Annotated in this window: 48 protein-coding genes and 1 pseudogene (1 of these 49 running past the window's edge); 42 read left to right on the top strand and 7 right to left on the bottom strand. The window is 33.9% G+C overall.

From position 1 onward, the window contains the following. The 27 genes from EDD66_RS00240 to EDD66_RS00115 form a co-directional block, all read left to right on the top strand. Positions 1-797, top strand: partial view of an ABC transporter ATP-binding protein gene (locus tag EDD66_RS00240; RefSeq protein ID WP_123607538.1) — the 3' portion only. Its footprint begins 271 nt before the window's first position; the window shows 797 of its 1,068 coding nt (coding positions 272-1,068); the start codon falls outside the window, past its left edge; its stop codon occupies positions 795-797. Further along, entirely contained in the window at positions 798-1,733 is a 936-nt protein-coding gene (locus EDD66_RS00235; protein ID WP_123607537.1) for an ABC transporter ATP-binding protein, read from the top strand. A gap of 242 nt (positions 1,734-1,975) precedes the next feature. Continuing rightward, positions 1,976-3,082: a hypothetical protein gene (locus EDD66_RS00230; protein ID WP_123607536.1), complete on the top strand. Its 1,107-nt coding sequence runs from the start codon at positions 1,976-1,978 to the stop codon at positions 3,080-3,082. Positions 3,083-3,097: 15 nt separating this feature from the next. Continuing rightward, entirely contained in the window at positions 3,098-3,421 is a 324-nt protein-coding gene (locus EDD66_RS00225; RefSeq protein ID WP_123607535.1) for a hypothetical protein, read from the top strand. A 55-nt stretch (positions 3,422-3,476) separates the two neighbouring features. Continuing rightward, positions 3,477-3,635 carry a hypothetical protein gene (locus EDD66_RS18320; RefSeq protein ID WP_170164193.1) on the top strand — a complete coding sequence of 53 codons (159 nt, stop codon included), beginning with the start codon at positions 3,477-3,479 and terminating at the stop codon, positions 3,633-3,635. Continuing rightward, a complete protein-coding gene (locus EDD66_RS00220; RefSeq protein ID WP_123607534.1) occupies positions 3,625-3,903 on the top strand; it encodes an immunity protein Imm33 domain-containing protein in 279 nt (92 codons plus the stop codon). Before EDD66_RS18320 ends, EDD66_RS00220 begins: the two co-directional genes overlap by 11 nt. Before the next feature lie 131 nt (positions 3,904-4,034). Next, on the top strand, positions 4,035-4,565 hold the full coding sequence (locus EDD66_RS00215; RefSeq protein WP_123607533.1) for a VanZ family protein: 531 nt from the start codon (positions 4,035-4,037) through the stop codon (positions 4,563-4,565). Between the two features lies 1 nt (position 4,566). Further along, positions 4,567-5,544, top strand: coding sequence for a Gfo/Idh/MocA family protein (locus EDD66_RS00210; protein ID WP_123607532.1), 978 nt, complete (start codon positions 4,567-4,569; stop codon positions 5,542-5,544). A gap of 435 nt (positions 5,545-5,979) precedes the next feature. Continuing rightward, a complete protein-coding gene (locus EDD66_RS00205) occupies positions 5,980-6,195 on the top strand; it encodes a CsbD family protein (RefSeq protein ID WP_123607531.1) in 216 nt (71 codons plus the stop codon). 116 nt (positions 6,196-6,311) lie between these two features. Further along, a complete protein-coding gene (locus EDD66_RS00200) occupies positions 6,312-7,640 on the top strand; it encodes an extracellular solute-binding protein (protein ID WP_123607530.1) in 1,329 nt (442 codons plus the stop codon). Positions 7,641-7,684: 44 nt separating this feature from the next. Beyond that, positions 7,685-8,569, top strand: a complete 885-nt coding sequence (locus EDD66_RS00195; protein ID WP_123607529.1) for a carbohydrate ABC transporter permease — start codon at positions 7,685-7,687, stop codon at positions 8,567-8,569. Positions 8,570-8,572: 3 nt separating this feature from the next. Further along, positions 8,573-9,409, top strand: a complete 837-nt coding sequence (locus EDD66_RS00190) for a carbohydrate ABC transporter permease (protein WP_123607528.1) — start codon at positions 8,573-8,575, stop codon at positions 9,407-9,409. An 8-nt stretch (positions 9,410-9,417) separates the two neighbouring features. Continuing rightward, a complete protein-coding gene (locus EDD66_RS00185) occupies positions 9,418-11,529 on the top strand; it encodes a glycoside hydrolase family 3 C-terminal domain-containing protein (protein ID WP_123607527.1) in 2,112 nt (703 codons plus the stop codon). Between the two features lie 86 nt (positions 11,530-11,615). After that, positions 11,616-13,346, top strand: coding sequence for a cache domain-containing sensor histidine kinase (locus EDD66_RS00180; protein WP_170164192.1), 1,731 nt, complete (start codon positions 11,616-11,618; stop codon positions 13,344-13,346). Between the two features lie 11 nt (positions 13,347-13,357). Next, a complete protein-coding gene (locus EDD66_RS00175; protein ID WP_123607525.1) occupies positions 13,358-14,083 on the top strand; it encodes a response regulator transcription factor in 726 nt (241 codons plus the stop codon). A gap of 52 nt (positions 14,084-14,135) precedes the next feature. Then, entirely contained in the window at positions 14,136-15,455 is a 1,320-nt protein-coding gene (gene xylA / locus EDD66_RS00170) for a xylose isomerase (RefSeq protein WP_330510790.1), read from the top strand. 274 nt (positions 15,456-15,729) lie between these two features. Next, positions 15,730-16,734: a LacI family DNA-binding transcriptional regulator gene (locus EDD66_RS00165; protein ID WP_243115271.1), complete on the top strand. Its 1,005-nt coding sequence runs from the start codon at positions 15,730-15,732 to the stop codon at positions 16,732-16,734. Then, positions 16,724-17,563 (top strand): carbohydrate ABC transporter permease, encoded by an 840-nt coding sequence (locus tag EDD66_RS00160; protein WP_123607523.1) that lies wholly within the window; start codon positions 16,724-16,726, stop codon positions 17,561-17,563. The genes EDD66_RS00165 and EDD66_RS00160 overlap by 11 nt, the downstream gene beginning before the upstream one ends. A 53-nt stretch (positions 17,564-17,616) precedes the next feature. Further along, complete coding sequence (locus EDD66_RS00155; RefSeq protein WP_123607522.1) at positions 17,617-18,933, top strand: ABC transporter substrate-binding protein; 1,317 nt, start codon at positions 17,617-17,619, stop codon at positions 18,931-18,933. A gap of 75 nt (positions 18,934-19,008) precedes the next feature. Then, entirely contained in the window at positions 19,009-19,881 is an 873-nt protein-coding gene (locus EDD66_RS00150; RefSeq protein ID WP_123607521.1) for a carbohydrate ABC transporter permease, read from the top strand. Positions 19,882-19,912: 31 nt separating this feature from the next. Further along, entirely contained in the window at positions 19,913-21,280 is a 1,368-nt protein-coding gene (locus EDD66_RS00145) for a family 4 glycosyl hydrolase (protein ID WP_123607520.1), read from the top strand. Between the two features lies 1 nt (position 21,281). Continuing rightward, entirely contained in the window at positions 21,282-22,178 is an 897-nt protein-coding gene (locus tag EDD66_RS00140) for a carbohydrate kinase family protein (RefSeq protein ID WP_123607519.1), read from the top strand. A 340-nt stretch (positions 22,179-22,518) separates the two neighbouring features. Next, on the top strand, positions 22,519-23,748 hold the full coding sequence (locus EDD66_RS00135) for a cation:proton antiporter (protein ID WP_123607518.1): 1,230 nt from the start codon (positions 22,519-22,521) through the stop codon (positions 23,746-23,748). A gap of 235 nt (positions 23,749-23,983) precedes the next feature. After that, on the top strand, positions 23,984-25,867 hold the full coding sequence (locus EDD66_RS00130) for an S-layer homology domain-containing protein (protein ID WP_123607517.1): 1,884 nt from the start codon (positions 23,984-23,986) through the stop codon (positions 25,865-25,867). A gap of 18 nt (positions 25,868-25,885) precedes the next feature. Continuing rightward, positions 25,886-27,664, top strand: a complete 1,779-nt coding sequence (locus EDD66_RS00125; protein ID WP_123607516.1) for an HlyD family efflux transporter periplasmic adaptor subunit — start codon at positions 25,886-25,888, stop codon at positions 27,662-27,664. A 12-nt stretch (positions 27,665-27,676) separates the two neighbouring features. Continuing rightward, a complete protein-coding gene (locus tag EDD66_RS00120) occupies positions 27,677-28,417 on the top strand; it encodes an ABC transporter ATP-binding protein (protein ID WP_123607515.1) in 741 nt (246 codons plus the stop codon). Continuing rightward, positions 28,395-29,567 carry an ABC transporter permease gene (locus EDD66_RS00115; protein ID WP_243115270.1) on the top strand — a complete coding sequence of 391 codons (1,173 nt, stop codon included), beginning with the start codon at positions 28,395-28,397 and terminating at the stop codon, positions 29,565-29,567. The genes EDD66_RS00120 and EDD66_RS00115 overlap by 23 nt, the downstream gene beginning before the upstream one ends. A gap of 113 nt (positions 29,568-29,680) precedes the next feature. Here the strand turns inward: EDD66_RS00115 and EDD66_RS00110 are convergent, their stop codons facing one another. From EDD66_RS00110 to EDD66_RS00100, 3 genes are all read right to left on the bottom strand, one after another. Continuing rightward, on the bottom strand, positions 29,681-30,136 hold the full coding sequence (locus tag EDD66_RS00110; protein ID WP_123607514.1) for a GyrI-like domain-containing protein: 456 nt from the start codon (positions 30,134-30,136) through the stop codon (positions 29,681-29,683). A gap of 67 nt (positions 30,137-30,203) precedes the next feature. Beyond that, complete coding sequence (locus tag EDD66_RS00105; RefSeq protein ID WP_123607513.1) at positions 30,204-31,106, bottom strand: helix-turn-helix transcriptional regulator; 903 nt, start codon at positions 31,104-31,106, stop codon at positions 30,204-30,206. 21 nt (positions 31,107-31,127) lie between these two features. Further along, the gene (locus EDD66_RS00100; protein WP_123607512.1) at positions 31,128-33,044 is read right to left on the bottom strand and encodes a S8 family peptidase; all 1,917 of its coding nucleotides are present in this window, start codon (positions 33,042-33,044) and stop codon (positions 31,128-31,130) included. 354 nt (positions 33,045-33,398) lie between these two features. Between EDD66_RS00100 and EDD66_RS00095 the strand changes: the two genes are divergently transcribed. Continuing rightward, positions 33,399-33,911 carry a ferritin gene (locus EDD66_RS00095; RefSeq protein WP_123607511.1) on the top strand — a complete coding sequence of 171 codons (513 nt, stop codon included), beginning with the start codon at positions 33,399-33,401 and terminating at the stop codon, positions 33,909-33,911. Between the two features lie 61 nt (positions 33,912-33,972). Further along, complete coding sequence (locus tag EDD66_RS00090; protein ID WP_123607510.1) at positions 33,973-35,835, top strand: polysaccharide biosynthesis protein; 1,863 nt, start codon at positions 33,973-33,975, stop codon at positions 35,833-35,835. 218 nt (positions 35,836-36,053) lie between these two features. Here EDD66_RS00090 and EDD66_RS00085 read toward each other — a convergent pair whose 3' ends face one another. Together EDD66_RS00085 and EDD66_RS00080 are read right to left on the bottom strand one after the other, a co-directional pair. Beyond that, the gene (locus EDD66_RS00085) at positions 36,054-36,563 is read right to left on the bottom strand and encodes a helix-turn-helix domain-containing protein (protein ID WP_207667730.1); all 510 of its coding nucleotides are present in this window, start codon (positions 36,561-36,563) and stop codon (positions 36,054-36,056) included. 77 nt (positions 36,564-36,640) lie between these two features. Next, a complete protein-coding gene (locus tag EDD66_RS00080; protein WP_123607508.1) occupies positions 36,641-37,309 on the bottom strand; it encodes a hypothetical protein in 669 nt (222 codons plus the stop codon). 542 nt (positions 37,310-37,851) lie between these two features. Here EDD66_RS00080 and EDD66_RS00075 point away from each other — a divergent pair. The 7 genes and pseudogenes from EDD66_RS00075 to EDD66_RS00045 form a co-directional block, all read left to right on the top strand. Beyond that, positions 37,852-38,484 (top strand): annotated as a pseudogene (locus EDD66_RS00075) (ABC transporter ATP-binding protein); the annotation flags it as partial. A 224-nt stretch (positions 38,485-38,708) separates the two neighbouring features. Next, positions 38,709-40,832, top strand: a complete 2,124-nt coding sequence (locus EDD66_RS00070) for a COG1361 S-layer family protein (protein ID WP_123607507.1) — start codon at positions 38,709-38,711, stop codon at positions 40,830-40,832. A gap of 11 nt (positions 40,833-40,843) precedes the next feature. Beyond that, complete coding sequence (locus EDD66_RS00065; RefSeq protein WP_123607506.1) at positions 40,844-41,146, top strand: hypothetical protein; 303 nt, start codon at positions 40,844-40,846, stop codon at positions 41,144-41,146. A 21-nt stretch (positions 41,147-41,167) separates the two neighbouring features. After that, positions 41,168-42,496 carry an ABC transporter permease gene (locus EDD66_RS00060; protein ID WP_123607505.1) on the top strand — a complete coding sequence of 443 codons (1,329 nt, stop codon included), beginning with the start codon at positions 41,168-41,170 and terminating at the stop codon, positions 42,494-42,496. 250 nt (positions 42,497-42,746) lie between these two features. Beyond that, positions 42,747-44,213, top strand: a complete 1,467-nt coding sequence (gene gltX / locus EDD66_RS00055; RefSeq protein WP_123607504.1) for a glutamate--tRNA ligase — start codon at positions 42,747-42,749, stop codon at positions 44,211-44,213. A gap of 1 nt (position 44,214) precedes the next feature. After that, positions 44,215-46,221, top strand: coding sequence for an ATP-dependent helicase (locus EDD66_RS00050; protein WP_123607503.1), 2,007 nt, complete (start codon positions 44,215-44,217; stop codon positions 46,219-46,221). A gap of 139 nt (positions 46,222-46,360) precedes the next feature. Continuing rightward, the gene (locus EDD66_RS00045; protein ID WP_123607502.1) at positions 46,361-46,885 is read left to right on the top strand and encodes a DUF4358 domain-containing protein; all 525 of its coding nucleotides are present in this window, start codon (positions 46,361-46,363) and stop codon (positions 46,883-46,885) included. 101 nt (positions 46,886-46,986) lie between these two features. On the opposite strand, the gene EDD66_RS00040 is transcribed toward EDD66_RS00045, so the two are convergent. Further along, entirely contained in the window at positions 46,987-47,340 is a 354-nt protein-coding gene (locus EDD66_RS00040; protein WP_123607501.1) for a DUF1292 domain-containing protein, read from the bottom strand. A gap of 275 nt (positions 47,341-47,615) precedes the next feature. Between EDD66_RS00040 and EDD66_RS00035 the strand changes: the two genes are divergently transcribed. From EDD66_RS00035 to EDD66_RS00010, 6 genes are all read left to right on the top strand, one after another. After that, positions 47,616-48,209, top strand: a complete 594-nt coding sequence (locus EDD66_RS00035; protein WP_123607500.1) for a hypothetical protein — start codon at positions 47,616-47,618, stop codon at positions 48,207-48,209. A gap of 159 nt (positions 48,210-48,368) precedes the next feature. Next, the gene (locus EDD66_RS00030) at positions 48,369-50,846 is read left to right on the top strand and encodes an ATP-dependent DNA helicase (RefSeq protein WP_123607499.1); all 2,478 of its coding nucleotides are present in this window, start codon (positions 48,369-48,371) and stop codon (positions 50,844-50,846) included. Beyond that, positions 50,839-51,498 (top strand): HAD family hydrolase, encoded by a 660-nt coding sequence (locus tag EDD66_RS00025; RefSeq protein ID WP_123607498.1) that lies wholly within the window; start codon positions 50,839-50,841, stop codon positions 51,496-51,498. Before EDD66_RS00030 ends, EDD66_RS00025 begins: the two co-directional genes overlap by 8 nt. A 4-nt stretch (positions 51,499-51,502) precedes the next feature. Continuing rightward, on the top strand, positions 51,503-52,657 hold the full coding sequence (locus EDD66_RS00020) for an exonuclease SbcCD subunit D (RefSeq protein WP_123607497.1): 1,155 nt from the start codon (positions 51,503-51,505) through the stop codon (positions 52,655-52,657). Beyond that, positions 52,654-55,797, top strand: a complete 3,144-nt coding sequence (locus EDD66_RS00015) for an AAA family ATPase (RefSeq protein WP_123607496.1) — start codon at positions 52,654-52,656, stop codon at positions 55,795-55,797. Before EDD66_RS00020 ends, EDD66_RS00015 begins: the two co-directional genes overlap by 4 nt. Before the next feature lie 22 nt (positions 55,798-55,819). Continuing rightward, on the top strand, positions 55,820-56,422 hold the full coding sequence (locus tag EDD66_RS00010) for an HAD family hydrolase (RefSeq protein ID WP_123607495.1): 603 nt from the start codon (positions 55,820-55,822) through the stop codon (positions 56,420-56,422). A gap of 102 nt (positions 56,423-56,524) precedes the next feature. On the opposite strand, the gene EDD66_RS00005 is transcribed toward EDD66_RS00010, so the two are convergent. After that, positions 56,525-57,448, bottom strand: coding sequence for a diacylglycerol/lipid kinase family protein (locus tag EDD66_RS00005; protein ID WP_123607494.1), 924 nt, complete (start codon positions 57,446-57,448; stop codon positions 56,525-56,527). Positions 57,449-57,671 lie beyond the last annotated feature (223 nt).

The raw sequence follows: 57,671 nt of genomic DNA, 5'->3' as shown, positions 1-57,671 counted from the left end.
AGAAAGAAATGTGCCATCGGATTAAAGGGAAGCGTATTGCTATGGTATTTCAGGATCCGATGACATCCTTGAATCCTACCATGACAATTGGAAATCAGATCATGGAAGGAATGAGGTATCATTTTAAAACGCCTAAGCAGGAGGCTCATGAAAAAGCAATTAAATTATTGGAATTGGTAGGAATTACAGAGCCCCAAAAACGTATGAAGAATTATCCCCATCAGCTGTCGGGCGGTATGAGGCAGCGTGTGGTCATTGCCATAGCGCTGGCCTGTGATCCGGAAATATTAATCTGTGACGAACCGACTACCGCACTGGATGTTACAATTCAGGCAAAGATATTGGAACTGATCAAAGAAATTCAAGAAAAAACAAACATTTCAGTTATCTACATTACTCATGATCTAGGAGTGGTTGCTAAAGTTGCAGATTATGTTGGGGTCATGTATGCCGGAAAGATCGTAGAAAAAGGCCTTATCAATGAAATTTTCTATGATCCAAAGCACCCTTATACCTGGGGGCTTCTTTCTGCAATGCCGGATCTTGATACCAATGATGAACTTTTATATACGATTCCAGGCAGTCCTCCCAATCTGTTGAATAAAATAGAAGGAGATGCTTTTGCAGAACGTAACCAGTATGCTTTAAATATTGATCACCGGGTGGAACCTCCCTTATTTAAGGTGACAGATACCCATTATGCCGCTACCTGGTTATTGCATGAGAATGCTCCAGATATTCAGATGCCAATGGAGTTAAAGAATAGAATATATAGAATGTTGGGGGAGGTAGAGTAGATGGAAGAAGGAAAGAAACCTCTTTTAGTAGTAAAAGATTTAAAACAATACTTTAAGATCAATAAAAGATTTATGGTAAAGGCTGTGGATGGAGTATCTTTCGAGGTTTTCCCGGGAGAGACTTATGGTCTGGTGGGAGAATCCGGAAGTGGTAAATCTACCATCGGCCGTTCCATTATCCGATTGTATCAGCCAACTGCAGGGGAAGTAGATTTTAATGGTGTTAAAATCTCTGGAAGATTAACATCAGAGCAGACCAAACATCTTCGTGTTAAAATGCAGATGATTTTTCAGGATCCAATGGCCTGCTTAAATCCACGTAAAAAAGTATTGGATATTATAGCCCAGGGACTTGATATTCATCATTTATATTCCTCCCAGAAAGAACGGGAAGAGAAAGTATATAAGATCCTTAATATGGTTGGCCTCTCCAAAGAACATGCAAACCGCTATCCGCATCAATTCTCAGGAGGTCAAAGGCAACGTATTGGTATTGCCAGAGCACTCATTATGAATCCGGATTTAATTATTGCAGATGAAGCCATCAGTGCCTTAGATGTATCTATTCAGGCACAGGTAGTAAATTTAATGAAAGAGATTCAGAAACAGACCGGTACGGCCATTATGTTCATTGCCCATGATCTGTCCATGGTTAAATATATTTCAGACCGGATCGGTGTACTCCATTTAGGCCATTTGGTTGAGACAGGCACAACAGAAGAAATATTTAATAACCCCATTCACCCATATACAAAATCTTTACTTTCTGCAATTCCTCATCCAAATCCTAAGGTGGAAAAGGACAGAATTGCGATCAGTTATGATTATACTACTTCCGGCATAGATTACCGCCTTGGAACAAAGCACCATGTTGAAGGAGAACATTATGTGCTGGGTACAGAGGAAGAGATTACAAGATGGAGGGAAGGGGATTAGTGATATCCATTTCCAAAATGATCTTATATAGTAATAATCAAAAAAACAGTCAGCAGATGGTACATTGCTGACTGTTTTTTGTTTTTAAATATTCAAATTTTCTATTGACACTAACAAACGAATTAGGTGCACACTGTTATTGTAAAGTAATTATTAGCCGTATCTTAATATCAATCCATTTATATAAACTGATATTTAGATTACGACTCAATATACATGAGATATTAAGGAGGGAGTAGTTGATGAGTACATTAGTTGTGTCTTATCATGATCTGGAAGATGCAGCAAAAGATGCAAGAAAAGCTGCAGCACTGTTAGAAGAATATGGAGAAACAATTGAAGAAAAGATATGTAAAAAACTAAAAGAATACAGTGGAAGCTGGACAAGCAATATTGACGTGGCAGACCAGTTAATGAGAGATAAGTTAGTACAGTTAAGGCAGAAACAAGAGGATTTTGAAACTCTGGCATCTAATATTGAAACTTTTAAGAATAATTGTGTCACAGCCGATAATAATGTAAAGGTTGCAATTGAATCTCTGTCAGGAGATTTTAAAAATACCTATGGAATCAAAGAAAATATAGTAACAAAGTGGTTCAACTATATAGGTACGGAAATCGGTAATTCAAGTGCATTAGGAAGATATCTGAAAGATATCGGGAATACCATAGAAGTGGCAGTCACCGATGGAATCGAGAATATAAAGGACTGGTATAAATATGAAGGTGGTAAATATATCATAGATGATATAGTGACAGTAGCATTAGTTACACTGGAAGTAGTAGGAGCAGTGGTTGCCATAGCTTCCGGAGTAGGAGCCATTGTAGCCATAGCAACCGTTATAGCCACAACTATGACAGTTGCAAATGGTCTGACCTCGATATATAATAATTCTAAAGCATATAATGCGATGCAGAACGAGAATCCGGCATGGGCAATGAGATATGCCGGAAGAGATACCCTTACGGAACAAATGAGGGAAACCAGTGATAGTAAATTTGTTCATAATCTTGCAACAGGACTTGATGTATTAGAAACATCTGCAGGGCTTATAGTAAAACAATTTTGGAATCAAGAAAGAGAACGTATATTAGCTGGGCAGAATCCAACAAGAAATTGGTCACAAGAACAGCTTAATGACATTTTACAAGGTAACGTCCCCAAGTATAATGGTAAGCCTATTCAAGGACATCATACATATAGTGCTTCTAAGTATCCACATTTATCTAACGAGGGTGAAGTTATTTATCCAGTAACAAAAAATGAGCATTTACAAGGATGGCATGGGGGTAATTATAAAAAAAGTTTACCCGGAGAGCCAATAGTAGAGATAATAGATTTTGAGTAGAGGAGATCATATAATATGGATAAAATCTCAATTAAGATAATTAAAGATGCTAAAATCACAGAGTATATAAAAATTATTAGAAAGTATTATGATATATCAGTCGGTGAGCTAAAGAGTAAAATTGATAATAATTTATATTTAATGAATGTGGGTTATACCGATGAAGAAGGAATCAAAAATATAGTTAATCTTTATTATGAACTTAGCAACTATGGTGCAAATGTTGAATTATATGAGCATGATAGGATTACTTCGATTACATTTCTGAATAATTTGTTAAATATGTATAGTGAAATTAGTCAAGATATCCAAGAATCTGATGATGAACTTTTGGAGTAAAAAGGGAAATTTAGCCAATGTATAAATTAAAGAATAAGACATGATATGGTTAAAAATGGAAGCTAGTAGAGGTGATGATTTTTATTGTCTAATGGTGCAGTCAAATTATAATTGTAAAGATAAATATGGTAAATCATGTCTTGATTATGCAAATGAATTTTTATGGAGAAAAGGGTTTATTGAACTGGTGGAGGAATTAGAGCATGATAAATAATATTGCTTATGGAGGTTTTGTTGTTTCGAATAACATTTTAAAGGGTGTACCAATACGGTATAGTTATCGTGAACAGAGTAGTATAAAACAATTGAATGGTTGGACTCTTTTATCTGAAAAAGATGATAATAATTATGTAAATAATCCGAAGAATTTTACAATCATAAATGCTGAGTCTATGTACAAAATAGCGCCCCAATTACTTGAAATATATGAGGCTCCATATGGAAAGCAGATCTGCTATTGTCATCTCACGAAAATATATTAATAAAGCAAGATTTTTTTGCAATTAGAGTTAACTCTATCCTTAATATTATGCTAGTAACTCATATTGTATTATTTAAGCAGAAATAGTATAATTTGTTAATGACATCGTAAAAATATTAAAGTGAGGTATATTTGAAAATTTTATCATTTAATGAAAGAAAAAAATTAAAAGAAAAATACAAATTATTAAATTTCCTTCCTGCTATCTGCGTAATGATAGGGATATTTTATTTTTCATCACAAACAGCAGTCCAATCTTCCGGATTGAGTGGTAATATAACAGAAAATATCATGGAAGTCATAAAAAATTTTTTAAATATACAGGAAGATATTAAAACGAATAACGTCTTCTTTCAGTTAGCAGAGACCATAATTCGTAAATCTGCTCATATGATGGAATATGCAGTACTAGCTGTAACAATTGCATATCCATTAAAAATATATGGAAATCAGGGTTTGAGATTAATGATATGGAGTGAACTGATATCTGTATTATACGCTGTCACAGATGAATTTCATCAATTATTTGTTCCTGGAAGATCAGGACAGTTGACGGATGTATTTATTGATGGAATTGGAGCACTTATTGGATGCATACTTTTTTGGCTGATAAGTAATATTATAGCCAAGAAGATTAATACAAAGAGAAACAGGAGGAATTGAAATGATGAAACAGGTAAATTGGGGTGTCCTTGGAACTGCTAATATTGCAAAGAAAGTTACGATTCCCGCGATGCTTAAAGCAAATAACTGCAAACTATATGGTATTGCAGGCAGAAATAAAGAAAAAGTAGATGAGTTTAAAGAAACTTTTGGTTTTGAAAAAGCATATTACAGTCTGGAAGAAATGTTAGAAGATGAGAATATCGAAGCAGTATATATTCCACTTCCTAATAATCTGCATAAGGAATGGGTCATTAAAGCAGCCAGAAGAGGCAAAAATATCTTGTGTGAAAAGCCTCTGGCTGGTTCAGAAGAAGATGTAAAAGAGATGATCCGTGTTTGTGATGAAGAAGGCGTTATATTTATGGAGGCATTTGCTTATCTCCATAGCCCTGTTATAAAAGAAATAAAAGATATATTGGATTCCGGTGCCATTGGGGAGTTCTCATTTATGGAAAGCACTTTTGTCACTCCAAGAAATCCGGATGAAAATATCCGTATGAATTTAGAGACGTTAGGTGGTTCAGTATATGATTTAGGATGTTATAATATTTCCTTAATATTAACTATGCTGGGAGAAGAACCTGATGAAGTGAAAGCAATCGCACATTTCACTGAGAAAAAAATTGATGATTTTGCAACTGCCTACTTTGGCTTTGCAGATGGTAAAAAAGCTTGTTTTACAACGGGAATGTGCTCTGTCCAGAGGGGCGACCGTTTCTTTATCTATGGGACAAAGGGAATTATTGAAGCACCGGTACAATTTAATCAGGAAGGGGAAATTAGCTATTATATTGTGAAAGACGGTGTAAGAGAAGAATATACGGTTTCCACACCAAATAACTATACTTTAGAAGTGGAACAATTGGGAAGATGTATTACAGATGGAGAAAAGCCATATGTAAACCATGATTTTTCTATTATCAATGCAAGAACCATAGACAGAGTTTTAAAAGATATGGGATATCAAGTTAGTTGATAGAATATAAAATAAATTTAATAGGATAATATAAAACATCTATATGATACTTTCTTAAACAAATAGGAGTGGGATCATATAGATGTTTTTTAGAGTAGTACATTATCTTAAGAATGCCATCATCAGTTTATGCAATAGGGAATAGTATAATTTTACAATTTTGCGCTAATATTATTCACGATAAGCAGATTAGTCCGTAATGGATATGACATTCCCCATGCTTGCATGGGATAATGTCATGTTCATTATGGATAAGTGCAACGTGAGTGAGAAAAACGCAGTTTTTCGATCTTCTAATCTGCACTAATGAAATGGTCCAATGTCTGAGCACCATGGATAAGTGCAAGGTGAGTGAAAAAAACGAAGTTTTCCCCGTTCCTAATCTGCATTATAGAAATGGTTCAATAATAAATACTTATGCAGGAGGCAAATAATATGAAAGACAATCTAAAAAACGAAAAAGACATGTTTGTAGGAAAAATGAAAGAAAAGGCTGGAAATATCACTGGAGATAATGAACTTGAATTGAAAGGCAAAATGCAGGCTATGAAAGGAAACATTGGAAGTTCTTTAGAAGAAATGAAAGAAGATGCAATGGAAATAACCAATGATCTCATAGATAAAGTAAGAGACAAAAAGAAGAGACCATGACAAATATGTAAAATTTATACGTAAAAAAAATACGTATAGTGGTAAAGATAATACGTTCAAAAAAAGATATAAAATTGACTATAATAGGGTTACAAAAATGTATTGGAGGAATGGAAATGAAAAAAAATCTCAAAAAGTTACTAGCAGTTTTACTTAGTACAACCATGATATTCTCTCTTTCAGCATGTGGTGGCAACAAAACCGATGAAGCCAAAGATGAAAGCAATAATGGGGCTGTAGAAGAGACCACTGATGAAAAAGATGAAGAGATCGGGTTAACTCTTTGGAGTATTGCAACAGAAAGTGATGCTTTTAACAATGCTTACACAAAAGCAATCGCTGATTATGAAGCAGCACATCCAGGAACCAAAATCACTCATGAAACATTCGAAAATGAGTCTTACAAAACTAAAATTAAATCAGCTGTAGCAGCGAATGAACTTCCAGACCTATTCTATACCTGGGGTGGCGGTTTTTCAAAATCATTCGTTGAATCAGGTAAAGTATTACCACTTGATCAATATTATACAGATGAATTTAAGGCTCAGTTATCAACAGCTGCCTTAAATAATGCGACTTATGGCGGAAAGCTATATGGATCAACTTATACAACACCAGTATCAGCATTATTCTACAACAGAGCAATGTTTGATAAATATGGTTTAAAAGCTCCTACTACCTGGGATGAATTTAAAAATGTCTGCCAGACTTTTCTTGATAATGATATTACACCAATTGGTATCAGTGTAAAAGATACCTGGGTACTTGCAATGACTCATGATGCATTTACGTTAAAATCAGCCGGACCGGACAAAACAGCAAAAGCAATTACGAAAAATGGCGTAAGCTATAATGATCCTGATTTCCTGGCATCAGCGCAAAAAATCAAAGAATTAGTGGATATGGGAGCATTTATTGAAGGTGCGACTGGTCTGTCTAATGATGAAGCAAGTGCTAATTTCTATAACGGAACAGTTCCTATGTATATTACAGGAAGCTGGATGGGTGGTTCTATCTTAACAGACGCTCCTAATCCGGATGACTTTGATGTGGCTCCAATCCCTGTAATTAATGGTGATAATGCCAAAATTACAGATTTCATGGGTGGTGCAGCTGATACGATTATGGTCAGCAACGCAACAAAATATCCAGATGCAGCTGGTAATGCAGTATTTGAATTAACCAGAAGTATCTCAAAATATGCTTACCTTGATGGTGCCGGTATCGCAGCATGGCAGGTAGATTATGACGACAGTTCTGTAAATCCTATTACTAAGAAAGTTGCAGAATATGCAACAGGAGCAACTTCATTTACATTATGGTTTGATACTTTAATGGATGCAAATGATGCTGGTGAATACCTTGCATTATTACAAGAATTATATATTGGTAACTTAACACCGGAAGAATTTGTTGAAGCTATGGCTGCTCAATTAGAAGGTTAACAGTTATTCAATTTGTTCGTGCAAACTTACCGGGAGGAATTTGAATGGAGAAAGTAAGACGTAATAAAATCGCAATATGTTTATTTATGCTTCCGGCTGTAGTGCTGTTTGCAATGATAATTATAATTCCAATATTTATGTCATCCTATTATAGCCTTCTTGACTGGGATGGAATAACGAAAGGAGTATTTGTAGGGTTAGATAATTTTAAAGAACTCTTTACAAGTAAATCTGCAGGTTTTCCTAAAACAATAAAGAATGCAATGTTATTGGCAGTTTTATCTACCTTTATACAATTACCAATCTCTCTCTTCTTTGCCATAATTCTTGGCAAAGGAGTGAAGGGAGAGAAGTTTTATGTTGCAGTATTCTTTATTCCGGTATTAATCTCAACAACTGTAATTGGACAATTATGGTTAAAGATCTATAATCCAGACTATGGTATTGTAAATGCGGGACTTAAATTTTTGGGACTAGATAATCTGACGCATGTATGGCTTGGAGAACAAGACACAGCTTTATTTGCAGTCTTTATACCAATATTGTGGCAATATGTTGGGTATCATATGTTACTTATGTATGCCGGAGTGAAATCCATTTCTACAGAACTTAGAGAAGCAGCTAAGATAGATGGTGCGACAGAATGGGGAATCGCCAGATATGTTACGATTCCTTTATTAAAACCAATCATCAGGATATGTGTAATTTTTGCTGTTACAGGTTCTTTAAAAGCATTTGATCTGATCTATGTTTTAACGAATGGAGGACCTGCACATGCAAGTGAAGTACCAAGTACATTAATGGTTTCAATGATATTTGGCAGAAACAGATATGGACTGGGAAGTGCTATTGCACTTATGATTATCTTTTTATGTTTCTTCTTTGCCATATTAATACGTAAATTATTTAAGACAGAGGAGGTGGAATAGCAGATGAAGACGAAAAAATTTAAATTAGGCAGGTTCATCATTACGATCGTTTTAGTATTCTGGGCCATTATTCAGTTATTCCCTCTTTATTGGATGTTTACTTTTTCATTGAAAGATAATAGTGAAATATTTGGGGCAAATATTATTGGCTTACCTCACAATTGGATATGGGAGAATTATACAACAGCTTTGACAAAAGGTAATGTAGGCCTCTATTTCTTTAATAGTATAGTTGTTACAGGGCTAACGATTGCTTTAACAACAATAGCGGCTCTAATGGCAACTTATGCATTAACAAGAATGGTATGGAAGGGCAGAAAAGCAGCAAACAATATTTTTATGCTGGGACTCACTGTACCTATTCATGCAGCTATATTACCGGTATTTATTATTCTGCGAAATTTAAGAATGACAAATTCATACCAATCACTGATTATACCATATTCAGCTTTTGCATTAGCTATGGCAATTATGATTAGTAGTAGTTTTATAGAAAGTATTCCAAAAGAATTAGAAGAAGCAGCTTGTATTGACGGCTGCGGAGTATATGGAATTTTTGGGCGTATTATCTTACCCCTAATGAAACCAGCATTAGCAACAATATCTATTTTTGTATTTTTACAGGCATGGAACGAATTAATGTTTGCTGTTATATTTATTAGTGACTCAAAATATAGAACATTATCCGTAGGGATTCAGACACTTTCAGGATCATATACAACAGATTGGGGGCCAATTGGTGCAGCCCTTGTAATTGCTACATTCCCAACTTTAATTGTATATAGTTTAATGAGTGGAAGGATTCAGGAAAGTTTAGTTATGGGAGCAGTGAAAGGATAGGTGGCAGAATGTATTATCAAGATGAGTTTAAGCAACGAGCCAAAGAACTTGTAGCAAAGATGACATTAGAAGAGAGGGCTGGTCAGCTTACCTATAATTCTCCTGCAATAAAAAGGCTGGGTATTCCGGCTTATAATTGGTGGAATGAAGCGTTACACGGAGTGGCCCGTGCAGGAACTGCCACCAGTTTTCCCCAGGCAATCGGCTTGGCAGCTATCTTTGATGAAGAATTTTTAAGTAAGATTGCGGATACGATCGCTACGGAAGGCAGAGCAAAATATAATGAAAGTGCAAAACATGAGGATAGAGATATCTATAAAGGGCTTACTTTCTGGTCCCCTAATGTAAATATATTCAGAGATCCACGTTGGGGCAGAGGCCATGAAACTTATGGTGAAGACCCTTATCTATCTGGCAGACTCGGTGTTGCTTTTATTAAAGGAATGCAGGGAGAAGGCAGATACCTAAAGGGAGCAGCCTGTGCAAAACATTTTGCGGTACACAGTGGTCCGGAAGATCTGCGTCATGAGTTTGACGCAAGAGTGAACGATAAGGATCTTTATGAAACTTATCTTCCGGCTTTTGAAGCATGTGTGAAAGAAGCCCAGGTGGAAGCAGTAATGGGTGCCTACAATAGGACGAATGGGGAACCATGTTGTGGAAGCCATACCCTGTTAAAAGATATTCTTAGAGATAAATGGGAATTTGATGGTCATGTTGTATCTGATTGCTGGGCAATTAAAGATTTTCACATGCACCATCATGTAACAAGTACAGCAGAAGAATCTGTAGCATTAGCAATGGATGCGGGATGTGATTTAAACTGTGGAAATATGTATCTATATTTAATGCAGGCTCATAAAAATGGACTTGTAACAGAAGAACAAATTACACAGGCAGCAGAAAGATTATTTACGACCAGATTTAAACTTGGTCTATTCGAGAAAACAGAATATGATGATATTCCATATGAGATGGTAGAATGTAAGGAACATACTGAGTTAGCAATTGAAGCGGCTAGAAAAAGTATCGTTATGTTAAAGAATGATGGAATTCTTCCTATAGATAAGAATAATATTAAAACAGTTGGTGTGATCGGGCCAAATGCAAACAGCAGGCTTGCATTAAAAGGTAACTACTATGGAACCTCTTCCAGATATATCACTCTTCTTGAGGGAATTCAAGATGAAGTCGGGGAAGAAGTAAGGGTATTATATTCCAAAGGTTGTGAATTGATCAAAAGTAAAACAGAAACTCTCGCTGAGGAACATGACCGGTTAATGGAAGCTGTAACTGTTGCAGAACATTCGGATATAGTTATCCTATGTCTTGGTCTTGATGAAACCATTGAAGGTGAAGAGTTAGATGAAGGCAACAACAGTGGTTCAGGAGATAAAAAGGATTTAGAACTTCCAGAAGTACAGAGACGTTTATTAGAAAAGATTACGAAATTAGGCAAACCGGTCATTCTTTGCTTAATCGCAGGCAGTGCAATTAATTTATCATTTGCAGACGAACATTGCAATGGTATTTTACAGACCTGGTATCCAGGGGCTCGTGGTGGGAAAGCAGTAGCTGACATTCTTTTTGGAAAATGTTCTCCGTCGGGAAAACTGCCTGTAACTTTCTACCGTACGCTTGACAATATGCCTGAATTCACAGATTACTCAATGACAAATAGGACTTACAGATTTATGAAAGAGGAAGCCTTATATCCGTTCGGATATGGTTTAACTTATGGTAATGTAGTTTGTACCTCTGCAAAATTTGTTGAACCGATTGTCCAAAATAAAGATATTAAAATAGAAGTGGATGTGGAAAATAAAGGTGATTTTGGAACAGAGGAAGTAATTCAGGTATATATTAAAGATTTAGAATCAAAATATGCAGTTTTAAACTACAGTCTGTGCGGTTTTAAAAGAATTAGATTAGAATCCAATGAAAAGAAAAAAATAAATATATCTTTCCCATTTCAGTCTCTGAAAGTGATAAATGAGAAGGGAGAGAAAATATTAGATAGTAGTAAGTTCAGAGTTCATGTTGGTACGAGTCAGCCAGATGAGAGAAGTACTAAGTTATTAGGCAATCCACCTTTACAACTATCCTTACAATTAAAATAATATCTAGTTTGTCAATGAACTTTTCAAATAGAATCCCATTTGCTACAATGTAATAAATGGGATCTATTTGTATAGGGGGCAGACAAATGAAAAGACATATGGCAAGAAGAATGAAAAAATGGTTTTTGACTCAGAAACTAAAAGATAAGGTCAGGTATTTATTCTTAGGAATCATAGGATTATATTTAGTACTGTTTGTCTTTATTTATATATTCTTTATTAAAAGAAGTATGCTGAATTATACATTGGAAAGTAATTATAATACAATGATATCCATTGGAAACAACTTAAACAGTGAGCTTAGTACCATTAATAGTATGAGTAAGCTTTTAACAGGGAATAGTAATATTAATACGTATCTTCTAAAAGATAAACCTGGTACAAGATTTTCCCATAATGCAATTACTTCTATGTATGATATAACCAATACTTTTAAATATGTAAGTTCTGTTTACCTATATCGGCTGGATGGGAAATATATCCATATCACAAATGGTATTACAATTGTGAATCAATATATCCTGGAAGAGGAGGAATGGTTCAAAGAAATCGTAGATGCAAGAGGCGGATATGTTTTGGACGTAAATGGCGGTGGTGCCTTTTTTCGAAAATCAGGGAAGCCTCTCATATCCTTTATGCGTATTGTAAACGATATTGAAACACAACAACCGATTGGTTTAATGATCATAAATCTATCGGATGACATATTAAAAGATTCCTATAAAGATATGACAAGTGATGATAAGCAATTCTATTATTATGATAAAAATTTAAAGTTAATTAACCAGGGTATTGACACAGAATTAGAGCGTGATATTGAAATTACGAGTAAAACATTTAATCAGACAACCATTGGTCCATTTGGAAATAAAAAAATTTTATCCTATTATCATATCCCTGAAACACCTTTTGTAATTGCAGGGATTGAAAAAATGTCGTATGTAGAATTCATTCCATCAAATGCAACATGGATTATTATTTCATTGATCATATTAACGATTCTTTCCTTAATATTAATCGGACTTTTTATCTCTATGTATATTACCACTCCAATAGAGCGCCTGGTTCAATCCATGGATGTTGCAAAAAGAGGATGGCTGAGAAGAGTTAGTCTAAAGCTTCCTGATGATGAAATTGGTCATTTAAAGAATAGTTATAATAACATGCTTGTGGCTATTAATCAACTAATTAACGAACTCTTAGAGAATGAAAAGGCAATGCAGAAAGCAGAGCTGGATGTATTACAAGAACAAATCAAACCCCATTTTTTATATAATACGTTAGATACCATAGCATATCTTGCACTTCAGGAATCTTCTGAGAATGTGTATGATGCGATAGAAACATTAGGAAACTTTTACCGCAGATTTTTAAGTAAAGGAAGTAAAGTAATTTCTATAAGGGATGAAGTGGCTATTGTAAAAGATTATCTAAAATTACAAAAACTTCGTTATGATGATATCATAGAGGATGAATATGATCTTTGTGATGATCTCCTTGAAGTGCATGTTCCCAAATTAATACTTCAGCCCCTTGTTGAAAACAGTATTTATCATGGAATTCGACTCAAAGGCGAAAAAGGATTAATAAAAATTTCAGTATTTCAAAAAGATGATTTCATTCATATTGTTGTCTATGATAGTGGAGTTGGTATGAATGAAGAACAACTGGATCAGATTATGCAGGACAATAATAAAAGTTTTGGTTTTAAAGGAACGATAGAAAGAATTCAGTATTACTATGGCAAGGAAGATGTCTTTGAGATTAAGAGTGTAGAAGGAATCTATACTGAGATCGACCTTAAAATTCCTTTATAGGGGGAACATATATGTGCAAAGTAATGATAATTGACGACGAAAGAGCAATCAGGAATCTACTTAAAATCACTTTAGAAAAAGAAAACTTAGGTCTTGAAATTGTAGGGGAAGCAGCAAGCGGTATTGAAGCGATCAATACTATAGATAATTATAAGCCGGATATCGCATTTGTTGATATCAGAATGCCATTTATGGATGGAATCGAGTTTAGTAAACTTGCAATAAAACGCTATCCCAATTTAAAAATTATCATATTAACAGCTTTTAATGACTTTGAATATGCAAGGGAATGCATTGGAATTGGAGTATGTGAATATTTGCTGAAACCAATTTCAAGAGACGAAATACGTGAAACATTAATAAAGGCAATCCAAGAAATAAAATTAAAAAAACCAGAGGAAAACTGGGAAGAAGAAATAGAAAGCAGCAGCAATTCCATATTAAAGATTAAGGAATACATTAGTAAAAATTATCAGGATCCAGAAATCAATCTTACATCAATAGCCCAACAATATGGTTTTAACCCAAGTTACCTAAGCCGCATGTTTAAAAATAAAACAGGGATTGGATTAAACGATTTCTTAACACAGTGCAGGATGGAAAAAGCCATCCATTACGCAAAAAAAGGGAAGTTAATGTATGTGACAGCAAAAGAGGTAGGAATTCCAGATCCAAATTATTTCAGCAAATGCTTTAAAAAATATACTGGAAAAATCTATTCAGACATGCACGATTAATAATTTTTAAAGAGTTTAGACAAACTAATAAGAAAATTTAAGGAGGTTTATTATGGAATATTTTAAAGGAATACAACAGATAAAATATGAGGGCCCACAAAGCAGGAATCCATTATCATTTAAATATTATAATCCAGACGAGATAGTAATGGGTAAAACCATGAAAAATCAATTAAGATTTGCCATGTCTTATTGGCATACCTTTACACATATGGGAAGTGATCCATTTGGTGTTGCTACAATATTCAGGCCATGGGACGATGCCAGTGATGTTATGAACAATGCAAAGGAAAGAGTTCATGCAGCTTTTGAATTTATGGAGAAGATGCAGATTCCGTTCTTTTGTTTCCATGACAGGGATATTGCACCTGAAGGAAAAGATCTGCAGGAAACCAATGCCAGACTCGATGAAATCGTAAAAGTGATTAAAGAAGAAATGGCCAGGACAGGAATTAAATGTTTATGGGGAACTACCAATGCATTTAGTAATCCAAGATTTGTTCATGGTGCAGGTACCTCAGCCAATGCAACAGTATTTGCTTATGCGGCTGCACAAATTAAAAAGGCGATGGAGATCACCATGGAACTCGGCGGTGAGAATTATGTATTCTGGGGTGGCAGAGAAGGTTATGAAACTTTATTAAATACGGACACTGAATTAGAATTAGATAATTTCGCGAGACTTCTTAAGATGGCAGTGGATTATGGGAAAGAAATCGGCTTTACAGGCCAATTTTTAATTGAGCCAAAACCAAAAGAACCAACGAAACATCAATATGATACTGATACAGCAACAGTACTTGCTTTTCTTAGAAGATATGGATTAGAAGATTATTTCAAGATGAATATCGAAGCAAATCATGCAACACTTGCTATGCATACATTCCAGCATGAATTAAACCAATCACGTATCAACAATGTACTCGGCAGTGTGGATGCGAACCAGGGAGATCCATTATTAGGATGGGATACGGATCAATTTCCAACGAATCTTTATGATACTACCCTGGGTATGTATGAAATCATATTAGCAGGTGGATTTACAAAAGGTGGATTGAATTTTGATTCTAAAGTCAGACGGGCTTCCTTTGAAGAATCGGATCTGTTCCATGCTTATATTGCAGGTATGGATACATTTGCAAGAGGATTCAAGGTTGCTGCCAAGTTAATTGAAGATAAAGTATTTGAAAACTTTAAAGCAGAACGTTATGCAAGTTATAATAGTGGAATTGGTAAAGATATTATAGACGGAAAAGTAGGTTTCAAAGAATTAGAAACGTATGCTTTAGAAAACGGAACTACTCCAAATACTTCGGGAAGACAAGAATTATTAGAATCCATATTGAATCAATATATTATAGAAACAAAGTAGTTAAAATGTTGAAATGGTTAAATAGATATTAAAAATACCCTTTAGGCAGATTTAGAACAGAATCTGGCTAAAGGGTATTTTTAATATCTATTTTTGTATGAAACAAATGAAATAAATATGAAACATATGTAATAATTGCAACAATATTGACAAATAAAAGTCCATATTTTATGATGAAATTGTTATAAATGATAAAATATTTAAAAATGATTATAAAAATATGGTGATTATATACAAAATTTGTTTCTGAAACAATATGAGTGAGGTGAAAATAATGTCATTGACTGTAAGAGAAATAGCAAAAGCAGCAGGGGTTTCTCCGGCAACCGTTTCAAGATATTATTCCGGAAGTGATGTAGTAAGTACTGAAGCAGCAAGAAATATTGAAAGAGTAGCAAAAGAGCTGGGCTATACACCAAAATCAAAGAAGTGCAGAGATAATGGAGTGATAGCTGTTTTAATTCCGGATTTGCAGCTGGGTTTCTATGGAGAAGTTTTAAAGGAGCTGATTGAACAAATTCCAAGGTATAACTATAGAATTGTTTTTATACCAACAATCGAAGGAAGTGATCATTATAAGATCTTCTTTAAAGAGATGAATATTGTTGGTGTGATATATCTGGATGAAGCAATTGACAGGGATATTATTAATTATATTTCCTCAAAAAAAATCAAGACTGTAATGTGTGCAGGGGCATCTTTCGACAGTAGATCTGAGATGGTGCATATTAATGATATTGCTGCAGCTTATGAGGGGACAAAATATCTTATTAGTTTAGGACATGAAAAGATTCTATTCTTATCGGACCATTTACGTAATATAGCATCATGCTTTCAACGTTTTACAGGATGTAAACGGGCTCTTGATGAAATTGGAATCAATATTAATGAAGAAGAAATGTTAGGTTGTGGCCCTGTTACATATGAAACCGGATATCGCTTGACAAAGCAATTCTTAGAAAAGAAAACAATCTTTACAGCAATTTTTGCATTTAGTGATGAGATGGCTTTGGGAGCCATTTCTGCATTGCATGATTTTGATCTTAAGGTACCGGAAGATGTTTCAGTATTAGGATTTGATGATATATCTGTCGCAAACAGGATAATTCCCAGACTTACGACGATACACCAGCCAATTAAAGAATTTGTAACTAAAACATTGGAAGCTTTTCAAGAACTGGATGCGGCAAACAGTAACCTGGAAATAACCTTACCCTATAAGCTTATCAAAGGCGGTACATGTACCCAGAACAGAGGAGTAAATATATATGAAAAATAAAGGAATTGTTGTAGCTTTTCAAAACTTAATACGGTGGATTTATTTAGCATTCTTTGTCCTTATATCGATAGGCCCTTTAATTTGGATTGTGATGTCCTCATTTAAATCCAACAAAGAAATTTTATCCTCGGCTTTTGCAATGCCAGGCAGTTTTAATTTTAGTGGATACAAGGCAGCCCTGGACTTGGCTCCAATATTTAAATTCTATGGAAATAGTTTGTTTATCGGGTTTGTAAGTACTACCCTTAATATTATTGTTGTATCAATGGCCGCGTATATTTTGGCAAGATGTTGTTTTAAAGGGAAAACGATCTTAACTTTATTACTATCCTCTTCTCTTCTGATTCCTACTTCATCATTATTAATGCCAATCTATATTATCATGACGAAAATCGGACTGTATGATTCTAAGACGGGGCTTATTATTGTATATGCGGCATTAGGATTACCTGCCTCATTATTTATTATTAAAAGTTATTTTCAAAGTATACCTGTTGAATTGGAAGAAGCCGCATATCTGGATGGAGCAGGATTTATCCGTACATATTTTACAATTGTATTTCCTATTGCCAAATCGGGATTAGCAACGGCAGCAATACTGCAATTTTTAACTGCCTGGAATGAATTCATGTTTGCTTTAATCCTGACAAAAAGTACCAATGCAAGAACGTTACCATTAGCTCTTAACTATTTTACATCCCAATTTTCATTTAATTATACAGCAATGTTTGCAGCTCTTGCCATGGTTATCATCCCAAGTATTTTAATTTATACATTATTGCAGGAACAAATAACAGATAGTATGGTGGCTGGGTCTATTAAAGGATAATCTGACACTTTGGTGTCTGAATATATAATGTATTTCAAGAAAGGGGAATTATTATGAAAAAAAGTATTAGAAAATGTTTAGTGGCACTATTGACCTGTTCCATGGCTGTAAGCTTATTTGTGGGATGCTCAAAAGAAAAAGGCGGTACGGCCCCGGATACAGAAAGCAGCAATGTTAATAACACAGAAGAAACTGGAAAGATTGTTGAGATAAGTTTTCCTACATCCTGGGTAGGTGTAAGTACGAATACAGAGTGGTTTAATGATCGTCTTGCAGCATTTAACGAGCAATACAAAGATAAGTATAAGGTGGTTGTAGAGGAAATAGCAGGGGACCAGGCATATGTAGATAAAATGAAGGTCTTATATTCTTCCAATTCTTTGCCCGATGTGATCAGTGCCGGAGGTTACAATCTAATTGATCCAATGAAAGACCAGCTTAAGGACTTAACAGACTATATCGATGCTGACTGGAAAGCAGCAAATAGTGAAGTATGTTGGAATGTTAATTCAAGAGATGGAAAAATTTATGGCATTCCATATTCAAGACAGGTCATAGGGTATTTTTATAACAAGGATTTATTTGCAAAAGCAGGCATTACAGAGCCAGCGAAAACATGGGATGAATTCTTTGTACAGTGTGATAAATTATTAGCGGCTGGAATTACTCCGGTTTCAATGGATACTGCAGATTCCGGATGGCTGACATCCTTAATTTTAGGAGCTATGGTAGCATCCACAGATGAAGGAGAACAGTTCATGAATACTTCCCTGCCATCCAACTACAACACACCTGAATTCATCAATGCAGCTGCTATGATTCAAAAAATGTTCCAAAAATATACTACCTCTGATGCAATTGGCGGCAAATATGAAAATGGTGCAAGCAATTTCTTCATGGAACAAACGGCAATCATTGCAAATGGTCCATGGATGGTGAGCGATTTTTATGATACAGCAATGGTAGAAGAAGGATTTGCTGACAAGATTGGTACAGCAATGTTTCCAGAAGGAGTTATGTATAATAGCGGTAAAATTGGATTTCACATTGCTTCTAAAACGGAAGATAAACTTAATGCTTCCCTGGATTTCGTAAGATTTCTAACATCGAAAGAGAGTCAGCAGAAGATGTTAGAAATGACAGGAGATATACCATCCGATGTAACGGTTACTTCAGACACGATCTATCCTATTATTAATGAAGTAATTGAAAATGGTAATAATGCAGCAAGAAATATCAATGACTTCCAAAGCCTGTGGTATGCTAATGTAGTGGACGAAATCAGTATTCAATATCCACTGCTGGCTCAAGGGGAGATTACACCAGAAAAATTTGCGGCAGCTCTGACAAAAGCAGCTGAGAAAAATTAATTAGAATAATATACTATTTCTTCCTCTGCCGGTCTGTTAAATGGAGGCAGAGGAAGAAGGATGGAGGTGACTGATATGCGTGTAAAGAAAAGTATGATGCTATGTTTCTTATTGCCATGCATCCTGTTGTTCGCTTTGATTTATTTAATACCAATGGGAATTGTATTTATAACTTCGTTCTATGATTGGAGAGCAGGAGGAGTGTTTCATTTTGTTGGATTAGATAATTATATGGAAGCTTTCATAAATGATACCAGAATGCATCAGGCACTTAAGAATACAGGGATATGGGCATTGCTTCAATCAATAGTCCACGTTGGGATAGGAACCATTACAGCATTTTTACTTGCTCGTAAACGCAGGGGCTGGAAAGTTCTTAGGACCATATTTATGATTCCTAATGTTATCTCGGCAGCAGCATTAGGTGTAATATTCTTAAATGTTTTTAATTCCAAATATGGACTAATAAACTCTTTTATAGGTGGGATTACAGGGAAAGATTTTTCAAAGAACTGGTATTTTGATCAAAATACGGCATTTCTTACAGTTACCTGGAGCTGGCTGCTATATGCCGGTTTAGTTATGATTTTAATACTTGCAGGAGTAATGTCAGTTTCAGATGACATTATAGAAGCAGCTAAAATAGATGGAGCGTCTGGTTTTAAAATAGATCTGAAAATCAGATTACCTCTTGTTCGAAATATACTTGGAACATGTGTGATAATATCAGCGACAAGTATGCTGAGGGAATTTGAATTAATATACTTAACAACCAATGGCGGTCCAGGTATCACAACATTGAATCTGCCATTATATCTATACAAAACATCTCTAACGGATAATAATTATGGCTATGCAAATATGATGGGTGTTTTACTGATCATACTTGGGATTTTTGTAGTATTTACCATCAATAAGTTATTCCGTATGAATGAGTCTGACTATTAATGATATTAAATGCAGGACAAGGAGGATATCAATGAAAATAACTGTAATTGGTGGCGGCGGTGTTCGCTCAATGTTTCTTGCTAAGAGCTTAGCACAGAATGGCAAAAGATTAGGTATTACAAAGATCGTATTCATGGATAACAACGAGAAAAAATTAAATATATATGGAAAGATGGCAAAACAGGTAGCAAACAGGATTGATAGTTCGCTAAATTTTAGTCTGACATCAGATCCAATAAAAGCAATAGAAGAGGCAGATTATATCATTACGACTATCCGCGTAGGGGAAGATGAAATGCGTATAAAGGATGAAAAGACTGCATTATCCCATAATCTTCTGGGGCAGGAGACCACAGGAGCGGCAGGTTTTTCTTTTGCTATGAGATCGGTACCTGTATTAGCAGATTATTGCGAATTAATTAAAAAGCATGGAAAAAAGGATGTGAAAGTATTCAATTTTACGAATCCTGCAGGTGTTGTGTCCCAGACATTAAGAGATATGGGGTATGATTTCACTTATGGAATATGTGATGCTCCAAGTTCTTTGCTCCATTCTTTTGCAAAATTATATGGAGTCAGTCAGGATGAAGTGACAGGGGAATGTTATGGACTGAACCATTTATCTTTTTTTAAAAGCATTAAATTAAATGGCAGGGAAATTATGCCTGAATTACTTCAAGATGATCGGATTTATTCAGAGACGGATATGAGATTTTTTGAAAAAGAGCTGGTATTACATATTGGATGTATCTTAAATGAGTATTTATATTATTTTTATTACCGGGAGGAAGCGATTTCGAATATTCTTGCCGCTAATGTTACCAGAGGAGAGGTTATTAGAGACATTAATATACAGATGACGAATGAATTATCAAAAATGGATGTAGAAGGCGATTTCGATAATTGCCTGAGAGTGTTTGAAAAGTGGTATGATAAACGTGAAACTGCCTATATGGCAAATGAGACCGGAGTAAAGAGCAAGAAACCTGCTTTTAAATTTGACATTTATGAAAAAGACAGTGGAGGATATGCAGGGGTTGCTTTAAAATATATTGAGGCTGAATTATCCAATGAACCACAGGATATGATTCTTTGTGTGCCAAACAATGGAGCCATTAAAGGATTAAAGAATACAGACGTGGTAGAAATCAGCTGTACTATAACGAAAGATGGTTATATTCCTCATAAGTTTGAAGAACTGGAGGAACTTCCAATGGAATTGATCCGAAGGGTAAAAGTTTATGAACGGCTTGCTTCTGAGGCGATAAGGAATCGTAATATACAGCAGGCAATTGATTGTTTAATGGTTCATCCATTAGTGAATTCCTATTCACTGGCTAAAACTTTGGTAAATCAATACTTAACTACGAATGATGAATATATTGAAGGGTGGAATTAGAATGGGCTTTGTATCCGGAGTAGGAATGATTAATGTAGATATACTATATTCTGGAATAAAGAATGTACCAAATGAAGGAGAAGAAGTATATTCAGAAAAGTTTGATATACAGCTGGGGGGAGGGATACCGGCAACCATGGTGAATCTGTCAAGATTAGGTGTCCCTACAAAGTTCTGTACATTTTTAGGGAATGATATGTTCTCCAATTATGCAAAAGAGCAATTAGATCATTATAATACGAAATATTATAATATGTATAAGGGAAATGGGATTCCACTTACCATAACATCTATCATAACTACGAAAAGAGATCGTACTTTCATCTCTTTTAGCGATAGGCCTGAGATTACAAAATCAGATCAGGAAAGTATATATCAAAAATTAAAAGGTGCTAAAATAGCAGATATGCATATAGGCTATCTGGAGGTTTATAGGCGCTTAAAAGAGGATGGTACGAAGCTTATTTTTGATGTGGGCTGGGATGAAGAAATGTCCCTGGAGAAATATTCTGATTATCTTGAACTTGCAGATTATTTCACACCGAATCAAAAGGAAGCCCTTAAGATTACAAACTCAGGTAATGTTATGGAGGCAGCTGAAAAATTAAAGAAATATTTTAAAAACGTAATTATTAAGCTGGATAAAGATGGATGCATGTGCCTGGAGGGAGAATGTTCCTATATCATACCCCCACTAAAAGATATAAAGATCACAGATGCAACTGGAGCAGGAGATGCATTCTTAAGTGGATTTATTTATGGTTTATACCATGATTATTCCGTGAAAGATGCCATTCTTTTTGGAAATATAACGGGTGGAACCTGTGTACAGGGTATGGGATGCCTTACAAGCTATGTGAATGAAGAAGAACTGTTAAAAATTGCTGAGAAATTGTGATATAGAAATAGGTATGTTAGGTTATTATTAGCCATTAGCATATCTATTTTTTCTATCTGTCTATTTCAGAATAAATATGTAGAAATATTTTTACTTTATGTTAAATATATATCTAAGTAATTAATAGATAAAACAGCTCATATGTATGATATTAGCACAAGGTCCATTGCAGGTATTATGTAATAAATCCTATTTATACAAAGTAATAGTTAAATTTATAACGTAAACGTATAAAAATCCTATTGATTTAAAAAAGCAATGGGGGTAATATTATAAATTGTTGGGAACAAAATTGTTTTTATAACAAAAAGTGATGTAATATATACTGAAAGGAATTATTATGGAATCTTATAAGTTTTTATTGGACTTAGCTTTAATTTTACTAAGTACGAAAGTGTTAGGTCTTGTAACAAAAAAATTTAAAATGCCTCAGGTAGTGGGTGCACTTCTTGCAGGATTATTATTAGGACCTGCTATGCTTAATGTGTTAAATGAAACGGAATTTATTATTTCACTATCAGAAGTTGGCGTAATTTTATTAATGTTTGCGGCTGGACTTGAATCAGATATTGGAGAATTAAAAAAAACTGGAAAAGCATCACTTATTATTGCGATTTTAGGCGTTATCGTTCCTCTGGTTGGTGGATTTGCAATAGCGTACATTTTTAATAAACCTGGGATTATTGATTCAAATGCCTCTGCAAATATATTTTTACAAAATATATTTATAGGAGTTATATTAACTGCAACATCTGTTAGTATTACTGTAGAAACTTTAAAAGAATTAGGTAAATTAAATACAAATGTAGGGAATGCAATCCTTGGGGCTGCGATTATTGATGATATACTTGGGATTATTGCTCTTACAATTATAACAAGTCTTGCAGATACAGCTGTAAATGTGGGAGCTGTATTGTTTAAAATATTCGCATTTTTTGTTTTTGCTATTATAGCAGGGTATGTGTTCTATTTTATTTTTCACAAGATTAGAAGCAGATATCAAAGAGATCTGCGCAGATTTGTTATTTTAGCTTTTGTTTTTTGTCTGTTGATGGCATATTCCTCAGAAGTATTCTTTGGAGTTGCTGATATTACTGGTGCATATATTGCAGGATTGGTTTTGTCAAATTCCAAGTCGTCTAAATTTATTTCCAATAAATTTGAAACAGTATCTTATGTTCTATTATCCCCAATCTTTTTTGCCAGTATTGGACTTAAGGTGGAACTACCCAAGATGACATTTGCTATTATATTATTCTCCATCCTATTAGTATTTGTTGCAATTATTACTAAGATAATTGGTTGTGGATTAGGGGCAAAAATTTGTTCGTTTTCGAATAAAGAAAGTATTCAGATAGGGAGCGGAATGGTCTCCAGAGGTGAGGTCGCACTGATTGTGGCAAGTAAGGGGGCAGCCCTGGGATTAATGTCCAGCGCTTTATTTGGACCGGTTATAATTGTTGTGGTAGCTACAACAATCATATCTCCTATTCTTCTAAAAATAGCATTTAAAACAAAAAAGAATATTGTAAAAAAGAATAATAACGAAGTATCTAAATTAAGCGCATAATTTATTTCATAAAAAGAAAAACTGGGGCTGTCCCATTTCGATCTTATAACAGCCTCGGTTTTTCTTTTTTAATGGAAGAAAATTAGATTTTATTAAAAATTGATTAGATTTTTATTAGAATAAAAGATAGTTTTTTCACAGATAATTCATATATTTTTCACATAATATACATTGTTAAAAATTATAATCTATAGTAAGATATAGCAATGTAATACCAAAAAAAGGAGAATGTACTATGAAGAAAAAAATATTAGCTTTCCTGTTGGCAATAGCTATGCTTTCTACCTTCATTCCAGCTAATACAGTAGTAAGAGCCAAAACACATGATGCAGCATATGCAAATCAGGTGATTGATGTATTAGGGATTATGAATACCGAAGGCCAAACAAATGGGAGTTCACAGGATCCGGTTACAAGAGCCGAGTTTGCACAAATGCTTGTGAATCTATCAAAATATAAAGATACCGTTGGTGCAACTACCAGCATATCTTTATTTAAAGATGTGACAAGTAAATTTGAAGGAGCCGGATATATTGAATTTGCCATAACACAAGGATGGATGACCGGATATATAGACGGTAATTTCAAACCTAATAAAAACATAACATTACAAGAAGCTGTCAATGGAATTGTAGCAATACTTGGCTATACGAATGAGGATTTTGCCACAAATAAAAATGCAGGGAAAATGTCATTGTATACCTCTAAAGATTTAGATGAGAATATTTCTAAAACAAAAAATGAAAGTTTAAATAGAGCTGATTGTGCCAATCTTTTTTACAATACGCTTGTTTCAACTATGAAAGATAATACTACGGTATATGCAACAACATTAGGCTATGCATTGGATGCAGATGGGGAATTAGATTATTTGAAACTGGTGAATAAAGAAATGGATGGCCCTATTATTGCCAGCATAAGTTGGAGCAGTACATTACCCTTTACAGCAGTAAAATACTATAGAAATGATGTAATCAGTGATAAGAATTCCATTGAGATTCATGATGTTATTTATTATTCAAAAAATTTGAAAACAGTGTGGGCATACAGTGAGAAAGTAACTGGTATTCTTAAGGAAGTTTCTCCAAGCAGATTAAATCCTACTGAAATTACAATAGCAGGTTCTACATATACATTAGGAACAAAAGAAATGTCTTATGAATTTTCAACTCTTGGAGATGTAAAAATTGGAGACGCAATTACATTGCTTTTAGGTAAAGATGACACGGTGGTTGGTGTTTTGAGTGAGGGTGAATACAATGCTAAAATCGGTGGTGTTGTTCTGGAAACATCAGAAAAGCTTACAGATGGAATTAATGGGTCAGTATATACAAGCTCGTTCGTGACCTTAGTAGATTCTTCCGGACGTAAATTAGAAGTAGAATATCAGGGAGATAAGGATGATTATGTACCAGGAGAAATTCTATTTGTAAGTTATAGTGATGGTAAAGCAAGTATCAGTAAATATGACAGATATGCAGGGGATATCAGTGGAGATATCAGCTCAGACGGCAGCGTAGTCGGTGGACGTATCATTGCAAATGATGTGAGAATTCTGGATGTTAAAAAGCAGGAATACATAAAGATTCCTAGCAGCAGATTAGCAGGTATGCACTTATATGCAAGTAACATATTATATTATTCTTTAAATGGAAATGAAGAAATTCAGGAACTTATATTAGACGATGTTACAGGTGATCTTTCAAGTTACGGTATTTTAATTGACACTACTGCAAATATAAATAATTTGAATCAATTAACATCTTCTTATCAATGTATGATAGATGGCGTAGAAAGTACATATACAACAAATGAAAACATAGGAGGCGTTAATAAAGGAGTTTGTAAGTTTGATTTTAATGGAAATACGATTGAATCAATTAAGAATTTATCAAATACATTTATTTCATCGATAAATGGAATGAAGATAAAATCATATGGTCAGGAATATATTATGGCGGATGAAGTTGATGTATACTTACTGAATTCATCCAAATATTATAAGACAACGCTTTCGAAAGTATCAGATTTAAATAAATATAATTTATATGCTTATTACGATGAAGCCACAATATCCGGCGGAAGAATCAGGATTATAGTAGCTCAGCGGAGACAATAGACAAGAAAGGAAATAGGCATGAGTGACATATTTAAAAATATAGGTAAGAAGTTCATAGGAATTATTAAAAAAATATTTTCAAGGAAATGGGTCAGAGTCCTTGCTATTATCCTTACAGTAATTATTGGTGGCATAACGATTTTATCTAATATAGCAAAAAGTAAATTTGAGCAAATGCAGAAAGATGCTATCGTAACAGAAGTTTCTGAAAAAAGGGATATAGAAAAAGTTTTGTCTTCCTCTGGAACAATAGAACCACTTAATACTTATGAAGTAACTACATTAGTGGATGGTGAAGTGATTGCCGCTGATTTTGAAGAGGGTGAACAAATAAAAGAAGGAGATATCCTTTATAAAATAACCACCGAAGATTTAGATACTAAGATCGAGTCAGCAAAAACGAATGTAGAACGTGCAAAGAGAAATTATGAAAAAGCTCTTGAAGAAAAAGGGAAAGCAGATGAGGATTATCAAGATGCTTTGGATGACCTTGGAGATTATGCAGTTAAATCTGACAAGGATGGGATCATTACGGAACTGCTTATAGAAGAAGGCAGTAAGATTCAAGCAGGGACTCAAATAGCTAAAATATATGATAACAGCTATATGTTATTGACTGTACCATTTAGTTCTGCCGATGTAAAAAAAAGCTGGGTGAATAAATCAGCCGTAGTGGAGATAGATGGAAGCAGTGAAACATTAAAAGGAACTATTACAAAAGTGAGTTCCCTTGAAAAAGTATTAACAGGTAACCGTGTTGTTAAAGATGTTACCATAAAAGTTAAAAACCCAGGCGGGATTACGCTGGAAACAAATGCATCTGCTTTAGTTGGTAATATATCAAGCAGTGGAGTAGGTACATTTAAGGCAATTGAAGATTCTGTTATAGTGGCAGATAATAGCGGTGAAATCAGTAAGTTAAGTGTTGACGAAGGGGACAGAGTTAAAAAAGGGTCTGTTATTGCATCACTTGATAATGATTCCATTGATGATCAGTTAGAGACATACCAGAAAACTGTAGATAATGCCAAGGATGGAGTAGACAATGCCAGGGATAATGTAGAAGATGCAGAAAAATCATTAGAAGAGCAAATAGATGCTTTGGCTGATTATAATGTTACGGCACCAATCTCTGGGCAGATCATCACTAAAAATGCATTGGTAGGTGACAAAATCAGAGCTGCAAATATGACAAATTCTCTTTGCACCATCTATGATCTATCGGCTTTAGTCTTTAAGATGTCTATTGATGAATTAGATATTATGAGTGTGAAAGTGGGTCAGGAAGTTAAAATAACTGCAGATGCTCTTCCGGATGCTAAAATCACAGGTTTCGTTACGAATATCAGTCTTCAAAGTACTACTAATGGTGGCGTAACACAGTATCCTGTGACAGTGGAAATTAAAGAACCAGGTAATTTGCTTCCAGGTATGAATGTAACTGGCGAGATCGTTACAGAAAGTGTATCGGATGTAGTTTCTGTTCCGGTAGATGCTTTAATGAGAGGCGATATAGTCTATGTGAAAGATGAATCAGTGAAAGAAGCAGTTGGTGACATACCAGCCGGTTTTAGAGAAGTAAAAGTTGAAACTGGATTGTCAAACGATGACTATATTGAGATAAAAAGCGGTTTAGAGGAAGGGAAGGAAGTTTATGTGGTACGACAGGGCGGCACAACAGTAATGATGATGCCCGGAGGAGCGATGGTAGCTCCTGCTGAGGGAGGTCCGGGTCAGGGAGATGGATCTCAGCGAAGACAGCGTACGGATGGTGCTAGTGCAGCTCCAGCCAGATAAGGAGGCATTATAATGGACAATGCAAGCACACCTCTTATTGAACTGATTGATATATATAAGATATATAAAATGGGTAATACAGAAGTAAGAGCCAACAATGGAATCAGCTTAAAAATTTATGATGGCGAATTTGTGGCAATTGTGGGGAAATCAGGAAGCGGAAAATCAACAATCATGAATATCATTGGCGCCTTAGATGTTCCTACGGAAGGCCAATATATATTAAAGGGGCAAGATGTAAGTAAAATGAAAGATGATGATCTTGCAGCAGTACGAAATAAAACCATAGGATTTATTTTTCAGCAATATAATCTGCTTACTAAAGTGAATATACTTGAGAATGTGGAACTGCCGCTGATTTATTCCGGTATGAGTAAAAAGGACCGAAAAGAAATAGCCATGAATGCGTTAGAAAAGGTGGGAATTGCTGATAAGTGGAAGAATCATCCCAATCAACTGTCCGGTGGTCAGCAGCAAAGAGTTTCCATAGCCAGAGCTTTGGCAGGGAGTCCTTCTCTTATACTCGCAGATGAACCAACGGGAGCCTTAGATTCCAGAACCAGCCGGGAAGTATTAGATTTTTTACAAACACTTAATAGTGAGGGAAACACTATAGTACTTATTACTCATGACCAATCAATAGCCATGGAAGCAAAGAGGGTAGTTAAGATTCATGATGGTCAGATTGTTTTTGACGGAGCAGTAGAAGAATATAAGGAGACAATAGAACATGGGCATAGGGCAGGCATTTAGATTATCAATAAAAAGTATTGTCAGTAATAGAATGCGTTCTTTCCTCACTATGTTGGGCATGATTATTGGTGTCGCTTCTGTTATTACTTTAACAGGAATAATGCAAGGTGCTACGGATGATACTATGTCACAATTCTCGGAATTAGGAACAAACAATATAACAGTTGCAATTACCAATACTGGTTCAAGGCATGTTGAAGTTGATGATATGTATAATATTGTAGATGAAAATCCTACTATTTTTAAGGCTGTAACGCCTAATGTAAATGCAGGTTATACAGTAAAAAATGGAGTCAATTCAGTAGATACCAGCGTAATTGGCGTTGGAGAAGACTATCTGGATATTAATCAGTTAAAAATGACCACAGGAAGATTCATCCAATATTCTGATATTAAAACACGTAACAATGTCTGTGTTATAGGAACTTATATCAGAGATGAATTATATGATGGGAATGTTAATATTGGTGACTCTATTAAGATAAACAGCCAGTTATATACTGTTATCGGAATTTTAGAAGAGAGTGGAGATTCCGAACAAGGCAGTGGTGATGATCGTATTCTGATTCCATATTCAAATGCAGCAAGAATGGCTAATATTGCTGATATATCAAGTTTTACTTTCTCAGCGATTGATACGGAACTTGTAGAAGCAGGAGAAAAAATATTAGATGATTATATATATAGTGTAATGAAAGATAAAGATTTATTTCAAATCAGCAGTTTAACTCAGTTACTTGACATGGTAGAAGAGATGATGGGGGTATTGACTGGAGTACTTAATGGTATAGCAGGAATCTCTCTATTAGTAGCAGGGATTGGAATTATGAATATTATGTTAGTATCCGTAGTAGAGAGAACGAAGGAAATTGGTATCCGTAAATCTCTGGGTGCTAAGAAAAAGGATATTATGAGACAGTTTGTTATAGAAGCTGCCATGATAAGCAGTATCGGTGGTATTATTGGTATCATCTTAGGCTCAATAGGCAGTATACAGCTTGGTAATCTTTTCAAGATCAGTGCTGTACCATCTGCAGGTTCTATCATTTTGGCATTTACAGTATCTGCTACTATAGGTATTGCATTTGGATATATGCCAGCCAATAAGGCAGCGAAATTGAATCCTATTGATGCTTTAAGAAGTGAATAGAGCTTTTGCAGGCATGACGCTTTGCCAAAGGAATACTTAAAAATAGAAAAACTCAATATAAATTTTATTTAGATCCTTAAGATCCATTAAAATTTATATTGAGTTTTTCTGTTTTATTTTATGCTTATATAGATATAAATAGTAGCCTCGTCCACGTTTGAATCTTGATATTCTTCAAAATCATAAGTATATGCACGGTTAAGATCCATTGCCCAAAGTTTTTGCCAAAATTCCGCTACTGCCTTTTGCATATGTCCCCGTACAAGGAATTTAGCATATTTTCCGGCAGGTATTACTTTTGCAACTGTACACGGAGGTATCTCTTCTGCTTTTTCTACTTCACATGCAACAGTAATATTATATTCACCATTTGCATCGGCTTCATAGTCGGAATAGATTCCCAGTGCTTTATCATTCACCTTATTATTGATTGAAGCATAGATACTATTTTGATAAAAATCATTCCATAAGGAACCTATGACAGCTGTCATATCAGGATCAGTGTTCTTGGTTCTTGCAGCCAGCCCTACCACTGTTTTAGAGTTTAAATAAACGGTTTCATAATTCATCGTGATTACCTCTTTTCTTTTTAGTAACCACATTATAATAAATATAACATGACAACTAATTGTCATGTTATGAATGTTTTTTTAAAATTTTTTCAATTTCCTTTTTATAAGATTTTCTAAGGTCAGATGGTTCTAAAATTTCAAGGCTTGAACCAAAACTTAATAAATAATTATATAACCATTCCCCATCAGGGACTGCTGCTTCCACAATCAACGAATCCCCTGATTTATTTATAGTACCAGTTCTAAATTCATCATAGATACGAAATGCCATGGATTCTTTAATTTTTAACTTCAGTTGAATATTTTTTCCTGTTTCTTTTTCATAAAATGTAGATATTTTTTCTGGGAGATTTACCTTTACTTTATCATGTTCAATGATTTCTAAGTCATCCATTCTTCTTAATTTAAAGAACCTATAATCTTTTCTCAATCTGCAAAATCCATATAGATACCAGCTATTACTTTTGAATATTAATTTTAACGGTTCAACAATCCGCTTGGTATTTTCACCATTATTACTAAAATAGGAAAAAGAAAGAGGAGTGGAATTAAAAATCCCCTTCTTTATTATTTCAAAAATCTGTTTTTCTGCATCACTTTGCTCCCATCCGGAAAAATCAATCTCTATCCAATCGGTCATATCCTTTTTAAAGATATTTCTTAACTTGTGAATAGAACTTTCTACGTTAAAGCGTCCTGTTGCTTTTATACTTTCCAAGGCAACCAAAACATTTTTTTGCTCTTCATCAGACAAAACAGTTTTATCTATGGAATAACCATCTATAATAGCGATTCCACCTCCTTTTCCTTGAGAAGTATATATTGGGATGCCGTTTGAAGATAAGATGTCAATATCTCTGTAAATTGTCCGGACAGATACTCCAAAATGTGCTGCCAATTCTGCAGCAGTGATATTTTTCTTATCTATAATAATATTAGTTATTGCAAATAATCGATCAATTTTCATAACTTTTTTCCTCGACTGATATTATTTAGTTACAGTTAATTTAAATTTAGCAGTCAGACCATTCTGGGTCGTTACAGTAATTGTAGTTGTACCCTTAGACCTTGCTGTTATCTTACCTTGTGTAAGCCCAATTGTGGCAACGTTTTTATTTGTGCTTCTAAAAGTCAGGCCAGTACGAACATTAGCAGGATATAACGTAGGTTTTAAATGATATATACTTCCAATTTTCATGGTCTTCTTAGAAATGGTTGTTATTTTGGTGGGTTTGACAATTGTTACTTTAACAACTTTGATCGTTTCATTCCCTGCTTTGTCTTTGGCATATATAGTATATGTGGAAGTATCAGTCACATTTATTGTTCCAATATTATTTTTAAGAGTTAGTTTAGTTCCGAGAGAATTAAAATAACTTTTTGCCCTGGATCCTTTTGCAAAACGAACTGAGGATAGGGAGTTTGAATTATCTTTTATCGTTATATTTAATGATTTATAGTATGAATTTGTTAAATATTTTTCAGAAGTAATTATTGTTGGAGGAGTCAGATCAAAATTTAATAAATCTTCATCTGTGTAATTTAATGCGGCAAAGGCATCAGGAATACCACCAGAAGAAATTTTATTATTCAGACCATCTACTTCTTTCACAGAATTTAATATAATTGCTTTTACCTGTGTTAAAGTGATTTTATCATAATGGGAATAAATTAGTGCGGCTACACCAGTTACCATAGGAGCTGCCATAGAGGTACCACTAAGATATCCATAACGATTCCCTGCAAGTGTACTCCAGATTGAAGTTCCGGGTGCAGCAATATCAACACTATTGATTCCATAATTAGAAGAAGGGTGCAATGTTCCGTTACAGGTTAGATTTGCCACGGATATAATATTATCCAGATTAAAAGAAGCTGGATAAATTGGTGTAGTATCATTATTTAAGCCTTTGTTATCATCATCACCATTGCCAGCAGCTACAACAAATAACATTTTTGATTTTTTGATGGAATTTTGTAATGCAATATCATTATTATAAGTACCGGCACTAATATTGCAGATGGAAGCGCCCATTTTCTCAGCATACTGAATTCCTTTAATTATAGATTCTGTTGAACCAGAGCCTTCACTGCCGCCTAATGCCTGGAGTGTCATGATTTTTACATTGGCAAAGGAAGCAACACCGGCAATACCATATTTATTCTGTGATGCAGCGACGATACCTGCAACATGTGTTCCATGATCGTCTAAAGTTCTACGGTTATAAACTACATTGGAGTCTGAATAAAAATTCCATCCATAAATATCATCTACAAAACCGTTGGAATCATTATCAATGCCATCTCCTGCTATTTCCATTGGATTAATCCACATAGAATCTTTTAAATCTTCATGGGTATTTGCAATCCCAGTATCTATAACTGCTACGATAACCTCTCTATTCCAGGTAAAATCATCAGGAATGTCAGATACATTCATATCTAAATCTATCCTGGAGGAAGTACCGAATTGATCCACAAATACTCCCTTATTCTCCAACGCCCATTGCAATGAATAATAAGGTTCTTCACTTATTGCATTTGTTTTATAAACATAATTTGGTTGAATCGAAGCAATGTTTTCGTCTGCCTCTAATATATCTATTGCTTCAGATAAGTCTGATTTATTCTTTAATTCAACAATTATACTTGTATCGGACAATTCAGATATACCTTCATCATTAATGGATGCCAAGGTTTTATTACTGTCAGGATGATCAATAGTATCTTTATAATTAATAATAATTTCGTTAGATTCATATTCTTCTACTTGTGTAATAGAGTCATTCCCGGTATCAAGAAAATCTTCGGCATTCACCGGTAAAATAGAAATATTTGATATATGATTAAATAGATAGATAATTGCTATTAAAATAAATAAATTTTTCGTGGTTTTTTTCTTCATAGTATCACATATGATATAAAATTCTTTCTTATATCAACACTCTCCTTTTTGTCTATATATTATAGAATATAACTAAGTCGAAAGTATGTCAATTTTCTTATGTGAGGTTGAAAAATATACACAATTCTACAAATTTATCCAATTGTGCGAAAGGATTGTTTTCATTAATTTATATCTTTATCTAATAAAATGATAGAAAATAAATATAGTTATGATATAATGAAAACAATGAGCCAAGCGCGAAGCATTTGGCGAGTGCAACAAGATCATGAACTCTTAATTTCATAAATAAGCTAAGTTTGTACATAATAATCTTAGCAGATATTCTAAATTATGAATAAGGAGTGTACAAGCTTGTTAAATGAAAAAGTAATAAAATTATTGAATAATCAAATTAATGCAGAATTCTACTCATCCTATCTTTATCTTGATATGTCATTCTATTATGCAGAGGAAGGATTGGATGGATTTTCAAACTGGTTTATGATACAGGCCATGGAAGAAAAAGATCATGCATTATTATTTTGTAAGTATTTACAGAATAATGAAGAGAAAGTAATATTAGAGGAAATCAAAAAACCAGACATTATTTTTAGTGATTTTAAAGATCCTCTGGTAAATGCCCTTAGGCATGAACAATACGTTACTGACTTAATCCATAATATGTATGATGCAGCATATTCTCTTAAAGATTTCAGGACGATGCAGTTTCTGGACTGGTTCATAAAAGAGCAGGGAGAAGAGGAATTGAATGGAGACACTTTAATAAAGAAATATGATCTATTTGGATCAGATGCAAAAGGTTTATATATGCTGGATAATGAATTAGGAGCCAGGGTTTATTCAGCTCCATCTTTAATTTTATAAAATATTGATATTGAGCATCACTTTTTATAATGGTGATGCTCTTAAAAAGGGATGAATAGTTATGAAAGATATATATAAGTATATGGATAAGAAATTAATTGTAAGAAGATCATTTCTCATATTGTTGGATATCTTAGTAATGAATTTTGCTTCATTATGTGCTATCGTAACACGATTTGATTTTCGGATTGCCGGTGTACCGTTAGAATACAGCGAGGCAGTAATCAGATATGCCCCTCTTTATACTGCTATAACCATTGTTATTTTCTTTATATTTCGTTTATACCATAGTTTATGGCGCTATGCCAGTATTGAGGAAATGACAAACGTTATATATGCCTGCACAATAACAGCACTATTCAATTACATAGGGATGAAATTATTCAATATACATGTACCAAGAAGTTTTTATCCACTTAATTTATTGTTTTTGATCTGTTTTGTATCAGGGTCCAGATTTTTTTATCGTACATTAAGAATGATGAATAACCGATATCGAATGGATAAGCAGAAACATATTATGATTATTGGTGCTGGAGAAGCAGCCAGTGCAATTATAAAAGAGATAACTACAAGCAAATATTTAGATGGAAAAATAGTGTGCGCTATCGATGATAATAAATCAAAAATAGGAAGTTATATTCAGGGAGTAAAAATTGTTGGGAGTCGATATGATATTAAATCCAGCGTAGAAAAATATACAGTTACGGATATTATTATTGCCATCCCCTCCTCTTCCAAGAAAGAATTAAAACCTATATTAGACATTTGTAAGGAAACAAATTGTTCTCTTAAAATTCTGCCAGGAATGTATCAGATCATTAATAATCAAATAAGTGTAAGTAAATTAAGAAATGTAGAAATAGAGGATTTAATAGGGAGAGATATTATAGAATTAGATACGGAAAGTATAATGAATTATGTCAGTAATAAAGTTGTTATGGTAACTGGCGGAGGAGGCTCTATTGGAAGCGAATTATGCAGGCAGATCGTAAAACATAAACCAAAACAATTAATTATCGTAGATATTTATGAAAATAATGCCTATGATATTCAGCAAGAATTAATTAACCTTTACCCAGAGCTGGATCTGGTCGTATTAATTGCATCTGTACGTAATACCAATCGTATGGAATACATATTTAAAGCTTATAGACCAGAGCTGGTGTATCATGCTGCAGCTCACAAACATGTACCATTAATGGAAGTAAGTCCAAATGAAGCAATTAAGAATAATGTTTTTGGTACGTTAAAACTAGTGAAAGCTTCGGATAAATACGGTGTTAAGAAATTTGTTCAGATATCGACGGATAAGGCAGTAAACCCTACTAATATCATGGGAGCATCAAAACGTATCTGTGAAATGATCATTCAAACCTATAATAATCGTTCCAATACAGAATTCGTTGCAGTACGCTTTGGAAATGTACTTGGAAGCAATGGAAGTGTAATACCGTTATTCAAGAAACAGATACTGCAAGGTGGTCCGGTTACGGTTACCCATCCAGACATTATACGATATTTTATGACGATACCTGAAGCGGTTTCTTTAGTGCTCCAGGCAGGAGCATTTGCAAAAGGCGGAGAAATATTTGTGCTTGATATGGGAGAACCAGTCAGAATTGCAGAATTGGCAAATAATCTAATACGATTATCAGGTTTTACACCAGGAAGAGATATTGCTATAGAATATATCGGCTTACGTCCGGGTGAAAAATTATTTGAAGAACTCCTATTGGATGAAGAGGGGCTTCAAGATACAGCAAATAAAATGATACATATAGGAAAGCCTATTCCTTTGGATGAAGAAAAATTCTTACAAGATTTAGAGGAACTTTATATGGAAGTTATTTGTGAAAGTGATAATATAAAAGAGATTGTACATCAAATTGTACCTACCTATATTGAGAAAAGTGAAATCTAGTTTTTAGAGAAATATAAATTAATAATGATAACTATTTTTAAAAATAGATTGAAATACTAATTTACACTTGTTATAATTATTTGGACAATAGTTAGACAAATAGGAGATACATTGTAAACTATATTAAATCATTGCCCAGATATTCAATAAGTTTAGCATTGTTATTCTAAAAAACAGCAGTCACAAATTTCTAATTAATTTGGTACTGCTGTTTTTATTTATAGCCACATGTCGTGCTGAAACCAAATAGAATTTCGATCGATTCCTTTCATTAATTGCCAAACGGGGATGTGAAATGCAATTGCTAATTTAGAGATGCTTTCTACTGTAGGTTCTTTTTTTCTCTGCTCTATCAGGCGGATAAAGATTTCCGACAAACCAGAAAACCTTGCTAAATCTTTTTGAGTCCAGCCCTTTTTCTTTCGAATGATTTGTATGCTTTTAATTAACTGGTCCATGTATTCGGCTACTGTTAATAATTTGGCCTTATTTATTGTTATATCAAATGTTGTAAAATTATTCTCTTTACCATATAACTTTTCGTTTAAGGTAATTGGTTTTAATAATCTCCAAGGCTCTATTCTAAGACTAATTGCGATCTGATATACCTTAGAGATAGTGGGATTTCTCTTACCTGATTCAATCTCAGCGATATAAGATCTTTGCAAACCAGTTCGTATGCTTAATTGTTTTTGACTTAGATTACGCTGCTTTCTATAAAACCTCAAATTATACCTTAAGATATTATTACCTATATTGTACTGTACAGTATAAGTATTAATTTTTGGCCTTTTAGTCATATTATCTATTTACTATATAGATTATGGGGGGGACGCTTTAACATATAATATGTATTTTTAAATTCATGAAATAAATAATTAAGAGCCTTTTCATCAATACCGTGTGCAGTAAGCTGACGCTGGTAGAAATATGCCAGAGAGGGGAAATCAATTCGATCGATATCCACTGTCGACAGGCTTTCAACGATGCAATATACATTACTAATGGAGGGCAGCAGGGAAGGGCAGGGTACCTTATAAGCGCAAACATTGAATTCTAATTTATAAATAGCAGTTCGATCGGTAAATATGTAACGCCTGTTTATTGTTTTGTATATATCTTCTAGTTCATCGAATAGTATATAAATGGAATAAGTAAAAAGTCTTGGTATTATTTTGGAAACAAGACAGGATGCATTTTCTAAAATCGGATGCAATTGTAATTGAGTCGTTTCGAGGATCTTTTGAAATGGAGTATTTTTTGTGTGAACACCTATGGTACTTTCTAATTGAATCAGTTTTTTCACTGGGATTTTTTCATTCGCATCATTGTCAACTTTGTTCATTAATTCAATCTTGAATAATTCTTCAGTACGTTTGGCAGTCAAAGCCAAAGACTCAAGAATAGCTTTTTGAGCCTGACCAAGTTCAGTTTCAATTGTGATATTTTGAACGATGTTCTCTACTGTTGTCAAATTATTTCGCCCTCTTTCACACAAAAATTGATATATTACTTTCGTCTATGGTAAAATGTACCTATTAAAAGCCACTAACGCAATTATATCATACAATTTTTCTCATTGAAAGATGAAATGTTACAAAATATGGTGAGTTTTGTCTGTTTTCCTTAATTTTTCTGTCATATTAAGAAAAAATTGTAAAAAATAAAGTAATTAAAGATTACAAAATTTATTAAAAAAATGAAAAAAGTTCCATATTCAAGTACCTATTAGAACTAAAAACATATAATTTGTGTAAAATTCATGTAAATAATTAGATAAATTTGTTTGTTTATGTAAAAATGTTCAAAATTAAAAACTATAAAAAGTAAGAAATTCTTAAGAAATTTCCAAGAGTTAAAGTAAGAAATAAATTGTAATATTAAATGATTAATAGAAAAAAATGCTAAATATGGTATTAGCATATTTTACAAATTATTAATGATGAATGGGGTGAGAAAGTGCAGGATGAAGTAGAAAAAATTATTGAGATAAAAAATGTAAGAAAGATATACAGAATGGGAAACGAGAAAATATATGCAGTTGATGATGTTTCATTTGAAATACTAAAAGGTGAATTTTGCTGTTTACTTGGCACTTCTGGTTCTGGAAAATCTACTTTGCTGAACCTGATGGCAGGGATAGAAAAATTATCCGGCGGTGAGATTATTATAAAAGGAAAGAATATCCATAAAATGAATGAAAATAACCTGGCTAAATTTCGACAACGTTATCTGGGTTTTGTATTTCAATCATATAACCTTATGAATTCCATGACAGCTTTAGAGAATGTAGAATTTCCCTTGATTTTTAAAAGAGTTAAGACAAAGAGAAGGAAGTTACTGGCAAAGGATATGCTTTTGAAGGTTGGTCTGGGTTCAAGGCTGAATCATAAACCAAGTGAAATGAGTGGTGGCCAGCAGCAAAGAGTTGGTATCGCCAGAGCCTTTGTTTCAAAGCCGGAGATTGTATTTGCAGATGAACCTACCGGCAATCTGGATACAAAGACTGCCATGGAAGTAATGAACTTAATAAAGACGATATCAAAAGAGAATAATCAGACAATTGTTATGGTTACTCATGATAGAAGACTGGCTGATTATGCAGACAAAATTATACATATACTTGATGGCAAGATTCAATCCATCGAAGTGATACCAAATGATACAATGGAAAATGATCCAACCTTAGAAAAAGCAGATAAAGAAACAGCTGCAACTGAGGATAATATTGATAAAATGGTATTAGAGGAGAAAGATATGAGTTTGCCACAGATTGATGTGGATAGTTTATCAGAGATAGAAAATGTATCAATAAATACGATAGATGGGGATAAAATGACAGATATTAATGAGAAAGAAAGAGGGATAGAAGAATGAAATCAGTGAAAAAGTTACTTGTGTTATTTGTAATATCAATTTTAGTAGTTGGAAATATACCTAATCCAAATGTTTATATTGTAAATGCCTCGTCTACAGATGATGATGGGAATGATATAATCACTCCGGAAATAATTCCGACACAAAATATAGGGGCTACGACTATAATTCCAGGTGAAACTGCACATATTTCTATTTTTGTAAGATTGAATACATATATTGATGACCAGACCATATCAATAGAATCTGCAGATCCTCATATAGAGATAATCTCAGATATAACCTTGACCAGACCCAACAGTCAGCCGCCGGTAAAATTAGAAAGTAACATGGAAACGAAACTGGAGTTTGATGTGCTTGTAAAAGATACAACCAAAAAAGGGAATTATAATTTGACTTTAAAGGCATCAGGAGTGGATATTCATGATAAGTTTCATTCTGAGATTACCATGAAGCAGCCTATTATTATTAAAGTTCCTTCACAAAAAACACAACCTGAATTAGTGGTTGCAGATCTGAATATGCCGGAAAATGTGAAAGCGGGCATGGAGTTCAATGTTGATTTTACACTTACCAACACTGGTGGTCTGATGGCAAAAAATACAATTGTAACTATAGATGGATTTGCAGCAGATGGGATCATTCCTGCTTATAGTAAGAGCAGGTTTAACAAGGGAGATATTAAGACTTCAGGCTCTGAGGCTGTTTCAATCCCTTTGAAGGTATCTAATGATGCAGTCGGCGGTTACAAATCATTGACCATAAAGATAACTTGCAAAGACAGTGATGAGAATGACTATACCTTTGAAACGCCAATATATATCAATATCAAAGGAGGAAGTTCATTAGGAGATCCAAACCTGTTGATCACAGATGTTATACAAAGTGTAAGTTCTCCAATGGCAGGAGGTAAGGTTACCATTTCTTTCAATATGGAGAATAGAAGTAATAGTGATTTAAAAGAAATAAAAATCACTCCTACGAATTTAACGAATGCTAATTTCAGTCCTATAAAATCCGAACCATATAAATATATCAGCCTTTTGACTTCAGGCAGTAAGAAAAAAGTAAGTCTGAATCTTAATGTATCTAAGGATATTGCTGAGGGCCTGAATGAACTGGATATCAGTTATACCTATAAAGATGATACAGGAAAAGCATTTGGTCCTGTTACTGCTAAATTATTTGTCCTTAATGTTCAAAATGCTGATGAAGGAAGTACACCAAAACTAATTATCAGTGACTTTAAAACAAGTGAGGAGAACTTAAAAGCCGGGAAATCCTTTGATTTTAGCTTCGATGTTCTTAATACCAATAGTAATGTCAGTGCAAGAAATATTAAGGTTACTCTTTCTTCTACCGACAATGTTTTTTCAGTTACAAAAGGAAGCAATAGCTTTTATATTCCAATTATTAAGGCAGGAGAAACAAAGCATAATACAATGAACCTTAAAGTAAAAGCAGATTCCGTTACCAAAGCATATCCCCTTGAAATTAAGTTTGAATATGAATATGAAGGGATGCCGGTTCCAGAAGATGGTACGATCTCAACAGGTGTTACTGTTTCAGAAATCATCAATCTACAGGTTATGGAAAATGCCAGACCTGTGGTAAGCAATATAATGATGGGATACGGGGAAATACCTATCGTAAATACACCAACTACTTTAAATTTTGAATTCTATAATCTTGGTAAATCTGTTCTAAGTAATGTAACTGCCAAAATAGATGGTACTGATTTTACGGCTTCCAGTGCAATGCTGTTTATTGGTAATGTGGAAGCAGGTTCTGGAGATGTTTATGAAATAGAAATCACACCAATGATCGAAGGCTTAGCGAAAGGTAATTTAATTATTTCTTATGAGGACAGCAATGGAGATACAATTGAGGTACCAACACCATTTGAATCTACTGTAGATCCTATGCCTGCATTTAATCCTGATGAGTCTGATCCTGGTATGAATCCTCTTCCTCCAGAAACTAAGAAAGAAATCGTAAATTTACCAGTATTCATAATCATTCAGATAGTTCTGTTTTTCATTATGATTCCAATTGGCCGCAAAGTAAAACTGGAATTGTATAAGAAGAAATTACATAAGCAAGAAGAAAATTCAATTTAAGGGGGATTATAATGAAAATATTAATAGATAACGATTTAAATACAACTATAATATTTAATAATATGCCTGTCGGTATAATGCAGGCCAAAGACGTTATGGTAGTAGACGGAGGCGCGGTTTCGGGAGAAGGAGCTATGGAAGGTGACCCGGGGATGTATGGTGAGAATATAGAAGGAATGCAAAAAGATCCTCTATTAGCCAGCTGGCCATTTGTAGCAGGAATCTCTTTGGCTACGATAGTCCTTGGTCTGACTATCGGAATCCTCTTAGCGAAAAAGAGAATAAAAAAAGGAATTGTACTCTATGAAGATTAACCTGGAAAGGAATCTAAGACTATGAGAATAAGTGATTTGATGAAAATGGGACTTAAGAATCTAAGTCGTAGAAAGGCCAGAACCGCATTAACCATTATTGGAGTTGTGATTGGAACTTTATCAATTGTTATTATGATTTCTATCGGTATAGGTATGAATACCAGTTTTAGAACACAGGTCATGGAATTGGGTTCTTTAACTACAGTAACAATTCAAAAGAATGCTGCTATCTTTGATAAAGATGGCAATTATATAAATTCCAAAGAGCAGGCTATGGATGATAATCTTGTAAATCAAGTGAAGCAGATAGAACATGTAAAGGTTGTTTCTCCGGTAATATATAGAAGTGCTGTTATGTACAGTGGTAAATATCGCAGTGATTTTCAGATATTTGCTATGGACTATAATGCCTTTAAGGAATTTGGATTCCCAGCTCTCACCTATGGCAGTATGCCAACGGCAGAGAATAAAGATGTATTTTTAGTTGGCTCAGACGTAGGAATGAATTTTTATAATCCTGGCAGCCGTATGTATCAACAAAAACAAATAGATTTTTCGAAAGATAAAATCAAACTATCCTTTAATGGGTGGGATTATCAGATGGATCCTAAGAAAAAAGAAAAGAAAGTTCAATTAAAAGATATAGCGATAATGGAAAAAAGCAATAATGAATATGATTGGAACTGCTATGTAGACATTTCTTTCTTTATGGATCATTATAAAGATTACATAAAAACTTTGAAGGCAGAAGATCGAAAGAAAGCAGAAAAAGCTTTAAGAAATTATGACCAGATACGTATCAATGTTGATAATATTAAAAATGTAGAAGAAGTTCAGGATGCAATTACTGATCTGGGTTATGCTTCTGAAAGTTTAAGTATGTATTTAAAGCCAATGGAAGAAACATCAAAAATGTTACAGCTGGTTCTTGGTGGTGTTGGTGCAGTTGCAATGTTAGTGTCTGCAATCAGTATAGCGAATACAATGGTTATGTCCATATATGAAAGAACGAAAGAAATCGGTGTTATGAAAGTACTCGGCTGTGTGATCAGAGATGTGAAAAAGTTATTTTTATTTGAAGCTGCTATGATAGGATTGTTTGGTGGAATTATTGGTGTCATTATTAGTTATATAGCATCTTTTTGTATTAATAAATTTGGGGCACCAATCTTCTCTTCTATTATGAATAATGGCTGGGGACAAAATGAGGTTACTAAGTTTTCAATTATTCCCATTTGGTTACCTTTATTAGCTGCTGGTTTTGCTATGGCAGTAGGTATTCTTTCCGGTTACTATCCTGCAAACCGGGCAACCAAGATCAGTGCTATTGAAGCTATGAAGTCAGAGTAAGGAATTCAGACATGTTACGGGTGTTTAAAAGCTAGATTATACTATTTTTATTAGTTATAGGATGCTTTTAAACACCCTGTTTCTATGAATAACTTTAATTTTCCATCAAATTCATATAGTGTTTAGCCGATTCTATGAATTTAAATCATAATGAGTTACATATTGAAAAGAAATGGGAAGTGGTATATAATTTTTCCAGAATGGATTAAAATATATGGAAAGAAAAGAAAAAACATTTAGGAGTGAAAACATGAGTAAAGTAAGGACAAGATTTGCGCCAAGCCCAACAGGAAGAATGCATGTTGGTAATTTAAGAACTGCATTATATGCATATTTAATTACAAAACATGAAGGTGGAGATTTTCTTTTAAGAATAGAGGATACAGACCAGGAAAGATTTGTTGAGGGAGCCTTAGAAATAATTTATCGTACCCTAGAGAAAACAGGTTTAATTCATGATGAAGGACCAGATAAAGATGGCGGATTTGGCCCATATGTTCAAAGTGAGCGTCAGGCACAAGGATTATATTTAGAATATGCGAAGCAACTGGTGGATAAAGGGGAAGCATATTATTGTTTCTGTACGAAAGAAAGACTGGAAACATTAAAAAGTTCAGCCACTACGGAAGATGGAAAAGAGATTGCTAAATATGATAAACATTGCTTACATTTATCAAAAGAAGAAGTAGAGGCAAACCTTAAGGCGGGGATCCCTTATGTGATCAGACAGAACAATCCCACAGAGGGAACTACTACTTTTTCAGATATTATTTTTGGAGATATTACAGTAGATAATGAAGAATTAGACGATATGATTTTGATCAAATCTGATGGATATCCAACTTATAATTTTGCTAATGTGGTGGACGACCATCTTATGGAGATTACCCATGTAGTCAGAGGAAATGAGTACCTCTCTTCTACTCCAAAATATAATCGTCTCTATAATGCATTTGGTTGGGACATTCCAGTTTATGTCCACTGTCCTATCATTACCAATGAAGAACACAAGAAATTAAGTAAACGTTCCGGGCATTCTTCTTATGAAGATTTAATTGAGCAAGGCTTTGTAACAGAAGCTGTTGTAAATTATGTATCACTCCTTGGGTGGAGTCCTTCCGGTAATGAGGAGATTTTTACATTAGATGAGTTAATAAAAGAGTTTGATTATCATCATATTAATAAATCACCGGCTGTATTTGACATGGTCAAGTTAAGATGGATGAATGGTATATACATTACTAATATGGACACGGAAACATATTATAAGATGGCATTGCCATATATCAAAGAAGTGATCAGGAAAGAACTTGATATTAAAAAAATTGCAGATTTAGTAAAAACCAGAATTGAGACATTCTTAGATATTAAAGAACATATAGACTTCTTTGAAGAATTGCCGGAATATGATATTTCCATGTATACTCATAAAAAGATGAAAACCAATGAGCAGACTTCACTGGAAGTTTTAAAAGAACTGCTTCCAATCTTTGAAGAACAGGAAGATTATAGCAATGATGCATTATATGCAGCATTGATCCAATATGTAGAAAAGAAGGGCTGTAAGAATGGATATGCCATGTGGCCGATTCGTACTGCAGTTTCGGGAAAACAATCAACACCAGGCGGCGCTACAGAGATTATGGAAATCCTAGGTAAAGAAGAGTCTTTATCAAGAATCCGTATAGCAATTGAAAAATTAAGTCAGGAAATATAGAATGAATTTTAATGTATCACAAGAAAAGGCAATTACTCACGGCAAGGGACCCATGATGGTCCTTGCCGGGCCTGGTTCTGGTAAAACATTAGTAATTACGAGACGGACAAAATATCTCATTGAGGAGTATGGAGTGGATCCAAGGAATATTCTTGTAATTACATTTACCAAAGCCGCGGCAAATGAAATGCGGGAGAGATTTCAAAAATTGATGGGAGAGAACCACATACCAGTTAATTTTGGGACTTTTCACGCAATCTTTTTTACTATCTTAAAATATGCATATCACTTTAATTCTGGTAACATTCTAAAAGAAGATCAAAAGAAACAATTTATGAGAGAAATCATCGAAAAACTTGATTTAGAAATTGAAGATGAGAAAGATTTTATAAATGGTATTGAAAATGAGATCAGTCTGGTTAAAGGTGAGAGAATTAACCTTGATCATTACTATTCCATCAACTGTTCAGAAGATATATTCAAAAAAATATATGAAGAATATGATAATCGGCTCCGCAGGGCTAATTTAATAGATTTTGACGATATGCTCGTATATTGTTATGAGCTTTTAAAAGAGAGAAAAGATATCCTTAAAATCTGGCAGGATAAATTCCGATATATATTAATTGATGAATTCCAGGATATTAATAAAATTCAGTATGATATTATCAGACTTCTTGCGAAGCCGGAAGATAATCTATTTATTGTTGGTGATGATGATCAGTCGATTTATCGATTCCGTGGTGCAAAGCCAGAGATCATGCTTAACTTTGAGAAAGATTATATGAATGCAAAAAGTGTTTTATTGGATGTAAATTACCGATCCACAGTTAAAATCATAGAGGGTGCAAAAAGAGTTGTTAAAAATAATATGAAACGGTTTAGTAAGAATATCATAACCATCAATTCAGAAGGAGAAGATATTCAGCTCAAAACTTTTAAAGAGCTGGCTTTAGAAAATCAAACCATTATTGATGAAGTGCTCTCCTATCAAAAGAAAGGTATTCCATTATCAGAAATTGCAATTTTATTCAGGACCAATACCCAGCCAAGAGCCTTATTAGAAAAATTTATGGAATATAATATACCATTTAAGATGAAGGATTCCATGCCTAATATTTATGAACACTGGATTGCTAAAAATTTAATTGGATATATTAAACTTGCCATGGGTCAAAAAGATCGAAGCCTATTTTTACAGATCATGAATCGGCCAAAACGATATATTAGCAGAGAATATTTAACAGAGACTACGGTTGATTTTGAGCAATTAAAGAGAAAATACTCTGACAAGGACTGGATGATAGAACGTATTGAGAAATTGGAATATGATTTGAAAATGCTGTCAAACATGAATCCATTCTCAGGAATTAATTACATACGCAAAGGGATTGGTTACGAAGAATATCTGAAAGAATATGCAGACTACAGAAGAATAAAGATAGATGAATTACTGGAAGTTCTGGATGAAATTCAGGAAAGTGCAAAAAACTATAAAACATATGAAGAATGGTTTACCCATATAGAAGAATATGCATTAGAATTAGCAGAGCAGGCTAAAAATCAAAGAGAGAATGATATAGATAGTATTACTATGACAACCATGCATTCTTCCAAAGGTTTGGAATATGAAGTGGTATTTATTATTGATGCCAATGAGGGTATTACACCTCATCATAAAGCAATGCTTGAAGTGGATATGGAAGAAGAGAGGCGTATGTTTTATGTGGCTATGACAAGAGCCAGGAAATATCTTCATATTTATTCTGTAAAAGAACGATATAACAAAGAATTAGAGATTTCAAGATTTGTAGGAGAACTTCTTCTTGATATATCAGAATTAAAGACAGGTGCCTGGATTGAACATAAAATGTATGGCCCCGGAGAAATTAAGCAGAATAAAGATGGGAAATTAATCATTTATTTTAAAAATATAAAAAAAGAAAGAACCTTGGATCTTAATTTTTGCGTGAATCATCATATGCTAAAACTTATCAACAAAAAATAAGAACTTTCAATCTCTGTGATGAATCGGCAATCTATAAACATTCAATGAGTAATTAAATAAATTTCGGGATAAACTACTTATATAAGCAATTTTACTTACATCAAGTGAAACTTAATTCTATTGAAGAAAAGGTGATGGCATGAATCGATATAAATTAGTAGTAATATCCTTGATATTTTCTATGTGTTTTACAGCTTGTAGTACTAAGCCGAAAGAACCAAAGGTGAAGGTCGCAGACCTTATGGACCAGATTACTGATAAGGTGGCAAAAGATTATAAAATATCCAATGAAGAACAATTGGGATATAAACGATTAGATTTTCTGGAAGAAGATAGTAAGGATATTATCTCTACTATAAATTTAAAGAAGGATACCATTGAAGAAGGTTTTTACTTAGCAGATGCTACCGGAAAAACATCAGATCGAATAATGATAGCGAAAGCAAAAAAGGATACGGACATTAAAGGAATTGCTGATGCATTTCGAAAAATGAAGGAAACACAGGACAAAGAGTGGAAAAAGAAACAAAAAACAGAATATAAAAAAGTAAAAGATGCGTTAGTTGTGACTAAGAATAAATATGTTTATTATATCGTTTATGATGATATGGAAAGCATCAATAAAATTATTTCTGATGGTATTGTAAATTCTAAAAAATCTTAATATATCAAATGGATTTTAATAAAGAGATTCCAATTTAATATGAATTAACAAAAGAGTGTATCTTTATCCTGATGGATTAAGATACACTCTTTTAAAGAATACTATTCTTCGTCTTCTAACATTTCTTCGAATTCTTCATCATCTAATAATTCATCAAAAGCGTCAGCAACTTTTTCATATTCATTATCATCTTCAATATTAAGAAGTTCAAGCTCATTATTTTCGTGTTCAATGAAACGATATAAATATACTTCGCCTTCACCTTCTTCATTTTCCATTTCTTCAATTGGTACTAATGCAATATATTGGTTATCACCAACTGGGAAGATGGATAAAACAGCACATTCTAATTCAGAACCATCATCTAAAGTTAATGTAACAGTCATTTCTTCGCCATGGTCATGTCCACAGTCGCAACCATTTTCACAGTTATGATCATGCATATGTTCGCTCATAAATATACCTCTTTTCTGATTTAATTAAACTACAACTAGACTGTAACAGAAAGAAATAAAAAAAGCAAGATAAATGGTAAAATTTTATCTTAATTCTAATGATTGTAAAAGTCTATAATTCTTTGTTTTTGTCATCTTTTAGTATAAAGAAACTGAGAAAAAATATACTCGTTAAATTTATGAAAAAAATTGTTAAAAAATATTGACTTTATTGGAAAATGGAATAAAATTAGAGGGTATAAAACTTTTAAACCAAAAGAGAGGAGAAACATTCAGTGGTTACAACCAATGCTAATGATAGCAGACCAAGAGAAAACCGTGGCAGAGAGGCCGGAACAAGAGAGAATAATTATCAACCTAGAGGGAATCGCGAAAATGGAACAAACAATCGCGAATACAGACCTTACAATAGCGAGGGCCGAGAGAAAAAACCCTATAACAAAGAAGGAAGAGAAAATAGACCTTATAACAGAGAAGGCCGGCCAAACAATAACGGTGGTTATAACAAGGATGGAAGATCTGGAGGCTTTAAGAGTAGAGATAATAGAAACACCGGATATAATGGCTATAACAAAGATAAAGATGAAATGGATGATAACAGATTTAGCAAAAGCCGTATAAAAGATAACGGTGCAAAGCAGGCATCTTCGAAAGAGAAAGAACAGCAACCTGACAAGTTTGAGACTATGAGAAGACTTGAGAAGGAAAAGAAAGCTATGCAAAAGAAGAAAGTCGAAGATAGTAAAAAATCTGAAAAATCCGCGAAACCAGTTATGAAGAAAAAGAGAGCAAATAACATAGACTGGACCAAAGGTTATGAAAATGGATTATATGGCGATGATGATGAAGATTACACAATGTATCTTTAATCATATTGATAAATAAGTTTCACTTGATTGCACCACTGTAGGGAATACCTATGGTGGTGTTTTTTAATACCTGGGAAGTCCCCAATCTGATAGTGACTTTATTTATGTAATCTGCTATGATGTAAATGTATTTAGGATATGAATTAGGCAGGAACCATTATGTATCGAATAAAAGACAATATAATTAAAATATCAGTAAGAAATCTTGTAGAATTTATCCTCCGTTCTGGTGACCTTGACAATCGGGTCGCAGGAGGTGCAGATACGGATGCAATGAGAGAAGGCAGTAAGATCCATCGAATGCTTCAAAAACAGATGGGTTCTAATTATGATGCAGAAGTTCCTTTAAGTATAGAAGTGCCATTGATGCAGGATGGACATGAAATCATGGTACAAGTAGAAGGAAGAGCAGATGGAATTATACACTGTGAAGAAACTTCTTTTAATACTATGGATACGGAACTATTAAAACCAGGGATTGTTATAGATGAGATAAAAGGAGTGTATCAGGAATTGTCTTTTATAAAAGAGCCAATCAGGGTACACATGGCTCAGGCCAAGTGTTATGCATATATATATTCAAATCAAAATGACTTAGACAGAATTGGTGTCAGGATGACTTATTGTAATATGGATACCAAAGCTGTGAAATATTTTGAAGAAGAATATGATTATATAGATCTTAAGAAATGGTTTGACGAATTAATCCAGGAATTTGGGAAATGGGTAATCTGGCAATATAAATGGATTCAGACTCGTAATGAAACCATAAGAGGCTTAGAGTTCCCTTTTGAATATAGATCAGGGCAAAAACAATTAGTAACGGATGTTTACCGTACTATCATACGTAATAAAAAAGTTTATATCGAAGCGCCTACGGGGGTAGGAAAGACGATTTCAACAGTCTTTCCTGCAGTGAAAGCCATGGGGGAAGAGCTTACCAGCAAGATATTTTATCTTACTGCAAAAACAATTACAAGAACAGTTGCAGAAGAAACATACCGGATATTGGCAAATCATGGACTGAATATGAAAGTTGTAACTATCACAGCAAAAGATAAGATTTGTGTTTTAGATAAGATAGACTGTAATCCGGTGGCATGTGAACATGCGAAAGGCCATTATGACAGGGTAAATGACGCTGTTTATGATTTATTAACCAATGAAGGGGATATTACAAGAGATCTGATTGTTTCTTATGCTGCCAAATATAAAGTTTGTCCATTTGAGATGAGTCTGGACGTAACTTTATGGGCGGATAGTATTATTTGTGATTATAATTATGCGTTTGATCCCAATGTATATTTAAGACGTTTTTTTGTGAATGAAAAGAAAAATGACTATACTTTTTTGATTGATGAGGCTCATAATTTAGTGGATAGGGCCAGAGAAATGTATAGTGCACAGATATTTAAGGATCATATCTTAGAATGTAAGAGGATTATAAAAGGGAAAAGCCATAAATTAGAGAAAAAATTAGAAATATGCAACAAAGATCTTCTGAAATTAAAAAGAGAATGTGACGATTTTGAAGTAGTTGATAATATTAATGAGGTCGTGCTGCATCTTTTGGGGCTTGCCAGTGAATATGATGAATTTCTCCAGGAATTTAAAGCCTTTGATGAAAGAGAGAAAGTGTTACAATTATATTTTGATGTGAGACATTTTTTAAATATTTTTGAACTTTTAGATGAGAAATATGTAATATATAACGATTATGATGAAACAGAGGGTTTTCGGATACGGTTGCAATGTATGGATCCGTCTACGAATTTGCTTAGATGCTTAGAAAAGGGAAGAAGTGCAGTGTTTTTTTCAGCCACTTTATTGCCCATAGATTACTATAAATACCAGCTTGGTGGTGTGAAAGAAGATTATGCAATTTATACACCATCTCCATTTGACACAAGAAATCGTCTGATTATGATTGCAAAAGATGTAAGTACAAAGTATACCAGAAGAAGTGAAGAAGAATATCAAAGGATATTAGAATATATTTTTACCTTTGCCAAAGCAAAAACAGGTAACTACTTAGCGTTTTTTCCTTCTTATCAGATGATGAATCAGGTCTTTAGTCTGCTTGAAGGACAAATGGAAGAAAAGGAAAATGGAGAATTTGTCATAAATGATAAAGAGAATATGGAAACATCTCTGGAAATAGTCATTCAAAGAAGTAACATGACAGAATTACAAAAAGAAGAATTTCTGGATAGTTTTACTGTGAATCCATCGGTAATCCGTATGGGTTTCTGTGTTATGGGAGGCATCTTTAGTGAAGGAATTGACTTAAAACAGGACAGGCTTATAGGAGCAGTGATTGTAGGAACCGGGCTTCCCATGGTCTGCAATGAAAGAGAACTTTTTCGGAATTATTTTGAAGAAAGGACTTCTAAAGGGTTTGAATATGCCTATCTGTATAATGGAATGAATAAAGTATTGCAATCAGCCGGCAGGGTGATAAGAACAATGGATGATAAAGGAGCAATTTTGCTTTTAGATGACAGATTTCTTAATAAACAGTACCAATCTCTTTTCCCAAGAGAATGGTACCCTAATACAACAGTAGACAGGTTTTCCATGGAAGATATTTTAAAAGAGTTTTGGGTACAGGAAGAATTGGAGGATAACTATGTATAAAGCAGCAATATTTGATTTGGATGGAACAATCGCCGATACGGTAATATCTATCGCAGTGGCATGTAATAAAGCATTAGTGAAATGCGGGCTTATGGAAAGACCGATAGAAGAATACAACTATTATGCAGGGGATGGTGTAGATACACTTGTGAAAAGGGCACTATATGCAGCAGGAGATAAGGAGTATATTCACTATGATACAGCATTGGTACTTTATAAAGAAATATTTGAAGAATATTGTACTTATGAGGTAAAGGCATATGATGATATGAAAGAAACTTTAGAGTATATGAAGTCTAAGGGAATGAAACTGGCGGTGCTTACCAATAAGCCTCATGACAGGGCGGTTACCGTAGTTGAGAGCCTATATGGGAAGGATCTTTTTGATTATATATTGGGGCAGCAGGAAGGAATCGCCAAAAAGCCAGATCCGGAAGGGGCTTTGCTGGTAGCATCAAAACTTTCAGTAAATCCTTTGGAATGCATCTATGTTGGTGATACCAATGTAGACATGCAGACAGGAAATGCTTCAGGAATGTATACTGTTGGAGTTCTTTGGGGATTTCGTGATAGGAAAGAGCTGGAAGAGAATCATGCTCATGTTATAATTAAGAATCCCAGGGAACTAAAAGAACTTATCCTTAGGGGGTGATTTAGTGAAATTAATTCATACGTCAGATTTACATATTGGTAAGGTGATAAATGAATTTAGTATGTTAAAAGATCAAGAATATGCTTTAAAGCAGATCGCCAGGATAGCAAAAGAGGAAAAAGCGGACGGGCTGATTATTGCAGGTGATGTATATGATAGAAATATTCCGCCTTCAGAGGCAGTTGCTATTTTTGACCAGTTTGTAAGTGAACTGATAAAAGAAGGTATTCCCATACTTTTAATTAGTGGAAACCATGATTCACCAGAGAGATTGTCTTTTGCAAGCAGTATTCTGGAGAAAAAGAATTTTTATATCGCCGGTGTTTTTGACGGAACAGTAAAATGCGCCAGTTTTCATGACGAATATGGAGAGATAAATATATATTTAGTACCATATTTAAAACCTCCTGTTGTAAAACATATATTAGAGAAGGAAGAAATGGTATCTTATGAAGACAGTGTAAGAGCAATACTTAATACCATAGATTTAAATAAAAGTAAAAGAAATCTATTAGTAACTCATTATTTTGTTACAAATCTTGGAGAAGAGCCGGAACTTTCAGATTCTGAGACCCGTATTAGTGTGGGAGGCACAGATAATATAGATGTGTCTCTGTTTGATGGATTTGATTATGTAGCTTTAGGGCATATTCATGGTCCACAGAAAATAGGAAGGGATACGGTTCGTTATGCCGGGTCACCGCTAAAATATTCTTTCTCGGAAGTATTTCATAAGAAATCGGTAACAGTGATTGAATTAAAAGAGAAGGGAAATGTTGAGCTTCGTACAAGAGAAATAAAGCCACTTCATGATCTTAGAAAAGTGAAGGGAAAATTAGAAGAGTTAATGTCGAAAGAGGTTTATTCTATGGCGGATACCGGGGATTATCTTCAAGTGACGCTGACAAATCAGGAAGAATTAATTGATCCGATTGGTACCCTGAGAAGTGTATATCCCAACGTAATGCAGCTTATTTTAGAGAAAAATATTAAAAAGAATGATATGATAACAACTAAGACAGAACACATAAAGAATAAATCGACTTTAGAAATTTATAGAGAGTTCTATGAATCGGTAACAGAACAGGAATTTGATGAGGAAAGAAAAGCAGTCATGACATCTCTGATTGATGATATTGAAGGAGGTGGGCTTTTATGAAACCCGTACAATTGACAATGTGTGGATGGGGATCCTACCCTGAAAGAGCAGTTGTAGATTTTACTAAATTTTATAATGATGGATTGTTTCTTATTACCGGTCCTACCGGAGCGGGAAAAACTACAATATTTGATGCCATATCATTTGCTCTTTACGGAGATGTAAGTGGTAAAACGAGAGAGAAAACCACAGTAAGAAGTGATTTTGCATCTCCTGAAATTGATACATATGTAGAGCTGATTTTTCAACACAAAGGAATAGAGTATAAGATTCTAAGAACACCAAAATATTTAAGACCTAAGAAAAGAGGAGATGGTTTTACCACCTCCAATGAGACAGCGGAGCTGTCCATTAGCGACGATCCTCCAATTGTAAATCTGAATGATGTGAATCGAAAAATGAATGAAATTATGGGGATCAATTATGAGCAGTTTAAAAAGATTGCTATGATCGCACAAGGAGAGTTCCTTGAATTACTGGTACATTCAAAAGATCGTGTTGAAATTTTAAGAAATCTCTTTAAAACCAATCAATATGAGAAGTTACAGTATCTATTAGCGGACAAAGCAAAAACTTTGTACAGGCAGATAGAAGAATACAGACATAAAGTGGATGAAGCAATTCATTTAATAGATACAGGAGAGAATGAAGATTTATATCATTTATGTAATGCCTCAAACTATAATTATGAAAGTATTATAAATGCTTCCAAAGAGTATATTCAGATGGATAAAAAATCACTTTGTAATCAAGAGAAAGAGTTGTCTGATCTGGATAAACAAATCAAAGAATTAATTACTTCCATTACAAAGGGAGAACAATTAAATTATAATATAGATAAGTTAAACCAGGTAACTTTACTTATGAGCAGCAAATTAAAAGAACAAGACCAGATAAAAACTATGGAAACTGTTCTGGCGAAAGCTTTTAATGCTGAAAAAGTCAGGGCAGATGAAAGTATCTATCAGGACGCTCTTTTAAAATACATCAGTCTATCTGATAAGATAAGCTTGCTTAAAGATTCCATTATTGATTTAGAAGGAGAAGTTAAAAAAAGTAAGGAACAATATGAGGAGGCATTGAAAAAAGAAACTTCCATTGAAGATTTTCAGAATGAAAACATTATATTAGAAGGGTATCTGCCTTTAATTGAAGAACTAATAAAGATTCAGGATAAACTTGCTATATTGGAAGAAGAGATTCATTCTATTGAAAGAAAAGAAGAAGATCTTAGTGTTTTAGAAGAAGAGAAAAAAGTATTAAAAATCGAACTTGAGAAGGAATATGATTCTTATCAGAATATTGAACAGCATATTGGTGAAATTCATCTACTGCAGCAAATCGGGGAAACCAGGGATAGAATCTATCAGGATGCAATAAATCTTATCAACAATCTGTTTGTTGAAAGAGAAAAGCTTATCTCTTTCCAGGAAATATATGAAAAAGCCAATAGTGGATTAAAAGATTTAAGACATATTTATGAGAGTAAAGAAGAGTCTTACAAAAATGCAATTGTAGGTATTGTGGCAAAGATGGTAAAAGAAAAGGAACCATGTCCGGTCTGTGGATCATTAGAACACCCTTATGTTGCTAAAATTTCAGAGGCAGTACCCGATGAGAGAGAATTAGAAGAGTTAAATAAAAAATTAGAGAAGAAAAAAGAAGATTTTGATAATACATATCAAAGAACTGTTAAAAAAAGAACAGAGGTTGATAGTATTATGAAACAATTAGAAAAGCTTCTTGTAGAATTAGATATACCCTTTGAATCTATGGAGAATGACAATACAAAAGAATTGCTGGTGACTAGGAGGGAGGAACATTTAAATTATATAAAAAATCTTGAGAAGAAACTTAAGGAATTTACTTTATGTAAGAACCGAAAAGCAGATTTAAGAAAAGAAATGGATAAACTGGATGATTCTTTGGCTGAAATATTGGAACGAAGAAAAGAAAATACATTCATTTATAATGAAAGGAAAAGTGAACTGGATGTATTAAAAGGAAACATAGAGCAATTAATTTTACGGTTATCAAAACATTTTTCCAAAATACAGGGAAATGAGATAAACATCAAGGAACAAATTCAAAATCAGATGAAGGAGTTAAAGGCTAAGATTATTGAGTTTAAAGAAGAAATCCGGGTAGCAAAAGAAAATTATGAGCTACTACAATCCCGGCTGCTAAGTAATCAGACGCTATTAACCAACAGTGAGAACGAATATGAAGTATTACAAGGTGAAATTAATACAAAAAAATGCAGGTTCTTAAAATCTCTGGAAGAGAATATGTTTCAGACGGAAGAAGAGTATAAGAGGTCAATCCGTTCCAATGAGGAAATGGAAAGACTATCTGATCAAATCAAAGAATATTATGAACAACTTCAGTCTATGGAAAAGACAAAAATAGCTCTATCAGAACAGGTGGGAGAGGAGAGCCATGTTGATGTAGACGGGTTAAGAAGTTTACTGGAGCAGTTGGAAATTGACCAGAAAAATTTGCGGGATGGAAAAGAAAGAATTATTTCAAGAATCACCGGGAATCAGAAACTGACTGGATCAATGGAAATAAACCTTGAGAAGAAAAAGGAATTAGAAGTAGAATATGGTGTTATAAAAGACCTTGACAATGTCACCAGAGGTTATAATAAAGAAAGACTTGTTTTTGAACAATATGTACTGGCTTCCTATTTTGAAGATATTATTATGGCTGCAAATCAAAGATTATCTACAATGACCAATGGCAGATACGAATTGCTTAAAGTAGACAAAGTAGCGGATGCCAGAACAACAGATAGTCTTAATTTAGAGGTCCTTGATAATTATACAGGGAAAAAACGTTCGGTAAAAACATTATCTGGAGGTGAATCCTTTAAAGCGGCATTAGCTTTGGCATTAGGATTATCTGATATTGTTCAGAACAACGCAGGAGGTATTCAGATTGATACCATATTTATCGATGAAGGATTTGGTTCTCTCGATACGGAATCTTTAGATCAGGCATTGGATACCCTAACTTCTCTTACAGAACATAATCGTTTGATTGGAATTATATCCCATGTTAATGAACTAAAAGAAAGAATCGATAGCCAGATTATTGTAGAAAAATGTAATACTGGCAGTAAAATCAAAGTAGTGTGATCAGATAAAAGGAGATAAGCAGATGATTAATACAATTATACTGGATATTGGGCAAGTACTTGCTGATTTTTGTTGGAAGGAATATTTAGAGGAATGTGGTTATGATAAAGAGACCAGAGAAAGAATAAGCAAAGCGACTGTATTAGGAGAGTATTGGGGAGAACAGGACAGGGGAATTTTAAGTACCCATGAACTTATCCAGTTATGTGCCAGCAAAGATCCCGGCATGAAACAAGAAATCACGAAATTATTTGAAGATGTCTCTAAGCTGGTGGTAGAATATGATTATTCTGAAGATTTTGTGAAAGGCCTGAAGGCAAATGGTTATAAGGTGTATCTGCTATCCAATTTTGGAACGAATTATGAAACCTTAAAAGAATCCTTTCGTTTCTATCCATATGTAGATGGTGGAGTGATATCTTATGAAGTGAAACAGATAAAGCCGGAACCGGAAATTTATCAATCACTAATAAAGAAATATGATATTGATCCCCAAGAAGCAGTTTTCCTGGATGACAGGGAAGATAATCTTGAATCGGCAAAAGAGCTGGGCTTTCATACCGTAAAAGTAGAAAAATTTGAAAAGGCAGTGGAAGATTTAAGAGAATTAGGAGTGAAAATTTAAAGAATTCTACTTAAATGTAATTGAAAGGCACCTTAAATGTCAGTTCATACTTTCATATAAGGTGCATTTTTAAGTGGGTGCAATAACTATAAGCATACTATTTTATAAAAACATTCGGATCTGGTCCTTTGTGCAGGTTGCTACGATATGGTCATGAATTCCATAATATTCTCCATCTGTATGTACGTACATTTTTTTATCTGCCTTGATTTCAATTGTTTTGGCATCAAATATTTTTACACCTTTGAATAAGTGTTGTTTTCCTATAAATAGAGAAGGTAATAAAACAAGTGCTTTAATCTTAGGGATATCATAGATTACACACACAGATAATTTCTGATCCTGATAGCTGGCATTTGGTGTCATTATCAGTCCTCCGCCTTCGCATTTTTGAATCATACTGGCAATAAAAAAAACCTTTTTAAAATGATAGTTCTCAATTCCATCTACAATAATGTGAATATCTGAAGGGGTATGCTTCACTAAATTTTTAATGGCTATGACAGGATAAGTAAGCTTTCCAAGGCGAAGTTTATTCAAAATGATTTTTATATTTGAGTTTAATGCTTCAAAACAAACACTGGCATCAAATCCAATGCCCATGCTTACTGCAAATTTTCTCAGCTTTGTTTGGGATGGTGTCTGAATGATTCCATGGTCTACATATTCAAAATGTTTCCCGGTAAGTATTCTGTCTAATGCTATTAATGGGTCATTGGATATCTTTAGACCTCTAGCTAAATCATTGCTTGAACCGGAAGGAATATAACCGAGAATAACTTCGTTATAATTATCTATACCATTAATGACTTCATTCATTGTTCCATCTCCGCCAAGAACTATGATATTTTTAATCCCTTTATATGTATTACATATTTGAGTGGCTAGTTTAGTGGCATGATATTCATAATGTGTAAAGTGAAAGGCATAATGGACCTTCTTTTCGTCCAGCCCAGCCTGTACAATATGCCAGACTTTAAGTCCGTTCCCTGTGCGTGATTTTGGATTAATAATAAAATGATACATGTCTGTCTCGCTTTCTACGTAAACCTTCTTTTTAATGGAACCTTTTCAATAAATATAATATAGTCATATATTTATTGTCAATAAAATTAAAAATCAATCAGAGTCAATAAAATTAAAAATAATTTATACTGTCAAGGGTTTTTGATAATGTCCTTATAAACTTTAAACATTAGCACCAGATTTTTCTGGTGCTTTCTCCTTATGAAAAATGTATTTTCAATAC

It is taken from the genome of Mobilisporobacter senegalensis, from assembly GCF_003752155.1.
Taxonomy (GTDB): Bacteria; Bacillota; Clostridia; order Lachnospirales; family Lachnospiraceae; genus Mobilisporobacter; species Mobilisporobacter senegalensis.
The sequence above is the reverse complement of the archived record's forward strand: the minus strand, read 5'-3'. Positions and strand labels throughout refer to the sequence as shown.

Coding starts and splice junctions, on each gene's coding strand:
- EDD66_RS00150 (WP_123607521.1), top strand. CDS start 19,009: ATGCGTGTAAAGAAAAGTATGATGCTATGTTTCTTATTGCCATGCATC.
- EDD66_RS00235 (WP_123607537.1), top strand. CDS start 798: ATGGAAGAAGGAAAGAAACCTCTTTTAGTAGTAAAAGATTTAAAACAA.
- EDD66_RS00200 (WP_123607530.1), top strand. CDS start 6,312: ATGAAAAAAAATCTCAAAAAGTTACTAGCAGTTTTACTTAGTACAACC.
- EDD66_RS00125 (WP_123607516.1), top strand. CDS start 25,886: ATGAGTGACATATTTAAAAATATAGGTAAGAAGTTCATAGGAATTATT.
- EDD66_RS00130 (WP_123607517.1), top strand. CDS start 23,984: ATGAAGAAAAAAATATTAGCTTTCCTGTTGGCAATAGCTATGCTTTCT.
- EDD66_RS00135 (WP_123607518.1), top strand. CDS start 22,519: ATGGAATCTTATAAGTTTTTATTGGACTTAGCTTTAATTTTACTAAGT.
- EDD66_RS18320 (WP_170164193.1), top strand. CDS start 3,477: ATGGAAGCTAGTAGAGGTGATGATTTTTATTGTCTAATGGTGCAGTCA.
- EDD66_RS00040 (WP_123607501.1), bottom strand. CDS start 47,340: ATGAGCGAACATATGCATGATCATAACTGTGAAAATGGTTGCGACTGT.
- EDD66_RS00120 (WP_123607515.1), top strand. CDS start 27,677: ATGGACAATGCAAGCACACCTCTTATTGAACTGATTGATATATATAAG.
- EDD66_RS00070 (WP_123607507.1), top strand. CDS start 38,709: ATGAAATCAGTGAAAAAGTTACTTGTGTTATTTGTAATATCAATTTTA.
- EDD66_RS00230 (WP_123607536.1), top strand. CDS start 1,976: ATGAGTACATTAGTTGTGTCTTATCATGATCTGGAAGATGCAGCAAAA.
- EDD66_RS00115 (WP_243115270.1), top strand. CDS start 28,395: ATGGGCATAGGGCAGGCATTTAGATTATCAATAAAAAGTATTGTCAGT.
- EDD66_RS00010 (WP_123607495.1), top strand. CDS start 55,820: ATGATTAATACAATTATACTGGATATTGGGCAAGTACTTGCTGATTTT.
- EDD66_RS00100 (WP_123607512.1), bottom strand. CDS start 33,044: ATGAAGAAAAAAACCACGAAAAATTTATTTATTTTAATAGCAATTATC.
- EDD66_RS00045 (WP_123607502.1), top strand. CDS start 46,361: ATGAATCGATATAAATTAGTAGTAATATCCTTGATATTTTCTATGTGT.
- EDD66_RS00065 (WP_123607506.1), top strand. CDS start 40,844: ATGAAAATATTAATAGATAACGATTTAAATACAACTATAATATTTAAT.
- EDD66_RS00165 (WP_243115271.1), top strand. CDS start 15,730: ATGTCATTGACTGTAAGAGAAATAGCAAAAGCAGCAGGGGTTTCTCCG.
- gltX (WP_123607504.1), top strand. CDS start 42,747: ATGAGTAAAGTAAGGACAAGATTTGCGCCAAGCCCAACAGGAAGAATG.
- EDD66_RS00160 (WP_123607523.1), top strand. CDS start 16,724: ATGAAAAATAAAGGAATTGTTGTAGCTTTTCAAAACTTAATACGGTGG.
- EDD66_RS00025 (WP_123607498.1), top strand. CDS start 50,839: ATGTATAAAGCAGCAATATTTGATTTGGATGGAACAATCGCCGATACG.
- EDD66_RS00195 (WP_123607529.1), top strand. CDS start 7,685: ATGGAGAAAGTAAGACGTAATAAAATCGCAATATGTTTATTTATGCTT.
- EDD66_RS00210 (WP_123607532.1), top strand. CDS start 4,567: ATGATGAAACAGGTAAATTGGGGTGTCCTTGGAACTGCTAATATTGCA.
- EDD66_RS00185 (WP_123607527.1), top strand. CDS start 9,418: ATGTATTATCAAGATGAGTTTAAGCAACGAGCCAAAGAACTTGTAGCA.
- EDD66_RS00180 (WP_170164192.1), top strand. CDS start 11,616: ATGAAAAGACATATGGCAAGAAGAATGAAAAAATGGTTTTTGACTCAG.
- EDD66_RS00220 (WP_123607534.1), top strand. CDS start 3,625: ATGATAAATAATATTGCTTATGGAGGTTTTGTTGTTTCGAATAACATT.
- EDD66_RS00155 (WP_123607522.1), top strand. CDS start 17,617: ATGAAAAAAAGTATTAGAAAATGTTTAGTGGCACTATTGACCTGTTCC.
- EDD66_RS00105 (WP_123607513.1), bottom strand. CDS start 31,106: ATGAAAATTGATCGATTATTTGCAATAACTAATATTATTATAGATAAG.
- EDD66_RS00015 (WP_123607496.1), top strand. CDS start 52,654: ATGAAACCCGTACAATTGACAATGTGTGGATGGGGATCCTACCCTGAA.
- EDD66_RS00225 (WP_123607535.1), top strand. CDS start 3,098: ATGGATAAAATCTCAATTAAGATAATTAAAGATGCTAAAATCACAGAG.
- EDD66_RS00145 (WP_123607520.1), top strand. CDS start 19,913: ATGAAAATAACTGTAATTGGTGGCGGCGGTGTTCGCTCAATGTTTCTT.
- EDD66_RS00005 (WP_123607494.1), bottom strand. CDS start 57,448: ATGTATCATTTTATTATTAATCCAAAATCACGCACAGGGAACGGACTT.
- EDD66_RS00175 (WP_123607525.1), top strand. CDS start 13,358: ATGTGCAAAGTAATGATAATTGACGACGAAAGAGCAATCAGGAATCTA.
- EDD66_RS00030 (WP_123607499.1), top strand. CDS start 48,369: ATGTATCGAATAAAAGACAATATAATTAAAATATCAGTAAGAAATCTT.
- EDD66_RS00140 (WP_123607519.1), top strand. CDS start 21,282: ATGGGCTTTGTATCCGGAGTAGGAATGATTAATGTAGATATACTATAT.
- EDD66_RS00050 (WP_123607503.1), top strand. CDS start 44,215: ATGAATTTTAATGTATCACAAGAAAAGGCAATTACTCACGGCAAGGGA.
- xylA (WP_330510790.1), top strand. CDS start 14,136: ATGGAATATTTTAAAGGAATACAACAGATAAAATATGAGGGCCCACAA.
- EDD66_RS00205 (WP_123607531.1), top strand. CDS start 5,980: ATGAAAGACAATCTAAAAAACGAAAAAGACATGTTTGTAGGAAAAATG.
- EDD66_RS00060 (WP_123607505.1), top strand. CDS start 41,168: ATGAGAATAAGTGATTTGATGAAAATGGGACTTAAGAATCTAAGTCGT.
- EDD66_RS00190 (WP_123607528.1), top strand. CDS start 8,573: ATGAAGACGAAAAAATTTAAATTAGGCAGGTTCATCATTACGATCGTT.
- EDD66_RS00110 (WP_123607514.1), bottom strand. CDS start 30,136: ATGAATTATGAAACCGTTTATTTAAACTCTAAAACAGTGGTAGGGCTG.
- EDD66_RS00090 (WP_123607510.1), top strand. CDS start 33,973: ATGAAAGATATATATAAGTATATGGATAAGAAATTAATTGTAAGAAGA.